This is a genomic window from Nonomuraea rubra (assembly GCF_014207985.1).
GTDB lineage: Bacteria > Actinomycetota > Actinomycetes > Streptosporangiales > Streptosporangiaceae > Nonomuraea > Nonomuraea rubra.
The window spans coordinates 5352155-5409825 of sequence record NZ_JACHMI010000001.1 but is presented as its reverse complement, the minus strand read 5'-3'; the positions used below and the strand labels follow the sequence as shown (position 1 = coordinate 5409825).

Below are 57671 nucleotides of genomic sequence, written 5' to 3'. Positions count from 1 at the left end.
CGTTCACCTGGCCACGCATGCTCGCCGAGGTGCCGAGTGCCCAGTCGGTGCCACTCGCCTGCGCCATCTCATCAATTCTCTGGGCTGCTTCGGCGGCGCGGACCGGCCTTCTGCTTCGAGCTGCCGCCTCGACGAGCTCGATCAAGGATCCCATGGTCGGGCCCGCGAGCTCTTGCGGATGCTCGGAGCCTCGCTCCGCCGCGCCGTACGCCTCCTCATAACGGCCGAGGCCGTTGTAGAGCACCGCACTCGCCCATTGGGCGGCGATGTCCAACTCGCCTTCCCCTTGCAGGGCCACTTCTCGCGTGACCGCTTCAATCACCTGACGTGTCGCGGTTTCCCGGCCCTTCCAGGGCTCCAGCACCAGGGCCGCGTACTGGGCGAAGAAGCGGCTGCCCGTCACCTCACCGATCGTCACCGCCTCGGCAAGCAGCGCCTCGGCCGCGGCAAGCTCGCCGGCGGCGGCCCGGTTCGACACGAGCATATGGAGAGCCGATGGCAGCACCGACAGAGCCCCGGTCTCACGCGCCAGTTCGACGAGCTTTGCTGAAAGCGCCGACCAGTTGCCGAAGTCCCAGACGAGAGGGGCCATGTGAGACGCGAACGAGAGCCAGCCAAGAGCCTCCTCCCCCAAGATCCCATCGACGCGGAAGGCGTCCAAGGCTTGCCGCACCACTGGCACGCCTGCCGAGTAGCCCTTTGTGGCCACCGTGGCCACGCCACTTAGGAGCAACTCATTACGCTCCGGTGGCGGCCCCGGCGGTGCGCCGAGCACCGCCAAGGCGACGTCCGCCAACTGCGCGCCGCTCGGCGGACGGCCGACCATCGTGGCCGCGCTCAGTGCGTCACGGTAGGTCGCGCGAGCCAGTCCGGGGTCCAACAGCTCCAGGTGCTTGCCGGCTTGGTACAGCAGTGGCAAGGCGGCGCCGGCGCTGGTGGAGGCGAGGACGATCTGAGCTCGCAACAGCTTGGAGCGGGCGAGTCCGCGTTCGTCCAAGGGGCTCAGTTCCGCCGCGTTCAGCAGGTCGAGCGCGGCGTCGTACCCACCGGCCTGATACTTCGCCCGTGCCGCTGTCAAGGCTCTGGTTCCGCGGCGCGCGGGATCGGGTGTCAGCTGGGCCGCTCGCTCGAGGAACGCGGCTGCTGCCGCGACTCCGCCACGCGTCTGTGCCCGGTCGGCGGAGTGCTCCAGCTCGGCGGCCACGATCTCGTCGGGGCCGGCTGAGGCGTTGGCCAGATGCCACGCGCGACGTACGCGGTCGGCTTGAGGATCGGTCGCATCGGCCAGCGCACGGTGCACGTTTCGACGGTTGTCCGGGACCGCCATGCGGTAGACCGCCGAGCGCACAAGGGGATGCCGGAAATGCACCCGGGTGCCGATGGTGATCAGTCCCGCGACTTCGGCCGGCGTCCCAGCGGCCGCATCGATTCCCATCAGCTCTGCCGCACGCGTCAGCAAGGCCACGTCGCCTATCGGCTCGGCCGCCGCGATGAGCAGCAGCTGCTGCGTCTCTGCCGGTAGCGCCTCGACCCGCCGCAGGTAGTCTAGCTCGATCTGGTTCACCAACGGCCGCGCGTCAGGCCACGCAAACCCGCCGGCCTGTTCCGCCGGCGTTGATCCCGGAAACAGCTCAAGCAGGGCCAGCGGGTTTCCCTGAGCCTCGGCGATGAAGCGGTCGCGTACCTGCTCGTCAAGTCGCCCGGCCGTCACCGAGTCGAGCAGGGCACGAGCGTCGCTGTCGCTCAAGCCCCCCACTTCGAGCTGCGGCAACCCAGCCAAATCGGATTGCAGGCACGGCTCACGCATCGCCAGTACCAACCCGACCGGCTCGGCGGGCAGGCGTCGCGCGACGAAGGCGAGGGTCTGCATGGACACCTGGTCGAGCCACTGAGCGTCGTCGACGAGGCAGACCAGCGGCTCCTTCTCGGCCACGTCAGCGAACAAGCTGAGTACTGCGAGCCCGACCAGGAAGCGGTCCGGTGCAGATCCCGCGCTCAGGCCGAACGCCGTGCCGAGAGCATCGCGCTGCGGCTCCGGCAGGCGAGGCAGATGATCCAGGAATGGGGCACACAGCTGATGCAGCCCGCCGAAGGTCAGCTCCCTCTCCGCCACGATGCCCGAAGCTCGGGCGATGCGGATGCCGGACGCGCTGTCGTGCACGTATTCCAGCAGCGCCGACTTGCCCATTCCCGCCTCACCGCGGATCAGCAGCGACCGGCTTTCACCGACGCGGACCGCCGAGAGGAGCCGGTCGAGCGCGTCGCACTCGGCCTGCCGTCCCAGCAGCACGTTGCCGCGCCGTCCAGCGCTCGCGTCACGGCGGCGCAAGCCTCCCCCGGAGCGGCGGTGGAAGAGGTCCCTCCACGGTACGTCAGCGCCTCCCACGTGATACACGGGTCTTGCGTCAACACCACCGATGCGACCGAAGGCTGACTCGACAAGCATGCCTGCATCACCTCTCCCCGTAGGCATCCGACCGCGAACCGCCGGCCGAACAGGCCGCTCGTTGCGCTGGTCTCACAGGTCCATGCAACCAAGCACGACCGGAGCGGGACCATGCAGGAATTACGCAGGATGTGGCTCTGCGCGCCGTGCCCGGAGTGTCAGCGTCGCCAAGCTGACCTGTGTGGCGTCGAGTTCGAGGCGCGAGGGTGGCACTCACACAGAGCTCTGCGAGACGAGCCATGCTTCATCTGTTCCGGCCACGATACATGCGCGGTGCGACCGGCCAGATGGCCGCCTCAGAAGCGGCAGCGTCGCCAGTCGAACGCGTGAATCACACGGATCGGGCGGCCAGGCTGGCGGCCCAACCTCGATCATCAAGGGAGATGTTGCGGCACGGGAGGGGTGCGTGTGGCGCTTCAAGTTGGCCGGCCGCCCTTCGGTCACCGGGGCCGCCTCCGTCAACCGGCGCGAGGAGATCGCCATGCTCGTGCGCAGGGGCGTGGAGTGCGTGAGATCGCCCGCAGCCTGGGACGGCCCGTCGGCGATCTCGCGGGAGTTGGCGCGCAACGTGGCTATCCGTAATGGACGTCTGGATTACCGGGCCTCGATCGCGCAGTGGCACGCCGGTCGCCGAGCCCGGCCCGAGGCGTGCAAGCTCGCCGCCGACGATCGGTTGCTGCGGTTGCAGGACCGGCTGGCCAGCGCGGTTCGCTTCTCCGACGGCTACGAGATCGAAGGATCACAGGTCCGCCGGAGCGCGCGACGGCACGGGCACCGTCAGGAGCGGCGCTGGGCGACGTCCTGGAGTGCGGAGCAGATCGTGGGCAGGCTTCCGGACGGCTTCTCCGAGGATGAGACCATGCGGATCTCGAACGAGACCATCTACCAGGCTCGTATGTCCGGGGCGGTGGCGTGCTGTGGCGCGAACTGACCGCCTGCCTGCGCATCGGCCGGGCGCTGCGGGTGTCTTGGGCTCGGGCCCGGCAGCGCGGGAGACGTTCGTCACCGGGGACGTGCTGATCAGTCATCTGCCATCCCGCCAGTCACCACAGCCGATGAGCACGCCGACCACGCCACCGACGTCCTCATCCGGCGTGGCCAGACGTCATCGCCTTCAGGGGCCGAAGGCGGAGCGGAGCATGGCGGCCGCCTGCGCCGTCGCCGCGCGGCCCGCGCACGTGTCGCTCAGCTCGTTCAGCGTCATGAAGCCGTGGATGATGCCGTCGTACCTCACGGTGGTGACCGGGACGCCGGCGGCACGCAGCTTCGCGGCGTAGGCTTCGCCTTCATCGCGCAGGAGGTCGGCCTCGCCGACGACGACGAAGGCGGGCGGGAGGCCGGTGAGCTCCGCCGGGGAGGCGCGCAGCGGCGAGGCGGTGATCTCTCGCCGCCGCTCGGCGTCCGGCAGGTAGGCGTCCCAGAACCGCGCCATCGCCCGGGCGGTGAGGAGATAGTCCGTCGCGAAGTCACGGTAGGAGCCGGTGTCCATGGCGGCGTCGGTGACCGGGTAGTACAGGGACTGGTGCACGAAGCGGACATCGCCCCGCTGTTTCGCCATCAGCGTCAGCGCCGCCGCCATGTTGCCGCCGGACGAGTCTCCCGCCACCGAGACGCGGTCCGGATCGAGGCCGTACGCGGTGCCCTCCCGGCCGATCCACTGCGCGACCGCGTACCCCTGCTCGATCGCCACCGGGTAGCGCGCCTCGGGCGCGTTGGTGTACTCGACGAACGCGACCGCGGCGCCGGCGCCGACCGCGAGTTCGCGGACCAGCCGATCGTGCGTGAACGCGTTGCCGAGCATCCAACCGCCGCCGTGCATGTAGAGCACCACCGGCAGCGGGGCAGCGTTCCCTCGCGGCCGGACGACGCGCACCGAGACGTTCCCCACGGAGGCGGACACCATGACCCACTTCTCATCCACCGGCAGCAGATCCACCGGGCCGGACTGCAGACCGTCAAGGGCGGTGCGTGCCTTGGCTGGTTCCATCTCGTGCAGGGACGGCATCCGTCGCAAGGCGCGGTCCAGGAATCGCTGGCAGGCGGGCTCCAGCACGACTCCGGTGGTGGCCGGGGCTGTCATGTCTTCTCCGATGTGAGTGTTGCGGACAAATAGATGATCATCTTTGTGGGATGGTGCATCGGTGGCGCTACGAGCGAGCCGACCTTGTGGATGGCCGGCGCGCCGCGCTGCCCGAGCGCGCCGGGAACGAGTGGCCTCACCACAGCTGGACGGTCACGCACGGGCTAGGTCAGGCCGTACGCCCGCTCGATGGTCTGCGTGGCCGAGCCGCCTGCCTGGTCCGAGGCGGTGACCCGCAGGGAGACGTAGCCGCTGGTGTCCGCCAGGGCCGGATGCTTCACCTCGACGCGGTAACGACCATCGCCGCGGCTGATGACCCGCCTGGCCGGCTGCCAGGTCACACCGTCGTCCACTGAATACTCCACCGCAACCCGCTTCACCTCGGGTGCTCTGCGCAGCGTGGAGTGCGCGCCGGCGCGCAGCTCGAAGGTGAAGCGCTTGCCGGACGCGGCCCGGTTCAGCAGGTCGAGTGGCAGGTCGTAGGCGAACTGGAGCGCCGGTTGGAACGCGCACAACGTCCCGGAGGAGCAGGTGTAGCCGCGTGGCGTCCCGGCGGGTGGTGTGGAGGCGAACGACGTGGTCGTGGTCACTCTCCTCGGCAGGGTGCGGCCAGTCGTGTCCGTCGACTCCAGCCGGTACGTTCCCGCTTTCCCGGGGACCGTGAAGTAGCGGGGGCGATAGCCCTGAATCGTGCCCGCTTGCTGGTCGTCGACGAACAGTTTCGGCGCCGACGTCACCGGGTTCGGATCGCTGTAATGGCGTGAGTCGGAGTCGCGCCATTGCTCTCCGGGTACGAACCGGTCCCCGTCGCGGCACAACCCGCACGGCAGCGCGACCGGGTACCCGGGGGGCACGTCGGCGGCTCCCGGCACCAGCGGCGCCTTGAACCACCGGTCGGTCATGCGCCGGTCGCGCCGAGTGAACAGGTTGTCGGTCTTCAGGGTCAGCGACTCGTTCGTGATTTCCCGGGTCCAGACCACGTCGCCAGTGGCCGGACCGTAGTACTCGGTGCGGTGTTGCGAACGGATGGGTTGGTTGTGGATGCTCACCAGCACGACGGGCTCAACGGTGTTCGTCAAGATGTTCGCCCGCATCTGGGCGTTCGCCTTGTCGGCGTGGTAGGTGGCGTCCACCCGTACGAGGTCCTTCATCTTGACCTTCGGCGGGCGCGTCGGCATCTGACCGGGTGAGTCGTAGCGCAGGTTGTAGACCACGTCCGGGCCCGTGTACGGCTCCAGCCGCAGCGACAGTGGTCCCTGGCCGAGCGCGGCGCGCACGGCCCGGCCCTCGGCGGCGCTCAAGCCGAGCCGTAGGGACGGCCCGTCGGGGACGCGGGCCCGACCTCCGTCCATGTCGAGGTAGCCGAGGATGCCCACGGCACCGCGGCGCGCCGCCTCGGCTCCGACCACGTCCATGGCTTCGGCCGCGGTCGCATACGGCCGCTCGAGGTTCTCGACCGGAACCCCGGTCAGCACGATCTTGCCCGTCACGTCCACTCCGTCGAAGTCCTCGGCCCGTCCCCGGCCCACGGACACAATGGGGTGAGTGGTGTTCGTGGTGAGCGCGCGCATGGAGTCCGGGGTGTACACGGGATGCAGTGTCAGGCCGCCGGCTACGACCTTGGACAGGACGGGCGGCTCCATGGCCCATTGGTGCGCCAGGCGGCTCGTACCCGTTCTCGGGGGTGTTACCGGCGTGACGTACAGGTCGTAGCCGCCCGACACGGACCAGTACATGCTGAAGCCAGTGGGATGGTCGTCGGGGTCGTTCACATCGGGGTTGTGCTGATAGCGCACGGTGCCTGCGCCGTCGGCCGGTTTCGGCAAATCCGGTCTGACCCTGACCGTTTCGCGGGCGTCCAGGGTGACTGTCTCGTCCCCGTCGACGTCGATGGTTTTGATCACCAGGGTTTCGCGGTTGGCGAGCCGTCGCTCGTAGAGGGAGCCGAACAGCTCGTATTCGCCCGCCGGCAGGCGGAACTCGCCGTTGCCCGCGTAATCGGTGCTCAGGGAGGAGAACCTGTAGGAGGTGAACGGGTCTTCCGGGCTCGCTGGCAGTTTCACCGGAAACACGGTCACCGCGGGCCGCTGGTGGGCGTACCGGCTGTAGAACTCCTTGGTCCCGTAGGAGTTGATGAGCGACACCTTGACGCTGTGCTTGACCGCTTCGGCGTAGTAGCTGAACGGCGTCACCACGCGTGTCTCGCCGGCCTGCGCCGTCACCCAGCCGCCGTACACACCCCTCGCGCCGGCCTGCAGGTGCACGGCGAGGTCCACGGTGGCGGTGCCGTTCGCGGGCACCGTGACACTGTCCGCTCCCAGCCTGACCGCGCCGTCGGGGGCAGGGTTACCGCTCCAGCCTCGGGTGAGGAGGGAGAGCGCGAGGGTGACGGGCTCGGTGCCGAGGTTGCGGTAGGTGATCTGCCGTGTGGCCGGCCCGTCCAGCTTGCGGAAGTCGACGGAGGAGGTGGCGAACACTGTCTGGGTGACCGCGCGGGCCACGTCCACCCGGCCGCTGCCCTGGTCGAACCAGTTGAGTGCGTCGCCGCGCGCGGCGGTCGAGGTCAGCGCGTCGCGCAGTTCGGCCGCCCGCCACTCGGGATGCTGCTGGGCCAGGATGGCCGCGGCCCCTGCCACGTGCGGGGAGGCCATCGACGTGCCGCTCGCCATCAGGTACCTGTCGTTCCCCGGGATGCCGGGTCTCGGGGAGCCCGCGGCGCGGGCGGCCACGATGTCCACGCCCGGCGCGACGATGTTCGGCTTGACCGCCGCGTCGCCCAGGCGAGGGCCCCGGCTGGAGAAATCCCCCAGCTCCGTGCCCGTGACCTTGTCCACCCCGCCCACGGCCAGCGCCTCGTCCGCCGCCGCCGGGGAGTTCACGGCGAGCGCCTTGTAGTCGTTGCCCGCCGCCGCCACGAACAGGGTCCCGTGCTTCTTCGTCAGCGCGTTCACGGCCTGGCTCATCGGGTCGGTGCCGTCGCCGCAGCACCAGCCGAGGCTCAGGTTCACCACATCGGCTCCCTGCTCGGCGGCCCACTGCATGCCCGCGATGGTCCACGACGAGTTGCCGTTGTCCTCGTCGTCGAACACCTTGCCGACCAGCAGCGTGGCGGCCGGGGCCACGCCCTGGTGGGTCTCGCCCGCACCGGCGATCGTCGAGGCGACGTGCGTGCCGTGCCCGTCCTTGTCCTCGATGCCGGGGGCCGTGCCGAAGTTCGCCATGGCCTCGATGCGGCCGGCGAAGTCCGGATGGTGCACGTCGATGCCGCCGTCGAGAACGGCGACCTTGACGCCCTTGCCGTCGTACCCGAGCTCCCAGGCCTTCGGCGCGCCGATCAGCGGCACACTCCTGTCGAGCAGAGCGTGCGTCTTACGGTCGAGCCAGACCTTGGCCAGGCCGCTCGCCGAACGCTGGGCGGAAGGCCGGTCTGTACGCAGGCCCGCCCAGAACGCCGCCGCCTGTCCCGTGTCCACGCTCATCGCGGCGCCGTTGATGCTGTCGAGCACGCGGACGTTCTCGCTGGCCGGCAGGGCGTCCGCAGACCTGGACAGCGTGGCGGGGGCCGGATCGCCGGCATAGGTGATCAGCAGCGGGATGGCCTCGGTGCGCTGGTCGCGGGCCAGCGTCTCGACGTCGAACAGCTCCTCATCCAGAGTGCCGGCGGCCACCATGCCGGCGGCATCGGAGGGCATCACCAGGTAGCCGCCATCCTTGCTGGGCAGCGTGGCGAACGTGACATCGCCCCCGTCCGGCCTGGGGGCCGGACGGACGGCGATGGAGGGCATGCCACCCCCCTTGCCGGGGGCGTAGTCGACGACGTCACCGGTGATGAGAGTGAGGGTGGCCGGGCCAGGAGCGGGCTGGGTGTCCACCCGCTCGGCCACGACCTCCGGGGACGGTTCAGAGGCCGCCCGGGCGGGCGGTGAGGCGACGCCGGCGGCAGCGAGCACGAGAACCAGGCTGCTCAAGGCCGCGGTGAGCAAGGACGGTAGAGGGGGCACTGCCCATCCTTCCGGTCAGAGTGAAATGTCGTTCGGGAGCGCTCCCGCCCACTGGCCCGTCGTAACGGAGGGTCAGGTACGCGACCGGCACCGGGGGCCGCAGCTGGCTTCCGCCGCGGAAGCCATGCAACCAGCGCCACCAGGGCCGGGACCATGCAGGAATAACGCAGAACTGATCCGCGTGCGTGAGGGGTGCTCAGTCGCCGAGGGCCGCGAGCTGCGCCTTCGCCTCGTCCATCGTCCGGGAGCTGGTCACCACGTCGTCCTGCAGCAGTTCGATCCCGGCGGTCAGATGCTCGCGAGCCTCGTCGGCCGCGCCCAGCGCGGCATGCGCCCTGCCCAGCACCAGCCGCAGATGGCCGATGTACCAGACCCTGCCCATCTCGGTGGACGCGGCCAGGGCCGGAGTCGCCTCGTCGATCGCCTCCTGCCAGCGCTGCGCGTCGGCCAGCGTCCTGGCCAGGCCCAGCTGGACGGCCGCTCGGGTCGCTTGCGCCATCCCGGGCGGGACCGGCCGCCCATCGATCTCCCGCAGCACGGTCCTGAACTCCCGCAGGGCCTCGTCGACTCTGCCGAGACTGGAGAGCGTCAGCCCTGCTCCCACGAAACTCTGCAGGTAGGTGATGTGAGCACCGGCGGTGCCGGCCAGCTCCCGCGCCCGGGAGTACGCCCACAGAGCCTGGTCGAGGTTCCCGGCGACCCGCCAGACCTCGGCCGCGCTCCATATCGCCTCGGCCTGCTCCTTCACGGCGCCCAGGCTTTCCGCGAGCTGGTAGGCCTCCATCGCCAGCGCCGCGCTCTCCTCAAGCCGTCCCACACCGAGCACCGCCCAGGCATAGTAGTTGAGGTGCCGGAGCTCTCCCAGGCGGTCAGGCAGCCGGGCGGCGGCGGCCCTCGACAGCGCGAAGACCTCCTCCCAGTGACCACTCCAGTGATCCATCGTGCCCGCGAACCAGTAGATCGCCTCGCCGAGTCCGGCCACCTGCTTGTGCCGGCCGGCGGCGGCAGCCAGCCTCAGCGCGGCCAGCCAGCTGTCCCTCTCTGCCTGCAACCAGGCGTGCGCCTCCTCGAGCGAGGCGATCGGGACCAGCCCCTTGCCATCGGCCGGCGGCTCGCCGGCTTCGGGTTCGAACCATCGCCCGGCCATGGTCGCGGTCTCCAGCAGCCAGTCCGTCATCGCCTGCTCGGCCGCCGCCCTGGCCGCCGCCGTCTCCTCGTCGCGCAGCCGCTGCGTGGCGAAGAGCCGGATCAGGTCATGGAACCTGTAGCGGTCGGCCCCTTCGTGCTGCAGCAGGCCCAGCTCCACCAGCCGGTCGAGCTCATCCTCCGTCGTGAACAGCTCCATCTGAGTGAGCACCGCGGCGATCGGCGCCGCGAAATCCACCGAAGGTACATGTGCGAGCCGCCGGAACAACGTCTTGGCCCGTGACGACAGCACCGCGTACGACAGCGCGAACGCCGCCTCCACCCCCACATCGCCCACGGACAACTGCGCCAGCCGCCGGTCCTCGTCCGACAGCCGCTCCGCCAGGTTCTTCATGGTCCAGCCCGGCCGGCTGGCCAGCCGGGTGCCCGCGATGCGTAGCGCCAGCGGCAGGTGCCCGCACAACCGTGCGACCTCATCGACCTCGCCGGCCTGCGCGCGGGCGGAGCCGTCCCGTACGATCTCCCGCAGCAGCTCGGCCGACTCCAGCGGCGACAGCGGCGCCAGTGCGATCCGCGACACCGTCTCCAGCCCGGCCAGCGTGCGCCGGCTCGTCACGATGGCCATCCCGGCGCCCGGCCCCGGCAGCAGCGGCCGTACCTGGGCCTCGTCGGCGGCATTGTCCAGCACCAGCAGGCACCGCCGCTCGGCCAGCAGCGCCCGCAACTGGCTGGCCCGCTCCAGCTCCTCCTCCGCGATCGCGCCCGGTTTGACCCCCAGCGCCCGCAGCAGCCGATCCAGCGCCTCCGCCGCCGCCATCGGCTCCGCGTCGGTGCCCCGCAGATCCACGTAGAACTGCCCGGCGGGAAACACCTCACGCAACTGCTCGGCCGCCCGCACCGCGCACGCCGTCTTGCCCACCCCCGCCTGGCCGTGCACCACCACCACGGGCGCCGGCCCGTCCCCGGACGCCTCCCGCCCCCGGCGCAGCAGCAGCTCCAGTTCCGGCACCCGGCCGACGAAGTCACCCAGGCCGCGCGGCAGCTCGTACAACCGCGGCCGCCCCACCCGGTTGTCCGACCGTTCGGCGCGCGCCAGCTCGACCAGCTCCGCACGATCGGCGTCGCCCAGCTCCAGCGCGTCGGCCAGCGCCTCCAGCGTCCGCTCCTGTGGCGCCCTGCTGCGGCCCCGCTCCATGTCGCTGATGGCGCGCCCGCTCACCATGGACGCCTCCGACAACGCCTCGATCGTCAGGCCGGCCGACTGCCGCAAGGCTCGCAACTGCTGCCCAAAAGATCCATTCGACATTCGTGCCTCCATAACGCAGTGACCCTGCGGACCCTAAGAGCTACTGACGGTGATCGGCTACGGGAACCTGCGCACCGGGAAGGCGTTGACCTGCTGACCTGGCCAACGCACCCCACGGTGATGACATCACAGTTTTACCGTGGAATAGACGTATTTGAGGCATCGACATCGGGACAGGCACGAAGCCACCAGAGGGCTCGTAAGATCCCATTCGGGATACGGGACCCATACGCGTCGACCAGACCGCCGCCCGCGCTGGCACCCCTGGACTTCATCGCCATGGCTGACTCTGCGCCTCGCCAAATTGCGGCCGGTGTCACCGCGCATGAGCTAACGGAACAGCTCTGCGCGTACAGGGACGGCCTGAGCGCCCGGGCCGTCGTCGAGGACGCGCGGCGGCGCGGCCTGCGGGCGCGGGCGTTCTCGCTCGAGCCCGCTGACCTGGCGCGAGTGCCATGTTCATTCTCCTTGGAGCAGGCCGGTCAGCTCGTTCGGGCGAAAGCCGCGAGCGCCGCGAGATCTCCACGGCGGGCGGCGTCGAGGAACACCGCGAGCAGACGGGACTTTTCCACCGGCGACACGGGACGGTCGGGGCCAGACACCAGCCGCGCTCGGGCACGGCGGAGCACCTGGCGCGTGTGCGGCTCGGTGAGTCCGAGTAGCTCACCGACGTTCCGGTAGGGCAGGGCGAATGCCTCGCGCAGCAGGTAGGCCACGCGTTCGCGCGGGCCGAGCCGGACTACCAGCACAGCCATCGCCGCTCGGAGCTCATCGATGTCTTCGGCGATCTGGGCCGGGTCTGCGGCCAGCTGCGCAGGATAATCCACTGTCAGCCCGGCCGGTATCTGGTGCCGGGCGTACGCGCTTTGCGTTCGCGTGATCGACAGGCGTTGCGTGGTGCAGGCGAGAAAGGCACGTGCGTTGCGGACGACCGTGCGGTCGGTGCCGTTCCATCGCAGCCAGGTGTCTTGGACGACGTCCTCGGCGTCAGTGGTTGCGACGATTCGGCGGGCGATCTGCAGGAGCATGACGCGGGCTTCGAGGAAGTCGGCGAGGGCGTCGGGCCGATCCGGGGCGGCGACGCTGGCGGCTCTGGCCCCTTGGTCGCTAGATGTGGGCAGCCGCTTCACGGATCACCTCGGAGACCGGGCCTGGCTGCGAGACCGCGACGGCGTGCGAGGCGCCGTCGATCTCCCGTAGCTCCCGTGCCCTCGCGCGCTGGGCCATGTACCGCGACGCCGCGGCTGGGATGTTGCGGTCGGCGCCACCCCAGACGAACCAGCTGGGGATGGTGCGCCAGGCGGCGGTCGGGGCGTCCAGGGCGTCACCGAGGGCCCGGTCGGTGATCGGCCGTTGGGTGGCGGCCATCAGAGCGGCGGCGTCCGGGTCCACATCGGCGGCGAACTGATGGGCGAACCTCGCCGGTTCGATGGATTGGTCGGTGCTGCCGTCGGCAAGCGGCGTGCTGGTGAGCGCGCTGCCGAGAGTGCTGCCCGGGAACGTGAGTGAGAGCTGCGCCGCGCTCTCCCCGGGCTCGGGAGCGAAGCCGGCCACGTAGACCAGGGCCTTGACGGCGGGGGTGCCTGTGGCCGCCTGGGTGATGACCATCCCGCCGTAGGAGTGGCCGACGAGCATGACCGGCCGGGCCAGGCCGGCGATGGCGTCACGCAGGTAACTGGCGTCGCCGGCGAGGCTGCGCAGCGGGTTGGCGACGGCCAGCACGGGCAGGCCGTACTGGGTGAGGCGTTCGATGACGCCGTTCCAGCCGGCCGACTCCGCGAACGCGCCGTGTACCAGGACGATCAGTGGTACAGCCATGGCCGGTCAGCCTTTCTGCAGGTTCGCGATGTCGGCCTGGCCCGATGAGGGGTACAGCACCGGCGCGGATTGGACGACGACCGCGGCGCCGACGCCCCCTGAGATTTCCGGGGCTGGGCGGTCGTGGGTGCCGGCGTTGCCGAGCACCGCTGCGGGCTTCGGGACTACCTTCCACATGAGATGCCTCCTGCGCTGTGAACAAGCTGATCAGCACAGTAGGAGGCCGTAGTGCACGCTCAGTTCACATCGAGTGTGTGCTGCAGACCACACCGGCCGGCTCATGTCACACGGCCTCGCCTTGTCATGAACCGGCCTGCTGTGCGGTCAACGTGGTGGCGCATCAGCGAAGGAGCTCCGACACCGTCGCTGCCGCCACCGCGAAGGGGCCCACCCCTCCCAGCCCTGAACTGGCGGAGATTCCGGCCACGGCAACGAGCGCGTCAACGCTGATTCCTCCTCCGCCCCGAGGTGGAGGGCGCCGGATAGGTTCTGTGGGCGCTCGGAGATCGTCAACACGCGGCTGGACGCCGCCAACAGGTGAGCCGAGGCGATGGCAGGCGGCTCCCCTGTCCTCCATGTCGCCTCGCCCTACCCCGGGATCAACCCGCCAACGATGACGAGGTGATCTCCCCAGCGCGGGAGGGAGCGCAGCGCGTGCTGCCGGCGGCACGCTACGGAGGCCTCCGGCGGGTGGCGCTGGCTTCCTCGTTCGCCCCGGTCGGCTACAGCCCCAAACCCCTCCGGGAGTTTGACCAGGCCGACTGGACCGACCCGGCCGGCGACAACACCGCCTACATCCGGTCCAAGGCCATCGCCGAGCGGGCGGCCTCGTACTTCATCGCCGTTGAGGGGTGTGGCCTGGAACTGGCCGGCATCAATCCCATCGGCATCTTCGGCCTCGTGCTCGGTCCGCGTCTGTCCTCCTCGATCGCCATGGTCAAGGCGATGCCCGAAGGCGCCGTGGCGGTCGTTTCCCGATGCACTTCGGTGTGGCGGACGTCCACGAGGTCACCGATCTGCATCTACGCGATGACCCATCCCGCCCCAAGCGGCGAGCGCTTCCTGGCCGGCAGCACCGAGCCGATCAGCTTCCGCGGCTGGGCCGAAAACCCCTCCTGGACACCACCAAGGCCCGTACGGTTCTCGGCCGGCCTCCCCGCGGCCCGGCCACGACCATCGTCGATACCGCCGAGGGCCTGTTCGCGCTGGGGCTTGGTGGCCATCCGGAGCAGGCCGGGTCATAGCGGCACGGGGCTGTTCAACGGTTGCCGTCGAAGTCGAGCAGCCGGGTCCTTGCCTGATGCCGTTCCGCCTCGGTGTCGAGCTCCTCGCTGAGCTGATGGGCGTAGGCGCGGAGCAGGTCGTGCATCCGGCTCCGGCCACCGCGTACCTGGATCAGCATGTGCGTGGCGAGCTCGGCCAGCCGGCTCCCGGCGCTGCGTGACTCGGTCCCGGCCAGAGCGGCGGCTGCCTCGGCGCTCACCTCCGGGCCCGGGTGCAATGCCAGCAGCCGGAAGAGGCGGGCGGCCGGCGGGGTCAGCGCGTGGTAGGACCAGGAGAACGCCGCTGGCAGTGCGGCGAACCCGTCCAGGCTGTCGCGTGCGCTCAGCAGTTCGCCCGCTATTTCGGCGAGCGTCACGGTCGGCTGTGTGACCGCGCGCGCTGCGGTCAACGCGATGGCCAGCGGCAGCCGCCCGCACCGCTCGATGATCTCCTCGGCGGCCTGTGGTTCGGCGGCGACTCGGCCGGCGCCCAGCCGGTGTGCCAGGAGCTCGCGCGCCTCGTGCGCCGATGGCAGATCGACGGGCAGCGGGTGCGCTCCGCCTGCGGTGATCAGGCTGGTCATGCGGACCCGGCTGGTTACGATCGCGAGGCTGCCGGGTGTGCCGGGCAGCACGTGACGGATCTGCTCGAAATCGCCGCAGTTGTCCAGCAGGAGCAGCACCCGCCGCCCGGACATCCTGCTGCGGAACAGGCCGGCCAGGGCATGCAGCTGGGTCGGCAGGTCCTCCTGAGGCAGACCGAGGGAGGTGAGGAAGCCGCGAAGCACCTCGTCGGCGCTCAGCACGGGCCCGTCCGCGGAGAATCCGCGCAAGTCCGCGTAGAGCTGCCCGTCAGGGTAGGCGTGGGCGAGCCGGTGCGCGAGCCGGATCGCGAGGGTGGTCTTGCCCACGCCGGGCATCCCGTCGACGGCCAGTGCCACGGTCGGCCGGCCGTGCCGGCGGTCCTCCTCGATCAGCCGCTCGGCGCGGCCCAGCAGGTCTGACCGGCCGGTGAAGAAGGGGTGATCCGGCGGAAGCTGAGCCGGGGCGGCGGCCGATGCCCCAGCCCGCGGGGCGAGGCGCTGGCGCAGCAACCGCTCGTGCGTCTCGAGCAGCTCAGGCCCCGGGTCGATGCCGAGCTCGTCGCCGAGCCTGCGGCGTACCTGCTGGTAGATCTCCAGTGCCTCGGCCTGCCGGCCGGTGGCGGCCAGCGCGAGGATGAGCCGGGCCTGGAGGGCTTCGTCCAGCGGGCTGTGCTCCACGGCCTGCCGGAGCGCGGGCAGCAGCAGCCGTTCCAGGCCGGCGCGCAGGGCGGTGTCCGCCGCGTCCCGTACGATCTGGGCGCGCTCGGCCTCGATGGCGACGAAGACCGGGAGGTTCTGCGAGAGCGGCTCCAGGCCCGCGGCGCAGGGGCCCTGCCACAAGGAGAGGGCCTCGGCGTAGCGCCGCACGGCCTGCTCCGGATCGTCGCAGCGGCGCGCGGCCGCGGCCAGAGCTCGGAAGCGAAGCAGGTCGAGGGAGTCCTCCGCGACGCGCAGCTGGTATCCCGCCGCATGCCGGATCAGATGTGAGCCGACACTACGGACTGGCAGACCCGGCTCGATCAGCCGGCGTAGCGTCCCGATGTAGCGGTGGACCACGTTGACCGCGCTGGCCGGCGGCTCCTGCTCCCAGATGGTGTCCACCATCTCGGCCAGGCCGACCACCGTTCCCGCCCGGGCCAGCAGCAGTGCCAGGACCAGCCGCTGCTGTCGGCCGCCCAGCCGCAGGTCGCCGTCGCCCCGGCGGGCCCGCACCGGTCCGAGGATGCTGAACCGGGTGGCCGCCGTCATCGTGCGGGCCGCCGGCGCACGCCGTTCCTCCATCAGGCTCGACATGACAACTTCCTCCGGTCCCATGCGTCCTCGTGTCCCCTTCAGCTTGTCCGCGCCGCCCGGCCGAATCATGAGTACGACGACGTACGCGCGACCTTTCAGCAAGGCCTACGACGCGACTCGGGTGTGGAGGCTGTACGCCATCGGCCGGGTCCTGACCTGCTCGTCGATCACGCGAACCGGCTGGCGCGAGCCAGTGCCGATCCATCCCGGCGGACGCGGGCGCCGCTCCGGGTTCTGTCACGGAAACGGGTCGCGGCGTGGTCGACAGGGCATGAGTGACATCGCCTTCCCTGGGACGAACGACGGCGGGCCGCCCGGCGCGGTGCGGTGCGGCGCGGCGCGGTGCGGCGCGCGAGGGCGCGGCTGCGCGCCGACGCGGGCGGCCTCACTCTTCGAGGGGTTCTCGCCAAGCGAGGCCTGGCTGGTCCGCGTCTTTCTCGGGTTCGAGGCGGTGTTCACCGCCGTACCGATGGGCGTTGGCCTCCGACACCGAGACAGGTCGTGACATCGGATCGCCGCGGATCGTTCCCCACCGGCCGCACCGCGCGGGCCCGGCTTGCCCGTGTGGCCATGTAGGTGAGGGCGGGTACCAGATGTCGGTCAGGTGAGGCTCCACCCATCTGAGCAGGAAAATGGTGTCGGTGAGTTTTGGTACCACGAATGTCCGGCTGCTGAGACGATCGGGGTGCTCCGCATAGCGAGGGGGCACCGATGGCCAACAAGGGGAAGGCCGAACTGTTCGCGGCGATCCGTCGGGACGCCCGGCTGGAAGGCATGTCGGCGCGGGCGCTGGCCCGCAAGTACGGCGTGCATCGGCGGACGGTGGCTCAGGCGCTGGCCTCGCCCTGGCCGCCGGAGCGGAAGAAGCCGCCACCGCGCCGGTCGCGGCTGGATCCCTACAAGCCGGTCATCGATGCGATGCTGCGGGCTGATCTGGACGCGCCGCGCAAGCAGCGGCACACCGTGGTCCGCATCTGGAATCGGCTGGTGGAGGAGCACCAGGCGGTGGAGGTCTCCTACCCGATGGTCCGCGATTACGTGCGGCAGCGGCGGGCGGAGATCCGGATGGAGGAAGGCCGCGGACCGGTGCCCGGCTTCATCGAGCAGTCCCACCGTCCGGGAGCTGAGGCCGAGGTGGATTTCGGCGATGTGTGGATCCGGCTGGCCGGCACGCTGACCCGCTGCTACCTGTTCTCCTTCCGCCTGTCGTGGTCGGGCAAGGCTGTGCATCGGATGTTCCTGACCTGCTCGCAGGAGGCGTTCTTCGAGGGCCACGTCCACGCTCTCACCCTGCTGGGTGGCGTGCCGTACGGCAAGGTGCGCTATGACAACCTGCGGCCCGCGGTGGCCAAGGTGCTCGGCTTCAACCGCTCGCGGGTGGAGAACGAACGCTGGGTCATCTTCCGCTCCTTCTACTGGATCGAGCCGTTCTACTGCCGCCGAGGCAAGGAGGGCGCGCACGAAAAGGGCGGCGTGGAGGGTCAGATTGGCTACTTCCGTCGCAACCATTTGGTGCCCGTCCCTGATGTGGCCACCATCGATGAGCTCAACGCCATGATCGACCGGTGGGACGTGGAGGACGAGACGCGGCGGATCCGCTCCCGGCCCCAGAGCATCGGTGAGCGGTTCGCGATCGAAGCCCCGTTGCTGCGGCCGCTGCCGACCGAACGGTTCGAGACGGGACGGCTGTTCACCCCGCGGGTGGACCGCTACAGCGTGATCGTGGTGCGCACCAACCGCTACTCGGTGCCCGCCCGGCTGATCGGGCAAGCGGTGCGAGTGATGCTGCACGCCTCACACCTGGTGGTCTACCACAAGGGGCAGGAGGTGGCCCGGCACGAACGGCTGATCGCCAAGGGCGGCTCGCGGCTGGAGCTGGACCACTACCTGGAGATCCTGCTGAAGAAGCCCGGCGCCCTGCCCGGCTCCACCGCGTTGGAGCAGGCGCGCCGCTCGGGCAAGTTCACCCGTGAGTACGAGGCGTGGTGGGCCGCTGCCCGCCGGGCGCACGGCGAGGCCGAGGGCACCCGCACGCTGATCGAGGCGCTGCTGTTGCACCGCCACATGGCTCACGAGCATGTGGCGGCGGGGATCGCCGCGGCGCTGCGGGTGGGCGCGTGGACCGCGGACGCCGTCGCTTTGGAGGCCCGTAAAGTCGCCCAGCTCGGCTCCGAGCCCGGCTCGCCGCCGCCCGCACGCTCGCCGGCGCTGGCCTGGCTGGATGAACCGGGGGTGGTGTCGTTGACCGAACGCCGCATGTCCGCGCTGCCACCCGACACCCGGGGGCTGCCCTCGGTGACCGTCTACGACCAGCTGCTGCGCCGACCCGCGGCAGGCAGCCCTTCGCCCTCCGGTGAGGAAGGAAGGCCCTGACCATGACCGTTCCCCGTCATCGCGGTCTGACCGAGCAGGCCGCCGACGCCGTCGTGGACCAGGCCTGCAAGATGCTGCGCCTGCCCACCATCCGGCAGAGCTACGCCGAGACCGCCCAGCGGGCCACCCGCGAGCAGATGTCCTACCTGGGTTTCCTGGCCGACCTGCTCCTGGCCGACCTGCTCCTGGCCGACCTGCTGCTGGCCGACCTGCTGCTGGCCGAATTCGACGACCGCGCCCGCCGTCGCTCCGAACGCCGCATCAAGGCCGCGGGCTTTCCGAGGCAGAAATCGCTGCGCGAGTTCGACTTCGAGGCCAACCCCAATATCGACCCCGCGATGATCCATAGCCTGGCCACCAGCGACTGGGTCCGCGAGGGCCTTCCGCTGTGTCTGATCGGCGACTCGGGCACCGGCAAGTCGCACCTGCTCATCGCGCTGGGCACCGAAGCGGCCATGGCCGGGCACCGGGTCGAGTACACCCTGGCCGCCAAGCTGGTCAACGAGCTGGTCGAGGCCGCCGATGAGAAGATGCTCACCAAGACCATCGCCCGCTACAGCCGGGTCCAGCTGCTCTGCCTTGACGAACTGGGCTACATGGAGTTGGACCGGCGGGATGCCGACCTGCTTCTCCAAGTGATCACCGAACGGGACGAGCGGGCTTCCATCGCGATCGCCTCAAATGAGTCGTTTTCGGGATGGACCAAGACATTTACCGACCCGCGGTTGTGCGCGGCGATCGTCGATCGGCTCACCTACGGCGGCAACATCATCGAGACCGGAACCGTGTCCTACCGCCATACCCAGACCCAGGCCGTCAAGTCTGCCCAGCAGGCTCCCAGCTGACCTCCGGCGCGCTCTTCCCGATAGCCGCCAAATCCGTCGGCCGCAGGAGCAGGTCAAGGTGGAGCGCCCGCAGCGCAGCGAGGACGACCGACCTTGACCTGCGACGAGGACCGACCATCATTCCGGCGGCGGGAAGCACGCACGGCCAAAGGCCCCGAGCTCCGGGGCTATCTGCCGGGATCTCCAGCGCTGTATGACCGTGGGACGGCCGTGTTGATCGGCTCGGATTGTCAGGCTGAACTCCAAGGGCCCAGCAGACATGCGTCAAGAAACTCGGATGCGGACTCTATTCTGACGCTATTCGCCTGCGGCGTTGGATGCGGGTTGGGGTCTACCCTTGCCGGACAGGCCACGAGCGAGGGGCATTTGCAGGGCGGCGGCCGATGACGCTGTCTGGGCTGGCGGGGGCTGCTTGATCGGCACCGAGGCCTCCGACCACTTCCCCATCGCGGCCGACCTCGAACTCCCCCACCCCTCGCCCTGACCGCTCGGCGCCCGTCGTCTCTCGCGACAGCGGGCGCCGAGCGGTCCGGATCAGATGACGCCGCTCTGCCCGACGCAGCTCGTGACACCCGTCCTACCGGCCAGCTTCACGAAGACCCGATGCGCCATAGGCCGCGTCGCCGGGAGGTCCTTGTGGCCGGTATTGCCGGTGATCACGACTGACTTGAACGCGACGTCCGGAAGGCCGCCCCGGTCCTGGACGAGGCTGACCTTGACGTTGGTGGGGCCGCCAGAGGCCGTCCAGAAGACCTTGCGGAAGCGGTGCGCACCCAACCCGTTGACATAGGTGACGGTCACCTTCAGCTTGTAGGACCCCTTCGAACAGGTCGCGACGAGGGCCAAGTCTGCCGACGTGGTCACCGACGCCGCCGGCGCGGACGCCGAGGCCGACGCAGGCGCGCCCATCATGGCCACGGCCCCCATGGCCCCGACGACGACCGCGTTACGCATGATCTTCATATCTGGTTCCCTCCGTTGATTTCCCGTCGAGGTGAGACCATACGGAGACGCGGTATAGCGGAGGTATGTCCCAATCAGACCACTCGGAGCGCGCTAGTGGGACGCTAGGTTTTCCACGACCAAGCAGCCGACGACCAAAGTCCGCACGGCTGCTGGCCGAACCGCACTGTGTCCAAGGGATCTGTCGCCCTGACTCAACCCTTGATCCATGCTCCTTCTCCGCGGGCACCAGAACCCGCCCGACAGAAGGAGCATCATGAAGAAGCTGCTCAAGACCGCGGTGCGATCATGTGGGCGATGGAGATCGCCTCGTCACCGGTGTTCACCTGGCCGATGTGCTCGTTGATGATTTTGCCGCCCGGCACCGGGATGCGGGTCGGGGCCTCGATCTTTCTCACCACGGAGCTCAGTCTGCCATGTGGCCCTCCTACGTGGCTGCCCTGACCGCGCCGTAGAACGCCGCCGCGGCCACCCGGCAGGACGCCTTCTTCGTGCCGGAGAACTTCACACACACGTTGCCCATGTCGAAGAGGAACGCGTCGTCGACGGGCTTCTTGTAGGTGTTACGCCACTTGCTGGAGCTCACCAGCGCCTTGACGTTGCGGTAGCCGAAGTCGTGACGATCGCAGGGAATCTTGAAGACGCCCTTCCAGTATTCAGAGTTTCCAATCTCCTTGGGCACCGAGCAGCCGTCGGTGTTCCAGTTGAACTTGTACTCCTTGACCTGCGGGGTGTCCTTGTTGATTTTGAACCGGGCCCACGCGTTGTAGCTGGCCTTGGTGTTCTTCGTCAGGGTCAGCGCCATCGCCAGGCGCTGCGCCTTGGTCTTGTCGAGCGCGGTCGCCTGTGCGGGAGCGGCCAGCATGGCACCCGCCGCCAGGACGGCGGCGGACAGGGCCAGTGCCTTTTTCATGGTGACTCTTTTCTCTGGGGAGGAACAGCAGGAAAAGAGTCGCAGCACCGCGTCGGGGGCGCACCAAAACATAGCGCCGCGGACCCGGGAACATACCCCGGGCATACCCGGGGCGTGTCACATCGGGCGGGTCTGGCCCGTCCACCTTGTCCCCCGCTTCGTACGGCGGGGACGTGAACGGTCTTGAACGCACCGTCTCCCTGCGCGCCACCGCAGATCGCAGTCATGGACCCGTTGACCAGCTCAGGGGGAGATTCGTTTCCCGTCCGACAACCCTGCCGCTGCTCGCGCCAGCACGAACCCGGCCAACCAGACTGGTACCAAAACTCGCCTTCAGATCATGGGCGGTCGATCACCAAGTGGAGCCAAAGAGGCCGACGCTTGGTCCCCGAACTCACCGACGAAATCACCCGTGGATCAGCGCACCGGCTCTACGTCCGGCGAGCGCAACATGCGGCCGGTGGACACAGCCAGCAGCGCGGCGGCGGCCAGCAGCGCGGGGAGCAGGAGAAAGGCCCGGTGCGGGCCGAACAGGTCGGCGAGCCCTCCGAGAGCCACGGGCGCCACGGCGAAGGCGAGGGAGTTGGCGTAGTTCGCGACGGCGGCCGCCCGGTCGGCGGCGCCGGGTGCCGCCGACATGGCCAGCGACAGGACGAGCGGGAAATGCATGGCGTTGCCGAGCCCGATGACCAGCAGCCCGGCGCCGGCGAGCCACCCGACGGTCGAGGTCCAGAACACGACGAAGCCGGTCGCCGACAGGGCGAAGGCGCTCAGTACCAGCGGCACGGTGGAAACGCGTGCGGCGATCGCGCTGCCCACCACCCGGCCGATCAGCTTGCCGAACACCATGGCCGAGATCAGCGTGGTGGCGGTGGCCGCGGACACACCGGCATGGGTGCGCAGGACCGAGGCGGACCAGAACGCCACGCATGCCTCGATGGCGCCGACCACGACCAGCAGCAGCCAGGCCAGCCAGTAGGGGCGGGGCAGTCTCGGCCGGGAGGCTCGCTGGCCACGCGCGGAGTCGTCACTGTCCGGCAGCCGGGCGCCGGTCACCGCCGCAACCACCGCGACCAGGCCGATCAGCAGCAGGATCAGGACCAGGCCGATCCGCCAGCTGCCCCATTGCCTCGCGGTGAACCCGGTGGCCAGGGGGGCGAGCAGGCCGACCGCGATGGACACCGCGTACGCTTCGCTGATCGCGGCGGACGCGACCTTGCCGTGCCTCTCGCTGATGACGGCCGCCACACCGCTGGCGACGAGAGTGCCGCCGAGCGCGCCGAGCAGTGCGGCCGTGAGTGTCGCGCCGAACGGACGCAGCAGGCACAACAAGGTGACGGCGACAGCGAGGCCGCCGAGACCCAGCCAGGTCGTCCGGCCCCGGCCCAGCCGGCGGACGAGCGGCGTGAAGAGCAGACCGCCGAGCACACCGCCGACGGCCATCGCGGTGCCGTGGAGTCCGGCCACCGCGGCAGAGGTACCCTGTTCGTCGCGAAGGAGAGGAATGAGCGGGCTGAAGCCGTAGAGAAAGAATCCCCATCCGCCGAGCTGGGCATAGGCGAGGATGGTGACACGATCACGTTTTACCTGAGACACAGGGGACGAATATAGGAAATAGGGCATATCCGCAATAGGTCCCGCCTGCCCGGGTGTTGATCATTTCAGCCGTCTTGCTGATCCGGTTCGTTGCCGACCTGGTCACCGAGCACCGCCACCAGCTGGAAACGGTTGGCGACGCCGAGGCGCGGATAGATCCGGTACAGGTACGTGCCGACCGTGCGGTGGGAGATGAACATGCGCTGGCCGATCTCCCGGTTACTGAGGCCGCGCGCGGCCAGCACCGCGATCTGCATCTCCCGTGGCGACAGCGAGTCGACCGGATTCCGGAGCCGGTCGGCCTTGGTCTCGCCGGTCGCCCGAAGCTGGCTGCCGGCGACCTCCGCCCAGTACCGGGCGCCGAGCCGGTCGAAGCCGTCGCGGGCCTGACGCAACGGTTCGCGGGCATCGACGTATCGGCGCTGCTTGCGCAGCCAGCGGCCGTGATGCAGCTGCAACCGGGCACGCGACAACGGCCAGCCGGAGGGCAGCGCGGCCATCGCGCCGGCGTACCGCTCCTCCGCCTCGTCGTCGGGCGCGAGCACCGCGTCGGTGTAGGCGAGCGCGTTGATCATCATTTCCGACGGCAGGCGGTTCGCCAGCTCCGGCAGGTCGGCGAGCACCTTGCGGGCTTCGTCCTCGGCGCCCGCCGCGACCGCGGCGTCGGCCAGGTCGGGGGCGACCGTCCACTGCATGAGGGAGTGGTGGTGCGGATCGGCGGGGTCGAAGATCTGGGCGAGCAGCCGGAACGCCTCCTCAGGCCGGCCGTCGATCAACGCCAGCAAGCCATCGGTCTGCTGCGCGATCACCGTGGCGAACCGCATGCCGGGCAGCACCCCGCTGCCACGCAGTTCCTCGTTCATGCCGGCCGCGATGCCGGCCTCCCCGCGCAGCGCCGCGATCAGCCCGGCGGTTGCCCGGCCGCCCAGGTAGGCGAACGGCTGCGCCGTCTCCCTGGCCAGCACACACGCCTCTTCGCTCTCCACCCTGGCCCGCTCCAGCTCACCGAGCCAGACCCGTGGCCACGCGGCGGCCAGGGCCCGGGTGAGCAGCCCCAGCCGGCCCTGGCGCCGCCAGATCTGCGCCGCCTGGCCCGAATACACCGAACAGCGGGTGAAGTCGCCGAGCGCCCGCGCGGTGCTGCCGAGAAAGTACAGGCTCCACCCGTCCGTCGACTCGGCCGCCGCGCCGTCAAGCCGGGCCAGCACGTCGGCGCCCCACCGGAACGGCTCGGCGTGCGCCCGCACCGCCAGCGTCTCGGCGGCGTCCGGGTCGGGATCCCACCGATCGAGCTCGGCCGTCGTGGCCGCGCGGGCGGACACTTCTCCGTCCTGGAAGAAGCAACGGACCGCCGCCCGCCACAGCAGGATCCCCCCGACTTTCGGCGCGCCGCCGGCGTACGCCTCGGCAGCGACCCCGACCAGGTCGTGGACCCGCTGGTTGCGGTCCTGCGGCTCGAAGAACCCGACCAGCTCGTCGGCGTTCATCAGGCGACCGCGTTCCACCGGGCCGAGCATGCCGACGTCGACGCTCGCCAGCAGGGCACGAGCCGGGTCGGGGTCGCTCAGCTCGGTAGCCAGCTCCGCCGCTCGAATCAGCATTCCGGTACGCCGCTGCGGATCGTGGACCAGCCGGGCCGCCTGCCGTAGCGCCGGCAGGGCACCGGTCACATTGCCATGCGCCTGCGCTGCCTCCGCGAAATGTTCCAGCCGGGTGGCCAATTCCTCGTCCGGGCCGAGTGTGGCCGCAGCCTCATGGGCCAGTTTGCGGTCCGGGCTGCTCAGCGCCGAGGCCAGGGCACCGTGCACCGCCAACCGGTCGGCGATCGGCGCCCGTGTGTAGATGGCCGAGCGCATCAGGGGGTGCCCGAAGCGGGTGACGCCGTCGGCAAGGGACACCAGCCCCGCATCGGTCGCCTCCTGCAGTGCCGCCACCGTGGGCGCTGCGCCGGTCAGGTCGCCGGCCACGTCCAGCAGGAGGCGCAGCGGCGCGTCCGGCTCTGCTGCCAGCGCGAGCAGGAACATCCGGCACACCGGCGTCACCCCGCCGGTCCGCGCCGCGAACGCCGCCTCCAGCCGCTGGGTCAGTGGTAACTCGTTGGGCTGCACCGGCAAGGCCTTCACCGCCTTGGGCAACTCGACGAGGGCAAGCGGATTGCCCGCGGCGCGATCAAGGATCAGCGTGCGTACGTGCGGACTCAGCCGTGGTGCGACGGTGTCGAGCAACGCCTGGGCGGATGGTTCGCCCAGCGGGCCCAATGTCAGCTGGGGATGAATCTCGACGGGCGGGGCCCCGCCCGGGCCGGTCCGGGCCGCGAGCAACACCAGGATCGGCTGATCACCGACTCGCCGCGCCACGAAGGCCAGCACCTCTCTGCTGGGCAGATCCATCCATTGCAGATCGTCGGCAACCACCAGCAGCGGCCGGCGATCGGCCGCGTCGGCGAGCAATTCGAGAATCGCGAGGGCCACCTGGTAGGTGCCCGGCGCATCCTGCTCACCACTGAACGCCGCACGCACCGCATCGCGGTGTGTGTCGGCCAGGTCATCGAGCTCCCGCCTCAGCGGCTGGATGAACTGGTGCAGGGCGGCGAAGGGAAACCATAGCTCGGTTTCCACCCCCATGGCCGACAAGACGGTGAAACCTCGGTCTCGCGCCTCGTCCTGTGCGGCGCGCATCAACGCCGACTTGCCAACACCGGCGGCGCCGTGGACCAGCAGTGCCCCGCCGTGCCCGGCTCCGGTGGCGTCCAGCAATTGGCGGATCGTGCCCTGTTCGGGCTCCCTGCCGATGAGGTCCACGGTGGGAGGCTTTGTCACAGATGCTATTGTGCCAGCTCAAGCCGGGCACCCCGAGAGGCACACGACGCCCGGATACCGACAGCTGTGGCGGTTACCCCACCCCCTCGAAATTGGTCGTTCCACCATCCATGAGGTGCCGTCCAGCGCTGAGCAGTGGCTCTGCCGCCCGATCGCCCGGCTCACCTCGCCCGGCCAGCACGCCGACTGCCCGAAGTTCATCGTGCTACGGAGTCGATTCGCTCTGCCGCCGCCTCGACCGTGTCCCCCTCGCCCTGGAGCTGGCCGCCACCCGGGTGCGGGCGTTCGGCGTACGGGGGTGGCCTCCCGGCTGGACGACCGGTTCCGGCTGCTGGCGAACGGCCCACGCGCCCTGCCGCCCCACCAGCGGAGCCTGCGCGCCGTGATCGACTGGAGCTGGGACCTGCTGGGCGAGGAGGACCGCCCGGGTCCTGCGCCGCCTGGCCGTCTTCTCCGGCGGCTGCACGCCGGCGGCCGCCGAGGCGGTGTGCGGCCCGGACCTGGACGTCCTCGACCCGCTCGTACGGCTGGTCGACCACTCGCTGGTCACCGTTACCGACGGCCCGCGCTACCACCTGCCCGAGTCGGTCGGCGCCTACGCCCTCGAACGACTGGCCGAGTCGGGCGAGACCGAACCCGCTGAAACCCGGCACGGCGCGTACTATGCCGGACTCGCCGAGCAGGCCGACCTGCGCGGCCGGTTCACCGAGGCCCGGCGATCGCTGCAAGAGACGCTGGCGCCGGCCGGCGACGTCCCGGCGGACCTGCGCGACACGGTCGCTGTCTGGCATGCCGGCTTCACGCTCCTGACCGGAGGTGACGCTCCGGCCGCCACACCCGAGAGCGACGACGCGCTCGCCACCTGGTTCCTCGGGTACGCCCTGTTCGCCAGCGGCAAGGACCTCGGCAGGAGCGAGGATGTGATGGCGCGGGCCATGACCTGCTTCCAGGCCACCGGCGACCGATGGGGAGTCGCGGCTACGCGCAGCGTCCAGACCCGGCAGGCCTTCATGCGCGGTGACCTGACAGCGGCGCGGGAGTACGGAGAGTCGGCCCACGCCTTGTTCGAGGAGCTGGACGACCGCTGGGGGCGGCTGCAGACGACGTACCCGCTCGCGGCCCTGGCCGAGACCAGCGGCGACTACGAGCGCGCGGCGCGGCTGCACCGAGACGGTCACCAGCTGGCCGAGGAGCTCGGCTTCTGGACCGAGGCCGCCGACCGGCTCACCGGACTCGGCCGGATCGCCCTGCTCAACGGCGATTTCCGGGGGGCGGAGGAGCTGCACGGGCAGGCCATGCGGGTGGCGGCCGAGCACGGGTATGCGGCCGGGAAGGTCCACGCCGAGATCGGGCTCGCGCTCGGCGCCCGCAGGGAGGGCGACCTCGACGAGGCCGAGGTGCGCCTGAGGAGGCTGCTCGCCTGGCATCGCGCGCGCGACTTCGGCCCGGGGCCGGCTCTGCTGCCGGCCGAACTCGGCTTCGTGGCCGAGCTCCACGGCGACGCCCGTACCCGCTGGAGCTGCACCGCGAAGGGCTGGATGTGGCACGTTCCGGTGGCGATCCGCGGGCACACGCGCTCGCACTGGAGGGGCTGGCCGGTGTATACGCGCTGGCAGGAGAGCCCGCACGGGCCGCCCGCCTGCTGGGGACGGCGGCCCGGCTTCGCGAATCCACGGGAGCCCCGATGCCGCCGGCCGAACGCGGCGACGTGGACCGCATCACCGCCAGGAACCGCGCCGCCCTGGACGGGGAGGAGTTCGCCACCGAGTTCGCCACCGATGCGCCCGACGGGGATGGCGAGCTCGACGCAGAGACCGGCAAGCTCACCGAGAACCACTCAAGCGAGACCTGGGGCGTTCACGAGCAGGCGTGAGCTGCGTGAATGCATGGGCCAGGAAGATCGCATGGACCCTTGCCGGCGGCACCACCGTGAACTGCGGATCAGACCCCCCGCAGACGGGACTGCGTTCCAAGAAACCCTCGCGGAATTCCTCGCCACCTACAGGGACTGGACCCTCGACGACCCAGCGTTGTTTGCCCAGGCCGGAGCCGTGTTCGATGCCGCGGCAGGCGATCAGCGGGTGGATCTGCAGCTCGCGCACCAAGAAGCGGTACTTGTCGTGGTCGTAGCCGCGGTCGGCGAGTACCACCTCGGGGCGCTGGCGGGGCCGGCCGCGCTTGCCGCGTACCTTCGGGATGGCGTCCGGCAGCGGGCGTAGCTGGGTGACGTCGCCTGCGGTTGGCGCCGGTCACGATCACCGCGAGCGGGATGCCGGTGGCCTCCGTGACCAGGTGGTGCTTGCTGCCGGCCCGCCCTCGATCGACCGGAGATGGACCGGTCTGCCCCCCTTAACGCTCTGATCTGAGAGGAGTCCACCGCGGCGCGGGAGAAGTCGAGGGCGTCAGCGGCGCGCAGCCGATCGAGCAGGACCTCGTGCAGCCGCTGCCAGACGCCGGCTTTGTTCCACTCGGCCAGCCGCCGCCAGCACGTCGTGCCCGAGCCGTAGCCGAGCCCGGTTGTCCCGCTGATCCGGGAGTACATCAACGTCATGGCAGCTACCCGTTCACCCGGCCGAAGGCAACCGGGAACCTGCAGCCACTGCGCGATGCGAGGGCCGAAGGTAACGAACGGCACTGACCACGATGAGGGATGCTGAGGTCGTCCGCGACCAGGGCTCCTGGCGGTGCGCGGAGCCCTGGATCGTAGCTGGGCTGCTGCTCGCGCGGGCTGCCGGAGATGACGTTGGCCAGAGCGGTGCCCACACTCGCCCATTCGAGCGGCTCTCCTTCGCCGCCGGCGTGCCGCCGATCCGGTTGCACGACCTGCGCCACGGCGCGGCGACGCCTTCCCTCGCCGCGGGCAACGATATGAAGACCACCTCGGCGATGCTGCGGCACTCCAGCCTCGCCATGACGTCGGACCTCTACACCGCTGTGCTACCAGAGGTGGCGCACGCCGCGGCGGAGGCGAGTGCCGCACTGGTACCACGTTCGACCTCGCTGCAAGGTCTGTCCGCGACCGGCGGTCTCCCCTCGGTCTCCCTCGCCTCCCGAGCTGCCCAGCCGCCCAATCCTCGAGATGAGAAACCACCAGATCAGCTGCACTGATCACAGTGTTTCTGAAGGACGTTCGTACCCGCGGACGGCAGATAAGCGCTCCGAGCACTCCCCTCGGAACAGCCCCCAGTCCCATCAGCGTAGGGCGGCCAACGTGCTGAGGGGGTTGTCCAGGAGGTTGGCGAAGGCGAGTTCGGCAGCCCCGGCGAGCGTGGTGTCGTCACCGAGGGCCGTCACGGCCAGGCGGACACGTTCGCGCGACACCGGCAGGACATGCGCGTCGATCCGGGCATGGACGCGCGGCGCGGCGCCCGGGTAGACATCGCGGAGCATCCCGCCGAACACCACGAGCGCCGGGTTGAACAGGTTGATGAGGTTGACGACACCGACGCCGAGCCAGTCGCCGACGCGGTCGAGGGCGTCCCGCGCCCGGGCGTCGCCGGTCCCGGCGAGGGCGACGACGGCCCGGATGCCGTCGCGTCCGATGAGTTCGTCGGACCGTCCCGCGTAGCCGAGCAGCGCCTCCTCTCCCACCTCTGCCTCCAGGCAGCCGCGCGATCCGCACAGGCAGGGCCGCCCGTCGAACGGATTGACCAGCATGTGCCCGAGTTCGCAGCCGTAGCCCGCGTCGCCGTCCAGTAGCTTGCCGCCGACGATGATCCCGCCACCGACGCCGACGTCCCCGTGCAGGTAGATCAGGTTGTCGACGTCGCTTCCCGCGCCGCGCACGTGCTCGGCGATCGCCCCCAGGTGCGCCTCGTTGCCCACCTCGACGGGAAGCCCGAGGCCGAGCCCGGCGCCGAGTTCCGCGCCGAACGCCTGGTCCACCCAGCCGAGGTGCGGCCCGTACCGGACCGTGCCGTCGGCGCGCCTGATCAACCCGCAGTACGACGCGCCGACGCCTACGCACAACGCGCCCGGATCGGCCCCGGCGACCAGCTCGCGGCCGAAGGCGGCGAGAACGCCGACGACGTCCTCCAGGTCCACCCCGGCGCGGGCACGCACGGCCTCGCGGCGGTCGAGGACCCGGCCGCCGAGCCCGACACGGGCCGCGAGCAGCCGATCCACGGCGACGTCGAAGGCGAGCCCGTACACCGTCCCCCGCTCCGGCATGACGACGATGGACGGCCGCCCGGCGCGGCCCCGCCCGTCGGGCACGCCCTCGCGGACGAGCCCGGCCGCGGCGAGCTCGGCGGTCAGGTCCATGATGGTGCTGCGGTTGAGCCCCATCCGGCGGCTGAGCGCGGCCCGTGAGACCGCCCCGTCCTTGTGGACGCGCCGCAGCACCTCACTCAGGTTCCGCTGCCGCATCTGCTCCTGCGTCCGGGCGCCCGCTGCCGATCCCGTCATCCCGCCAGCCTAGGACCCGCCTTCGATTGATCACAGCCGGAGCAGGAGGCAAGCCATGGTGACGACGGCAACGTAGGAAGTGGCGGTCTGGCGGCGGCGGTGCGGCAGGCCGCCGACCGGTCACCGCCCGCGCCGCGCCGCCGTCACGGTGTGGCCGTGCCCCCGTCCACGCCGATCGCCGGGAACGGCCGTACCGCCCTGGTCGCCGCCTCCGCGCCAGGCCCGCACGCCGCCTCCAGCAAGTGGTCCCCCAGCGCGAAGTCGATGGCGTGCGCGACAGGACTGCCGCTCTCGTCGAGCTGCTGGTAGTTCCTCAGGTTGGTGCCGAAGGCGAACTGGCGGCCGCCGCCGGCGTCGGAGAACGCGAAGGTCTGCATGCCGGGGATGCTCCCGTCGTGCCCCCAGAACCTGCCGCACGGCAGGTCGAGGGGGAAGATCCCGAGACCGTAGTCGACCACGGCGCCCGGCAACGACCGGATGGGCACGGTCTTCTGCATCTCGGCGACCAGAGTCGCGTCGAGCAGCTCGCCGCGCAGCAGCATCCGGAAGAAGCGGGTGAGGTCCTCCATCGTCGAGGCGGCCGCACCCGACGTCCAGGCCCAGGACATGTTGTAGACGCTGTAGTCCCTGGGCGGGTCGAAGTAGCCGAACAGCGCCTCGTACGCCTTGGAGCTCGGCCCAGGAAGGTACGGCGTACGCGGGAAGGACGTGTGCCGCAGCCCGGCCTTCCGGAAGACATGATCAGTGATGTACCGCTCGGCACTCGTGCCCGTCACCTTCTCCAGCAGCAGGCCGGCGATGACGAAGTTCGTGTTCGAGTACGCCCCGGGTGTCACCCCCGGCTGCCCGGTCGCGGGGGCGCCGAGCCCCGCCCGAGCCAGTTCCTCCGGCGGGAAGGCGCGGAAGCGGTTGGCGTCCAGGCTCTCGATCGTCGGGAAGATCACCTCGGTGTGGTTGGCGATGTGGCTGGTGTGGTTGAGCAGCATGCGTACGGTGATCCGCTGCCCGCGCTCACCCGGGATCAGATCCGGCAGGTAGCGGCCGATGGGGGCGTCGAGCTCGATCGTGCCCTTGCCGACCTGCTGTAACACGGCCACGGCGACGAACGACTTGGTGATGCTCCCGGCCCGGTGCACCATCTCGGGCCGCACCGGGCGGCGGGTCTCGACGTCGGCGACGCCTGCGGCGCCCTTCCAGCTCCGCCGGCCGTCCACGACGTTCGAATAGGTGCCGTACATGCCGGCCTCGTGCATGGCGTTCAGTGTCTGGCGCAGCCGCTGCCGGTCGAGGCCGCCGTCCTCGGCGGCGGCCGCGGGTCCCGCCACGAGCAGCGCGGCGGCCAGGCTCGCGGCTCCCAGCCGCGAGGCGAGCGTGCTGAATCGACGAATCGTCATGGCGCTCAGCATGAGCCTTCCGCTCGGCGGAGGTCAGTGCGCTGTGTCACCGGTCCCGCATGACAGACGTCAGCTCTCACACTGACCTCGGATCGGCGGATGAGCGTTCCGATCACTCCCACCGGCGAACGCGGGCGCTGCCAGATCGTCACGCCGCCGTGTCGTCACGGCGTGACCCGGCCGGGTTCCTGCCGCAGCTCAGCGGTTTCCCGCTGTTCCCTGATCGACGACTCCACGGACTCCAGCCGGATCTTCCGGCTGTCCGGCAGCCCCCACGCCGCGACGATCCCGATCGCCGCCGTCCCCATGATCACGAACGCCGGCGACAGCGGCCAGCCGGCCTGCGTGGTGAGCAGGTTGACGACGAGCGGCGGCAGGCCGGAGAAGACGAAGGCGCCGATGGTCCACGCGATGCCGCCGGCCGTGGCACGTACCTCCGTCGGGTAGAACTCCATCGCGGCGGCGTGGATGGCGCCCAGGCACAGCGGGACGCTCACCAGGATGAGCATGCCTCCCAGCACGGCCGCCGTGAAGCCGCCGCCGCGGGCGACCAGGAAGCCGGGCAGGACGAAGAGCATCGACGCCAGCCCGCCCAGCACGAGCGGCACCCGCCGGCCGAACCGGTCGCCGAGCAGCCCGACCAGCGGGTTGAACACCACGAGCATCGAGATGAGGATCAACGGGACCACGCGGGCCTGGCCGGCCGACAGGTCGCTCTCACGGACGAGGTAGGTCGGGTAGTAGACGAACATGACGTAGAAGGTGGTCCCGAGCGCGCCGACGCAGCTCACGCGCAGGATCATGCGCCAGCTGCGCCGCAGGGCCGTCCCGATCGAGACCTGCTTCACCCCGGCGCGCGCGGCCTCGTACGCCGGCGGCTCCTCCAGCCCGTAGCGGAAGTAGAGCCCCACGAGCGCCAGCGGCGCTGCGATCAGGAACGCCACTCGCCATCCCCAGTCGTCGAACGTCCTCGCGTCCACGGCCAGGCCGATGATCACACCTGTCGCGGCGGCCGCCAGCGTGCCCAGGTTCCCCGCGGCCGAGATGAACGACGTGAGGAACCCGCGCCGCCTCCGGGAGGCGTACTCACCGAGGAACACCGGCGCGACCGTGGTCTCGCCGCCCGAGGCGAACCCCTGAAGGAGCCGGCAGAGCACGAGCAGGATCGGGGAGAGCAGCGCCGCCGTCTCGTAGGTCGGGATGAGGCCGATGCCGGCGGTCGACACTCCGACGAGAAGAATCGACGTCATCATCGCGTTACGCCGCCCCACCCGATCGGCCATCACCCCGAAGAACAGGCTGCCCGCCGACCTCGACAGGAAGGAGACGCCGAAGACGGCGAAGGTCGCGATCAGGGCGGCCTCCGCGTTCCCCGCGGGGAAGAAGGCCGTCGAGATGGGGGCCACGAACAGCCCGTAGAGGGCCATGTCGTAGACCTCGATGAAATGGCCGAGCACCACCGCCCCCACCGTTCTGCGGCGCGAGGAGCGGGTGCGAGCGTCACGCTCGTCGGTCGTCGGTGTCGGCATGCCGGTTCTCCTGGTCATCCAGCTGGCAGAATCGGTCCCCCCGAGGGGTGCACGTGCGGGTGTCCTGGTCGCGGGCTGCTCGCCGAAGTCGTCGCCGTTCCTGGCCTCGTCGAGAACCGGCGGCCTCTGCAGCTGACGATGACGCCGCCCAGGAGCGTGCGCAACCCGCTCGCTCGTAGGCGGGGCGCCCGGGTTCCAGCGCCGGAAACATCGCGATCACCGCCGTACGCGGCGACTCCGGCAGGGCTCGGGCCGGAGCTGTCTGCCATGCTCGTGGTGTGATCGATGTGGATCTCGCCCGCCGGGTTCGTGACCGCTGCCGGATGAGCAGCCGCACGTCGCCGGTCAAGCGCGCGTACTGGGCGACGACCACCCCGACGCCCTCTCCTCCCGTGGCCGGCCGGCGGGCGCCTACCGGGCGGCCGGTGACCTGCGCCGGGCCATCGCGCTCTGCGAGCGGACCCTCGTCAGTGATCGTCCGAGGCGAGGTAGACGGCCGCTTGCCGCTCGGGGCCCAGCGGCTTGAAGGTGGCTATGCGTAGCCGGTCAGGCCGTCCGCCAATTCCTCTTCGTCACCGTCCCGGTGTCCGGACAGGGCCTGCTGCAGGGCGAAGGTGGCGCGGATGGTGGCGATGCGATCGGCCATCCCCCTGTCCGACCAGCCGCCGAGCGTGAGTATCCGGCCGAGGAGGTCCTTGCCGTAGCCGGCGCCGATGGCAGCGAGGTCCTCCGCGGGATCACCGATCGCGACCTCATCCCAGTCGATCACCCCGCTGAGCCTCGGCAATCCGTCGTCACAGACCCACAGAACGTTCTCGGCGCCGAGATCACCGTGCACCACCGCTTCGGTGATGCCGGGAAGGCCGTCGAGCGCCGCGAGCTCCCGCTCGGCCCGTTGACGTCCCCCATCGGACATGAGGGGGAACAACTCGGCGCGGACGTCCGCCGCGAACCGCCGCCACCGATCCGGTGGTGCGGGCAGGGCCGCTCGCACCTCCTCGTCGGCACCGGCCTTGGCCAGTCCGGACAGCAGCGTGACGTACTGCGCCGCGACGGCCTCGGCCACCTCGCGATCATCGAGTGCCTCCGCCTCCAGCGGCGCTCCAGGGATGCGGCGGAGGACCAGGAACGGCAGCTCGTCCACGCCTTGAGCACTGCCCTCGCACAACGGCTCAGGAATGCCGCAACCGAGCTCGATCCCGGCCAGTACGCGCAGACCGGCGGCCCTGTGCGGCAGCCGCGCGGCAGCCGCCGCGGTCCGCGGCAGGCACACCACCCGGTCCGAGGCGATCACCACCTGATGGAACTGCCCCTGGCGGATCATGAGACGATCCGGTTCGGCTCCCGGCAGCAGTCTGCTCAGCAGCCCGCGGTTCGCCTGCGAGATCTCCATGACGCGCCAACCGCCCATCTCGTCAACGTGGTGGACTGTCCTCGAACCAGGTCAGCCTGGATGAGATCATGCCGGATGGCGCAGGTGGGCGAGGCCGGCGGCGCAGAAGCCGACGGCGAGCATCAGCCAGCCGAGGGCGTTGACCGGCATGGCGATGAAGCCGCCGAACATGACCAGCAGGAAGGAGGCCGGCAGGGACAGCACGGCCCATCGGGGGACCTCACGCCCGCGCCAGAGCGCCACCGCGAGGAGGATCACGCCGAGGAACATCATCGGGGTGAACACGGCACCGCCCGCCGATGGGGCCTGGAAGGTGTGCATCTGGGCCAGGATGCGTTCGGTCGCGGCCACGTCCAGGCCGGCCCGCACCGAAGCGACGGCAGCGGCGTCGTACCCGGCGCCGCTGAAGCTCAGCGCACTGAAGCCGACGTAGGTCAGCACCAGACCCGCCGTACCGAGTCTGGGTGAGGCACGCCGGGCCACCAGGCCGGTGACGATCGCGCCCACGCCGGCGGTGAGCGCGAACGCCAGCAACATCCACATCGACACCTGCAGCCGGGCCACGCCGGCGGCGGCCTTGGGGATCCACTGCGCCGGGCCGTCGGCCACCTGGTAGGGCACCGTCAGGGCCCAGCCGGCCATCACGAGCGGGCCGATGGGGGCGAGCAGCGCGAGGGCGCGGCGCGCGGGAGTAACGGTCGGGGATGCCTGTGCGATCGTGCTCATCTGTCGCTCTCCTCCGTCGCCGGGTTGGTGAGAACGACGTTAGGAGCGGGGCCTGGCCTGCCACATCGGGGCTAGCACCGGTTCAGCCACAGGAGCGCGGCGCGCACGCGCCGGTTGTGGTCGGTGTCGGGAGGCAGGTCCAGCTTGGTGAAGATCGAGCCGACGTGCGTGTCGACCGTCCGCTCCGAGATGAACAGCCGGGCGGCGATGGCGGCGTTGCTCAGCCCCTGGGCCAGCAGCCCGAGCACCTCGCGCTCACGCCCGCTCAGCACGGTCAGGCCTGTGAGGAAGTGGTCGATGACCTGGGCGTCGATGGCCGTGCCCCCGCCGGCGACCCGCCTGACGGCGGCCACGAAGTCGTCGAGGTCGAGGACCCGGTCCTTGAGCAGGTAGCCGAACCGCGCGGGCCGCTCGGCCGCCAGCGTCATGGCCAGCGTGGGCTCCACGATGTGGGAGAGCATCAGCACGGCCAGGCCGGGGAAGCGCTCGCGCAGCAGGGCGACCGCACGCGCGCCCTCATCGGTGAACGTGGGCGGCATCCGCACGTCGGCGATCACCAGGTCGGGCCGTTCCGCGACGACGGCGGACACCAGGCTCGACGCGTCACCCACTTCCGCGACGACCTCGATGCCGTCCAGCGCGAGCAGTCTGGCGATGCTCTGGCGCAGCAGGACCAGGTCCTCGGCGATCACGACCCGCATGGCAGCGTCGCCTCCAGCGCCGTGCCGCTCGGCCGGCGGTCGCCGACCACCAGCCGCCCGCCGACGGCTTGGACGCGCTCGTACAGCCCGCGCAGGCCGCTGCCGGCGCGCAGGTCGGCGCCGCCGCTCCCGTCATCGGTGACGCTCACGCGGGCGCAGCCGCCGTCGAGCCGCACGTCGACCTCGATGGTGGCCGCGCCGGCGTGCTTGAGCGCGTTGGTGACCGCCTCGCAGACCACCAGGTACGCGACGCTCTCGATGGGCGGGGGGAGCCGCGCCTCCGGCACGTTGAGCGCGACGGGTACGGGGATCCGCCCGGTCAGCTCCGACAGCGCCGCGCGGAGGCCGTGCCGGCTCAGCGTCTCCGGGACGTTGCCCGTGGACAGCGCGCGCAGCTCCTCGATGGCCGCGGCCAGGCTGTCGGTCGCGTCGGTCAGAACCAGCTGCGCCTCCGCGTCTCTGAGCCGCCGCCGGGCCATCCGCAGCTCCAGCGCGAGCGCGAGCAGCCTGCCTTGGACGCCGTCGTGCAGGTCGCGCTCGAGCCGGCGGCGTTCCTCGGCCGCCGCGGCCTCGGCTCGTCCCCCGTGGTCGCGTACCGCCGCCTGGAGTACGGCTCGCTCGACGAGCTCGGCCACCTCGTCCGCGCCGCCGTACGCGTCCACCGCCTCGCCCTGGTGCACCAGGTAGGCGTGCGCGCCGATCAGCACCGCGCCCGGCGGGGGCGGCGGGGCGGTGGCCCCGTCCGCCTCCACCCAGCCCCGCCCTTCCGGCAGCTCCAGCACCAGCCTGGCCGTGGGATCGCCGAGAGCGGCCCGCAGGACGTCCTGCGCCGTTTCGGCGGGCCGGCTCGTCGCGCCCGCCTCGCCGACCAGGCGGGCGGCCCGCGCCCTGACCGGGTCGACGCGCAGCAGCAGCGCGCGCACCACCCACCTGTTGATCGGGACGACCACGGCGGCCACCGCCAGCGTCGACAGCACCACGGGCAGCACGGCACCCGCGCCCAGCGAACCGCCGAGCACGGCGGCCGCCGCGACGACGAGGAGGGTGAACAGCAGGCCCACCACCGCGCCGACCAGCGAGGGCACCCGGCGCGCCAGCCTCGCACCCCCGGGCCGGGCGACCGCCGCCAGCACGAGAGGGCACAGGATCAGCGGAACGCAGAAACCCACAGCCGTCGCCGTCTCGCCGGCCGTCACCGTCAGCACGCCGGCGGCGTGGGCCATCACGGCGGCCAGCGCCGCGAGCAGGACGGTGCCGATCGGCACCAGCGAAGCGGCCGCCACCACCAGCAGCCGCAGCCGCCTCTCGCCCCGCTCGGCGGGAACCGCCCGCCACAGCAGGACCGGCCCGGCCAGCACCGACGCCATCCAGGGCAGCGCGGCCAGCGAGCCCGCCTCGGGCAGCTCCCACAACGGCTTCAGCCGCGCGTACGGCTCGCCCGCGGGCAGCGTCACCATCGCCAGTACGGCGAACGCGATCCCGGATCCGAGCACCAGCCGCACCGCCCGCTCGGACCGGCCCCCGGCCACCAGGAAGCAGACCTGCGTCAACGTGACGGGCAGGATGTATCCGGCGGCCTGCACCGTCACCGCCGTCCACGCCACGGCGTCGCCGTGCCCTCTGACGCCGGCGTACTCGGCGGCGACGGTGGCCGCCAGCAGGTAGACCAGCAGCGACCAGCCCGTCCCGGACACCCAGCGGCCGGTGCGCACCTGTCCCGCCCGGTGCAGCGCGGAAGCGCTCACGCAGCACACGATGGCCGCGCAGGCGAGAGGGATCAGCAGGATCGGGCTGTTGCCGCCGTGGCGGAACCCGGACAGGTACGTGCCGAGCGCGACCACCAACGCGGCAACCGTCACCACCACGCGGAATGCCACCGACCCGGGCATCGTCATGGTGTGATGATCGCAGCGATGTCCCGCCAGGGGAATCGGTGCCAGCGCGGATGTGTCGCCCCCGGTCGCCCGGCCACGATCGGTCCATACCGACGACCGGCGGCCGTCGCAGGCTTCCAGGGCGTGCCGTTGGCCCTCCTTCCCGAGGCCGCCGGTCCTGCCCCTCCCCTTCGAGGGCCGGAAAGGAGATCTGTCATGCCGTGGAGCAGGACGGTCGCGCTGTGCTGTGCGCTGCTCGCGCTGACGGGGTGCGGATCGGCGGGCACGGCCGGCCAGGCAGGCGGGAGGGCCGAGGCCGGGCCGATGGTGCTCACCCTGGCGAGCATTCGCGACGCCGCGGAGGTGGAGGACTTCGTCGCCCAGGTGGACCGGCTGTCGGGCGGTGCGGTGCGCATCGAGGCCAGGCGCCGCTGGCCCGCGAACGAGCCCGAGTCGGAGGCCGACCTGGTGCGGGAGGTGCGCGCCGGCACCCACGCGCTGGGCGTCGTCGGAGCCCGCGTCTGGCACGGCCTGGGTGCGGGTCTGGCGATCTCCGCCGGTGAGGTGGCGGCACGCAGCATGGCGGCCCTGGGAGCCGCGGGCGTACCGTACGCGTTCGAGGGCGCGCCGGTGGACGGCTTCGACGGGGTGGAGCTGCAGATCGCCGCCGTGCGGGGAACCGGTACGACGGCGGGGCGCTCCGCTCGCTGACCGCGGACGTGAGCCTGTGGCCACGCCCGCTCACGATCGTGGCGAGCGGACCGCGGGGCCCGGGCGGGTGCGGGAGTTGCGCACCGCCTTCGCTCCCGTCTACGCCTGGCTGGAGGAGGATCGTCAGACCAGGGACCTTCTCGCCCGCATCCGCGCGCACCGCGGCAGAACGCCGGCGGAGCCGGCTCCCGCCTGCCACGATGGGAGCCGGTCATCGGATGGCGTGGCCGAAGCGGGCCTTCCAGCGCCCGGGCAGGTCGGTCCCGGGCCAGCCGGCCACGTACCCGGGCGGGCGCACTCCGGCGTGGACCACCACGACCTGGTATCCCCTCTCCAGCGCCCGGCGGACGCGGGCGGGCTGCCGCTCGGCGAACCGCTGGATGACGCCCTGTGACTCGCAGCCCAGCAGGTACCCGAGTTGCACGCCCGACTCGCCGTAGATCAGGCAGGGCGGCCGCACGCCCTGCTGGCGCAGGTGCTCGGCGGCCTGGGCCAGGCGCTCGCGGCCCGCCACGTGCCCGTGTCCCATGCGGTAGGCGTACGCGCCCTGCAGCGCGAGGTGCGCCAGCAGCCCGGCCGACATGAGCGCCGCGCCGAGCCGCCGCCGGAACAGCGCGGTGACGGCGTCCGCCGCCGGCAAGGCCAGCAGCGCGTACGCGGGCATCAGGAACCGCGGCGCGGCGTAACCCACGTAGAAGAGGTACGGCAGCGCGAGCGAAACCCCGCACGCCGTGGCCAGCAGCGCGGGCCCGGGGCGGCGCTCCCGCCAGGCGGCCCACAGGCCGGCGGCGACCATCGCGGGGATGGCCAGCCACCAGATCAGCGCGACCGGCGAGACCGGGCCGCAGTCGGTGCCGAACCTGCACAGGCTCGGGCCGTCGAGCGCGCGGGCATGCTCGGCGAGGGTGAAGCTCCAGCCGGTGGCGTTGTGCTCGCCGGCGTCCCGCAACCGCCGCAGCATGCCCCCGTAGGCGAGCTCCGCCTCCGCCAGCCACAGGCCCCAGCCCACCGCCGTCCCGGCCGCGATGGCGACGAGCGAGCGCGTGCGCCGCCAGGCGGGAACGGCCAGCGCCGCGACGCCCAGGACCGCGGCGGCGACCAGCGCGTCGGAGGGCCGCATCAGCGACATGACGGCGAACGCCACCCCCAGCCCCACCGGCGCCCGGCCCGTCACCACCGCACCGGCCGCGGCCACCGCCGCCAGCGCGACGTAGAGGTTCGGCATGGCCTGGCCGCCGTAGAAGAGCGACAGCCAGCAGCCGGCGAAGAGCAGCGCGGCCAGGGGCACGGCGCGGGAGTCACGTACCCGCAGCCACACCGCGAAGGCGGCGAACAGGCCCAGCGAGGACAGGGCGACCAGGTAGAGCCGGAGCACGGGCACCGAGTCCGTCACGGCAACCACCGGGGCGACCAGCAACGGCACTCCGCGGGCGCGTGGCGCGCTGAACGGCGCCGGCGGCGCGTGGCCGGCGTACTGGCTGGCGTAGACGGCCTCGTCCCAGCCGAGGCCCGTCCACGGGGCGCCGATGAGGAGTTGCGAGAGGGCGTACGCGCAGCTCACCAGCGCGAGCAGGACCCACGGCGGGGGAAGGGCCGCTCGCCCCGCATCGAGGGCGGCTGAGGGAAGCGGGCGGATGACCGTCATGGTGGGCTCCGAAGGACGTGCCGGGAACACCGCACGCATACCCCCGAGGCGGGCCTGACCACGCCGTTTTACCAAGATCGGCCGGTCGGATGCCTCCCTCGGTACAGAACCGCCGCCGGCCCGCCTCAGGGCTTGAGGATCGTGCGCCCCGCGTACCGCGCCTGCGGGCCCAGCTCCTCCTCGATGCGGATGAGCTGGTTGTACTTGGCGGTGCGTTCGGACCGTGACAGGGAGCCGGTCTTGATCTGGCCGCAGCCGGTGGCGACGGCCAGGTCCGCGATCGTGACGTCCTCGGTCTCGCCGGAACGGTGGGACATCACCACGGTGTATCCGGCCCGGTGGGCGGTCTCGACGGTGGCGAGCATCTCGCTGAGGGTGCCGATCTGGTTGACCTTCACCAGGATCGAGTTGGCGATGCCGCGTTCGATGCCGTCGGCCAGCAGGGCGGCGTTGGTGCAGAACACGTCGTCGCCGACGAGCTGGCAGGTGCCGCCGAGGGTTTCGGTGACGAGCTTCCAGCCTTCGGCGTCGTCCTGGGCCATCGGGTCCTCGATCGAGACGATGGGGTAGGCCGCTGCCAGGTCGGCGAGGTGGTCGACGTGCTCGGCGACCGAGCGCCTGACGCCCTCGCCGGCGTAGTCGTAGACCCCGTCGCGGTAGAACTCCGACGCGGCCGGGTCGAGCATGATGGCCACGTGCAGGCCGGGGACGTATCCGGTGTTCTCGATCGCGGTCACGATGAAGTCCAGCGCCTCCCTCGCCGAACGCAGGTCAGGGGCGAAGCCGCCCTCGTCGCCGACGCCGGTGTGGTGGCCGGCGTCCTTGAGCGCCGAGCGCAGGGTGTGGAACACCTCCGAGCCCATGCGGACGGCCTCGGCGAAGGTGGTGGCGCCGATCGGCGCGATCATGAATTCCTGGAAGTCGAGCGGGTTGTCCGCGTGGGCGCCGCCGTTGATGATGTTCATCATCGGCAGCGGCAGCAGCCGGGCGTCCGGGCCGGCGTAGCGGTAGAGCGGCAGCCGGTGCGAGGCCGCGGCCGCCTTGGCCACGGCCAGCGAGACGCCCAGGATCGCGTTCGCGCCCATCCTGGCCTTGCCCGGGGTGCCGTCCAGCGTGATCATGGCCTCGTCGACGGCCGCCTGGTCCTCGGCGTTCATCCCGGTGACGGCGGCGTTGATCTCGCCGTTGACGGCCTCGATCGCCGTCCGCACGCCCTTGCCGTGATAGCGGAGCGGGTCACCGTCGCGCAGCTCCACCGCCTCGTTCGTGCCGGTCGAGGCACCCGAGGGGACGGCCGCGCGGCCGAGGGAGCCGTCCTCCAGCAGGACGTCGACCTCCACGGTCGGGTTGCCCCGGCTGTCGAGGATCTCCCGGCCCGTCACCCGGACAATTGCCGTCATGTCCCACCTTTCTGGTTGATTTTACTTTGGAACTCACTCAGTTCCAGATAGGAACTTACACTGGTCCCCGGCGCGGGCGCCATCCCGCACGGCATGAACGGCGAGGAGATGAGCGGTGGCACGAGACTTGCGGGAGCACGAGGCCTTCTGCGCGATCGCGCAGGGCGCGGCGGTGATCGGCGAGTGGTGGAGCCTGCTCATCGTCCGCGAGGTCACCCGCGGGCGCCACCGCTTCGACGATCTGCACGCCGAGCTGGGCATCTCACGCCGGGTGCTGGCCGAACGGCTCAAGCACCTGCTCGACCACGACGTGCTGGAGCGCCGCCCCTACCAGCAGCGGCCGACCCGGTACGAGTACCACCTGACCGGCGCCGGCCGGGCGCTGGCTCCCGTGCTGATCGGCCTCCAGGACTGGGCCGACCGTTTCGTGCTGGGCGACGGCACGCTCACCGGCGAGGCCGCCCCCGGCAGCGCCGGGAGCGAGCGGCTGCACGCTCTCGCCGGCACCAGCGTGCCCGCCCCGCTGTTCCTGCCTTCGACCGCCGGCGGCGAGCAGGACGTCGTGGCCGGCGACGCGCCCGTCACCGTCATCTTCACCTACCCGGCGACCGGCTCGCCCGCTCCCCCGCCCGCGGACCGGTCACCGACCCCCGGCACGGCCGGGTGCACCCTGGAGAACCGCCTGTTCCGCGACTCTGCCGCCGCCTTCGCCGAGGCCGGGGTCGCCCTGCGCGGCGTGAGCACCCAGCGCCCCGACGAGCAGCGGGCCTTCGCCGAAGCCGAGGACCTCCCGTTCCCGCTGCTGTCGGACGTGGACCTGACGCTGTGCGCGGCGCTCCGCCTGCCCACCTTCCGCGCCGGGCAGGACCTGCGCCTCAAGCGGGCGATCGTCATCGCCGACGCCGGCAGGACGATCCATCACGTCCTCCACCCGGTCACCGACCTTCCCGCCGCCGTCGAGGAGGCCTTGCGCCTGGGCGCCGGGGTGGCCCGCGAACGGCAGGCGGGTGCGGGGGCCCGCATCCGGAGGTGACGCGTCCGGCTCTCAGGCGCGCAGCTTGACCACGTAGCGGTAGCGGTCGCCGCGCGCCGCCGAACGGGTGTACTCCACCGGCCGCCTCGCCCGGTCGTACGTCCACCGCCTGATCACGATGACCGGGCTGCCGACCGGGACGCCGAGCACCTCGGCCTCCCGCTCGTCGGCGGCCTCGGCGTGGATGCTCTCGGTGGCCTCGGCGACCCTGGTGTCGAGGTCCTCCGCCAGCGAGGCGTACAGCGACTGGCGCCGGGACAGCACCTCGGGGTCGATGCGGGAGCCGATCCGGTCGGGCAGCCACGAGTCCAGCAGCGCGAAGGGGGAGCCCGACCCCGTCCTGATCCTGCGGACCAGCCACACGGCCTCGGCGGGGAGGAAGCCGAGGATCTCCAGCGGCGGGTTGGGGTCGCGGCGGATCTCGACCCCGGTGATGCCCGGCTCCAGCCCCAGGTCACGCAGCAACGTGGTGAAGCTGCGCAGGCTGCCGAGCGAGTGGCTGATGCCGATCTCCACGTTGACGTAGCTGCCCGACCCCCGGCGCCGGGTGATGAGGTTGGCCGCGGCCAGGCGGTCGAGCGCCACTCTGACGGTGTTCCGGCTGACGCCGTACTCGTCGGTGAGCGCCTCCTCGGACGGCAGGCGCTCGCCCGGTTTGTACCGGCCTTCCAGGATCTGCGTGCGCAGAGAATCGGCGACGATCTCGTGCGCGTGGCGCTTGGTCATGCGGGCATCTCCCATCGCTCACCAATCCGGCGCAGACCGAGCTATCAGTAACAGGCGACCAGCACAACATATACCAACTCCATCTGGATTAGTACCTACAACTCTTGACATTGCTAGGTACCGATTTCTAGCCTGAGCGACACAGGCGGCACGGGGCGCGCGCCTTCCGACCACTCAGTCGTCTCGTGAGGATGCGATATGCGAAACATCAGAGCCGGGATCGTGGCCACGCTGGCAGCGTTCGCGCTGGCGGCCTGCTCGACGGTGGGCGGAGCGCCGGGCCCCGGCGCCTCGCCGGGCGGCAACGGCGGCGGGTCGCAGAAGGTGGCCTTCGTCTCCCAGGTGGAGGGGGTCCCCTACTTCTCCGCCTTCAAGCAGGGCGCCGACGAGACCGCGCGCTCGCTCGGCCTGTCCTACACCCAGGCGGGCCCGGCCACCGCGGACGCCACCGAGCAGGTCCGCATCTTCAACAGCCTCGTCCAGCAGGGCTACGCCGCGATCGCGGTGTCCCCGCTCGACCCCCGTTCCATGAACCCCGCCATCGCGGCGGCCCGGCAGAAGGGCATCGTCGTGATCACCTCCGACGCCGACGCGCCTGACAGCCAGCGGCAGCTCTTCGCCCAGCAGGCCACCGACGCCGCGCTCGGCGCGACGGTCATGGACGAGATCGCCAAGGCGATGGGCGGCAACGGCAAGTACGGCATCGTCTCGGGCGCGGCCGACACGCAGACGTTCAACAGCTGGGTGGCCGAGGCGCGCAAGCGGCAGGAATCCGCCTACCCGGGGATGCAGCTCGTGGGAGGCGTGCGCTACACCGCCGACACCGCGCAGGCGCTGAAGGAGGCCCAGGACCTCATGACCGCGAACCCCGACCTCAAGGGCCTCATCGCGGTGCCCTCGACGGCCGTGCCCGGCGTGGCGCAGGCCGTCCAGAACGCCGGCAAGGCCGGCCAGGTCGCGGTCTCCGGCTTCGGCTCGCCCAAGACGGCACGCACGTTCGTCGAGTCCGGCGCGATGACCTCGACGGTCCTGTGGGACGTGCCCAAGCTCGGCGTCCTGACCGTCTGGGCGATGAAGCAGCTCCTGGACGGCAAGGAGATCCCCGCGAAGCCGGCCGTGCCGGGGATCGAGCAGCCGGCCGCGTACGACGCCGGCACCAAGACGCTGGTGCTCGGCCCGCCGATGGTCTTCACCAAGTCGAACATCGCGAAGTTCGACTACTAGGAGCGGCGACGTGCGGACCATCCTCTCGGTCTCCGGCCTGTCCAAGAGCTTCGGAGCGACCGCCGCGCTCACCGACGTCGGCTTCACGCTGGCGGCGGGCGAGCGGCTGGCCCTGCTCGGCGAGAACGGGGCCGGCAAGTCCACCCTGATCAAGATCATCGCCGGTGTGCACCGGCCCGACTCCGGCGAGATGACGCTCGACGGCGAGCCGCACGAGCCCGCCTCCCCCGGCGACGCGCTGGCCGGCGGCGTCAGCGTCGTCTACCAGGAGCCGTCGTTCTTCCCCCGGCTGTCGGTGCTGGAGAACCTCTTCGTCGGCCGCGAGCCGCGCGACCGCCTGGGCCAGATCGACTGGCGCGGCATGCGCGAGCGCGGCAAGGAGCTGTTCGAGCGGCTCGGCGTCCCCGCGGACCTGCTGCACCGGCGCATGGACGCGCTCAGCCTGGCCGAGCAGCAGCTCGCGCTGATCGCCAGGGCCGTCGACGTCGACGCCAAGGTGCTGATCCTGGACGAGCCCACCTCGATCCTCACCGACGCCGAGGTCCGCCGGCTCTTCCGCATCGTCCAGCGGCTCTCGGAAGCCGGGGTGGGCATCCTCTACATCACGCACCGCTTCGAGGAGCTGGAGCACGTCGCGGACCGCTTCATCGTGCTGAAGGACGGGCGGCTCGCGGGCGACCTGCCCGCCTCGGCGGCCGACCACGACGCGATCCTGGAGATGATGTCGGGCCGGCCGGTCAACGCCACGATCAGCCGCGCGCCCTCCGAACCCGGTCCCCTGGTGCTGGAGGCCGACGGGATCACGGTGCCCGGCTCGCTGTCCGGCGTCGGCCTGACCGTGCGGGCGGGCGAGGTCGTCGGCCTGTACGGGCTCGTCGGCGCCGGGCGTACGGAGCTGGCGCTGACCGTCTTCGGCATGTTGCGCCCGAGCGCGGGGTCGATGCGCGTGCGCGGTGAACCGTACAGGCCGAGGAGCCCGCGCGACGCCATGGCCCGCGGGATCGCCTACCTGCCCGAGGACCGCAAGACGCAGGGCATCTTCCCCGGCATGGACACGATGAGCAACCTCACCGCGGTCCGGCTGCCCGCCCTGCTGGGCCGGCTCGGCGTCATCCGGCGCTCCCAGGAGCGCGAGCTGGCCTCCACCTGGGTGCGCTCGTTGCGGATCAAGGCGCCGACGCTGGACTTCCCCGTCACCGGCCTGTCCGGCGGGCACCAGCAGAAGGTGCTCTTCGCCCGGCAGCTCGCCACCGGCCCCGCGATCCTCATCCTGGACGAGCCCACCCGCGGCATCGACGTGGCCACCAAGACCGACATCCAGCAGCGGCTGGTGGAGGTGGCCCGCGAGGGCACGGCGGTGCTCGTCATCTCCAGCGACCTGCCCGAGCTGCTGGCCGTCTCCGACCGCGTCTACGTCATGCGCGAGGGACGGATGGCCGCCGAGCTGCAGGGCGACGACCTGACCGAGGACGGCGTGCTGCGTGCCACGATGGGGGTGAACCGATGACCACGACCACGCTGTCCCCCGCGGCGGCGCCCTCGGCCCGCGTGCTGACCCTGCTGCGCGACGCCCTGCTGCCGATCCTGCTCGTCGCCGAGGTGATCTTCTTCGGCCTCGCGGCCCCCGACTTCCTGTCCGCCTCCAACCTCGCCAACGTCGTGATCAACTCGGCCGACCTGGCGCTGCTGGCGGCCGGGATGACCCTGGTCGTCCTGCTGGCCGGGATCGACGTGTCGGTCGGCCCGATGCTGGGCGTGGTCGCCTGGGTCGGCGCCACGCTCTTCGTCGCCGGCCTGCCGCCGGTGCTCGTGGTGCTGGCCTCGGTGCTGCTCGGCGGGCTGCTCGGCGCGATCAACGCCGGGCTGATCGTCGGCGGGCGGATCTCCCCCATCATCGCCACCCTCGGTACGGCCGCCGTCTTCAAGACGGTGCTGTTCGTCCTGTGGGACAGCACCGACGTCTTCGCCGGCCCGGTGGTGCCCTTCCTCGGGCCCGCGCGGGCCGCCGGGGTGCCCCTCGTCGGCCTGGTCGTGCTGGTGATGTTCGGGATCTTCGCCTACGTGCTGCGGCGCCGCGTGTTCGGCCGGCGGCTGTTCGCCATCGGCAACGACGCGCAGGGCGCCCGGCTGCTGGGCGTGCCCGTCGGCCGCACCTCGTTCGCGGCGTACGTGCTCGTGGGCGCCCTCGTCGGCCTCGCGGCCCTCATCTACGTGGGCCGGGTGGGCGTCGTGCAGGCCACGGCCGGCCAGGAGCTGACCCTGCCCGCCATCGCCGCCGTGGTCGTCGGCGGCACCAGCATCCTGGGCGGCGAGGGCGGCGTGCTGCGCACCCTCGGCGGCCTGGTCTTCATCGCGCTGCTGCAGAACGGAGTCGTGCTGATGGGCGTTCCCCCGCTGTGGAACGGGGTGCTGGTCGGGCTGGCCGTCGCACTCGCGGTGGCCTTCGACGTCCTGACCCGGCGCAGCCTCGACAAGCGGATCGGAGCACAGAAATGACAACCACCGCCGTGGCCAGGCGATCGCTGCGTGAGCGCGTGAGCGACCGCAGGGTGTTCCTCGCCGTCCTCGTCGTCGCGCTCGGCGCGGTGATGAGCCTGCTGTCGCCGTACTTCCTCCAGGTGGGCAACCTGCTCGCGATGACCCAGTACGGCGCGGTCATCGGCCTGCTGGCCCTCGGCCAGGCGTTCGTCATCCTCGGCGGCCGGGGCGGCATCGACCTGTCCGTGGGATCGGTGCTGAGCCTGTCGGGGATCGTCATGGGCCTGCTCGCGCAGAACCTCGGGCTCAGCCCGTGGCTGGCCGCGCTGGCGGCCGTCGCCTTCGGCGGCCTGCTCGGCTCCGTCAACGGCCTCCTGATCGCCCGGCTCGGCCTGCCCCCGCTCATCGTCACGCTGAGCACGCTCTTCCTGTACGGCGCGCTCGCCCAGGTGCTGACCGGCGGAGGCCAGCTCGGCGGGTTCGACGGCCAGGGCTTCGCGGCACTCGGGCAGAGCGCCATCCTCGGCGTGCCCACCCAGGTCCTCCTGATCCTGGCCCCGATGTTCGCCCTGGCCATCTGGGCCCAGAACCGCACGGCGTTCGGCCGCCGCCTGCACCAGGCCGGCACCGGCGACCGGGCCGCCGGCCTGGCCGGGATCGACGTGAACAGGCTGCGGTTCCGGCTCTACGTGCTGTCGGGATCGCTGGCCGCGCTCGGCGCCGTGGTGACCAACGCCTGGCTGCTCACCGCCAGGCCCAGCGCGGGCACCGGCATGGAGCTCCAGGCGATCACCATCGCGGTGCTCGGCGGCATCGACATCTTCGGCGGGCGCGGGCACCTCAGCGGGGTCCTGCTGGCGCTCACGGTCGTGGTGGTCCTGTCCTGGGGGCTGCAGCTCGCGCAGGTCGGCAACTCCGTGCAGACCGGCATCCTCGGCCTGGTCCTGGTCGGCGCCGCTCTGCTGAACAATCTCCTCAGCAGGAAGGCCACCGGATGACGACCTCCAGCGCCCGGAGCGTGGACGTGCTGGCGGTGGGAGACGCCAGCGTGGACTACTTCGTACGGGTTCCGCACATCGCGGTGGCCGACGACAAGGCGATCGGCCGGCTGGTCGGCGTGCACGGCGGCGGCATGAGCGCCAACCTGGCCGCCGCCGCGAGCTTCGCCGGAGCCCGGGCCGCGCTGGCCACCGCGGTGGGCTCGGACGAGCCCGGCCGCCAGGCCCTGGAACGGCTCGCCGCCCACGGCGTGGACGTCTCCGCCAGCATCGCCGTACCCGGCGGGCACACCTGGTTCTGCGTGATCCAGCTCGACGCCACCGGCGAGAAGTCCCTCGTCGGCGCCGTGACCGAGGTGAAGATCCCGGCCGTCGACCAGATCTCCGACGACCTGCTCCGCACGGCGCGGGTCGTCGCGCCCCTCGCCGACGACCTCGGCTGGGCGACCGGCCTGGCCCGGCGGGCCCGGGCGGCGGGCGCGAAGGTGGCCGTCGACCTGGAGCCCGGCGCGGTCGCCGGCCGGTGGGATCAGGTGCGCGCGCTCGCCCGCCTCAGCGACCTCGTCTTCTGCAACCAGGGAACGGTCCGCGTGCTCGCCGGCGGCGACCCGGTGCGCTGCGCCGAGCTCCTGATCTCCGCCGGTGCCGGTGCCGTCGTGGTGACCAGGGGGCGCGACGGCGCCCTGTGCTTCGGCCCCGAGGAGAGCTGGTCCGCGCGCGGGCCGCGGCTCGACGTCGTGGACACCACCGGCGCGGGCGACGCGCTGGCCGGGGCGTTCACCGGATCCTGGATCCGCGGGCGTTCCCTCGCCGACAGCCTGCGCGCCGGCGTCGCCGCAGCCTCCCTGTGCGTCAGCCATCTCGGCTCACGCGCCTACCTCGATGCCGGGACCGGCATCGAGACCCTCGCGCGGGACGTCACCCTCGACGCCGCGCCTCATCCCCAAGGAATCCGATGACCACACTGCTGGACCGCATCCACGGCAGCCTGGCCGCCGCCTGCATCGCCGACGCGCTCGGCGCCCCCACGGAAGAACGTTCCATCCCGGAGATCCGCCGGCTGTTCGGGCAGCGCGTCGAGAGCTTCCACGCGCCGCTGCCCGACGCGCCGTACGCGGCCGGGCGCGGGCCGGCCCAGATCACCGACGACTCCAGCCAGATGCTGCTGCTGGCCGAGGCGTTCATCGCCAACGGCGGGGAGGTCACCCCCGAGGTCATGGCCGGCCTGCTCATCGCCTGGTCCGGCAACCCCGACTACTTCCCGCACTTCGCCGGCCCCACCACGCGCCACGCGATCGAACGCCTCAAGGCCGGCGACGACCCCTGGGACGTGGGCAAGGCCGGGAACATCATGAGCCAGGGAGCCAGCAACGGCGGCGCCATGCGGGTCGCCCCCGCCGGCCTGGTGCACCCGGGCGACGTCGAGGGCGCCGTCCGCGCCGCGCACCTGACCTGCGTGCCCAGCCACCACACGAACATCGGCGTCGCCGGGGCCGCGGCCATCGCCGCCGCCACCGCCGCGGCCTGCGTGGACGGCGCCGACCTGTTCCACGTCGTCCGGGCGGCACGGCACGGCGCGGAGCTCGGCGAGCGCCTGGGCTCCGAGCAGGGCCGGCACGTGCCCGGACCGTCGGTCGCCCAGCGGATCGACCTCGCGGTCACCCTCGCCGTCCAGTCCCGCGACCTGGACGACGCCATCGAACGGATCGCCACCGTCATCGGCACCGGCCTGCCCGCCGCGGAGGCCTGCCCCGCGGCCATCGGCCTGCTGGTGGCGGCCGGTGGCGACCCGTTCACCACAGCGGTCGCGGCGGCCACCGCGGGCGGCGACTCCGACACGGTCGGCTGCATGGCGGCGGCCATCGCGGGCGCGCTCCACGGCATCGACGCCGTACCCGCGGAGGCCCTCGCCCGGGTCGAGCAGGCCAACCGGCTCGACCTGGCCGGCGTGGCGACCCGCCTGACCGCCGTCGCCCGCCCGCTGCCCGGGCAGAACGCCGCGGCCCAGGGCTGACCTCCCGCCGCCGGGTGCGCGGGTGCGCGGGTGCGCGGGTGCGAGCCTGAACCGGAGCCACCTCGCATCCGCACCGGCTTCACGGCTCGCGCCCTGCGCCGCAGCCGCCCCCGGCACGAGGAGCGTGCCGCCGCGACGCCGGCTCCGCATCGGCTACGCTGTCGCCGCCCGCTGATCCGCCGAGACCCGGCACGCCTCCGGGACGGCACCCCGAAGCCCGACAGGGCCGGCGCGCTCGGCCGGCTCCTTTGCTCGCCCGCCCTGGACGGCGCCGCCGTACCGTCCGAGGTGGAGGAGGCCACCGCCCGCCTGGCCGCCCGCCTGGCCACCCGACTGGCCGCCCGCCTCCTCAAACCCGCCGGTTAGCGGCCACGTCGCCGGAGAATCCGCCGCGACCTGGCGACACTCGGCCGGACCCACCGCGGACTCGACGGGCAACCCGCCCCGCTCTGAACGCGGGAGGCGCCGCTGCCCGATGGCGCCAATCGGTCAATTCACCGCATCGCCCGCCACGCCCTCCAACGCGTCATGTGATCATGAGCGACACCGGCCACCACCGTGCGCTCCGCCGTGCCGCCGCCCGGATCCCGCCGGGCACGGTCGTCCTCCATCTGGGCGGCACGTGAAGAGTTCTGCGACGAGGCGGTGCTGCCGGCGACCGGCCGGCCAGGCCTCTGCGCAGTACGCGCCTCCCGCCCGATGGTGATGCTGACGGTGAACGCCCGTTGGCGGACCGACCCGCCCGCAGCGTGGCCTTCCGTGTCGGGGCCGGCCTCTCCTCAGGGCCAGCGACCGCGCCGGCGCCCGTGAAGGAACCAGGCGTCGCCTTCGCACCTGGGACGTCAGCAGGCCTCGCTCCGGCCCGGGCTCCGGCAGGAGCGGTCAGCATGGTGCCCATCATTGCTCTTTCAACACCATAGCGGTCGATAACACCAATCGACATATCCACAATGTCGCTCATCAGCATCTGAAACCACCCGATCTTAGTAGGGTCTCCGCTACCCTCTCCCTGAGTCGCCAGTCAGGACGCGCTCGCTACTCATCACCCATTCGCGCGGAGGCCCACTTGGCAGCTCCAGTGTTCAAGGGAATACATCAACTCATTCAGGTGATCCGGGATCTGACCAGACGCCCGCGATACCGGCGTGGCACGAAACACGGTGTCCGAGGCGATCGCCATCTTCCGATTATTGCGTTCAAGCGAACGTCGGCGAACAATGATTTTCTCGCACACCTCTCCCAATTGCTCGGCAATACGAAGAGGCAGCAGATCCCGCATGTTCACATCGATGCCGAAGCACTGCAGTACGTTGCCGGCCGTCCGGCCGATTTCCTGGTGCCGGCCTCCGAGCCGGGCCAGATGGACCCGTCCATGGCGCGTCCGGCCGTCAACCAGGAGCCGGTGTTCTCCGCACCGCTGCTCCCCCTCCTGGATGAGATCTGCAAGCAACTGAGCGAGGACAGGTTCGGGCGCAGCCGCCTGGCCTGCTTCAACTACTACCGGCTGACCGACTTTCTCACCCGGTTTCCGATCGCTGAAATCCCTGGTCGTGACACCAGCCTGCCGGTGGTGGCCGCACTGCGTGTGTGGAGCGGCCAGTCCGCAGGGCAGGACCCGCTGATAGTCAAGGCCCTCGAAGAGATACCCATCGTTCCGCACGGGAGAATTCTGTCCCTGCTGCTCCGACTGCTGGCAAGACTCCCCAAGGCCAAACACTGGGTGCCTGGCCTCGGAGTCAGACGCCGATGGTTCCTGAAGCAGAAGTTCTTGGAACCCGGCCGCTCGACGAGTTTCATGGGATTCGTCGGCTGGCTCGTCAAGAGCCGCCGTGATCCGAACTTCGAGCAGGAGGTCAAAAATCTGCTCGTGCAGGCATTCTTGCAGGACCTGCGCACGGCATACCGCCGGTGGGGCCTGCTGGGTCCACGGGGCTGGCGGCGTACCGCGTATGTGACAGTGATGCTGGACAACGTGACCAGAAAGAACGGCGGCTGGGAGTTCTTGCAACGGGTCAACACCGTGCGTTTCCGGAACGGCGGAGAACTCGACCCGCTATTACTCCTCGCCGTTACCCAGGATCAGGACTTGCCCATCAAACGGGCCCGTCCGATAGAGCCGTCCGGGGCGCAGACCGAGTTGTACAAGTGGTGCGACAGCATTCCGGCCAGAGGCACATCGGAGCCCAGCCCTCCCTGGGATCTCATCATCCGGCTCCCGGATCCGGCACGGCACCCGGCGCTGAGCGAATTGGCTCCAGAGGATGCCGAGGTATGGAGCCAGCAAGGAACGTTCGAGCCACGCAAGATCCCCTTCCTGGCGCGCCCCAAGGTCTACCGCTCCCTGTGCACGGTGGCGCTCCTGGTCACGGTTCCTGTTGGTGTGGACGCGATGCAATATCAGGAGGCCGGGTGTCCCCTGACCACCCGCGTCCACGGCCTGTTCACTGACGAGGTGCACGTCGAGAGACACGAGACAGAGGGCGGGGACATGCAGTGCGTCGGCTACAGCAAGTCCCCCCGGCAAATCTTCACCTCCAAGGACGAGACCGGAGCCGCGGTTTCGCAGGGGCGCCTGCATGTGCTGCAGGAGAAGGTCCAGCAGGCGAACCGAACAGCAACGCGCCTGCACCAGGAAAAGCCGAGCAGACGCCTCGTGGGTCTGGTGTATTTCGCGGGATTCACCAACGAGTTCGCCAACGCCAAGACGGATGACGCCGTTGCCGAGGAACTTGAGGGCCTCCTGCTGCGGCAACGGGAGCAGAACAATCCAGACCGGTCGGATGCGCTGTTACAGATCATCATCGCCAACGGCGCGGAGAAGATGGAGGCAGCGGACATCGTGGCCGAGAAGATGCTCGTCCCGCTGATCCGGGATGACGCCACCATCATGGGCGTGATCGGTTTCGACCGCACCATCAAGGAGACCCGGAGGGCGATCGAGATCTTGGGCGGCGAGGGAATCGCCACGGTCGGCACCACCCTGACCGGCGACGGCATCGAGACCGCCTCCCCCTTGTACTTCCAGGTCGTCCCGCCCAACGCCCGGCAAGCGATGCTCATCGATGAGTACGCGCAGCACCTGAAGAAGAAGAAACTGCTGCTCTACCACCCTCCGCTCCATGAAGATGACGTCTACATCACCACGCTGGTCAATGACGTGAAACGACTGCTTCCGGAGCACGGAATTGCGGTGACCCCCGTCGTCTTGCAGGCGGATTCAGGCGTGACCCCGGCCTTGTGCGACAAGGATCGCCGCGACGAGATGGTCTTCTACGCCGGGCGGGAAGAGGTGTTCGGAGAGTTCCTCACCAACATCGCCGGATGCGAGGGCCCCTACAGCCTCCCCCCGATCGTGGCGGCGGACGCGGTGTCACGTTTCATCGCCCAGGGCCAGAATCGTAGTCAGGAAGGCATCCCGGGCGTGCCGGTCTCCTACGTGAGCATGGGCAGCCGGGTGGTGCTGGCGGGCGAAAGCTGCGTCCGGGGAAAGCTGAGCTCGGCATCGTCCACGGAGTTCACGCTCGACGCGTTCTGCAGAGGGCTTGCCAAGCTGCGATCGGAGGTGAAGGTCGAGCAGAGCCCGCCGTGGGTGGGCGAGCGAGTGGCGGTCGCCTACGACACTGCCGGGATGTTCGTCAAAGCCGTATGGTCGCTTCCCGCTGCGGTCGAGCCACATCCTTCAGCCGTGGCTCAGGCCCTGCGGGACAAACCTTTCGACGGGGTTACCGGGCGCATCGATTTCAAGCAGTCCAGGGTGGGCGCTGACCGGAACCTCGCCATTCTCAGAGTCCCCGACATCGGAGATATGGCCGTCCAGCCGGAGTGCGTCTACCTGATCGGTATCCTCGGCGCTCATGACCAGCATCGTCGGGAGGACGGCTGTCCTGCCCGAAGGTGACCGGACGCACGGCCGCCTACCCTGCGCCGGCTCATCCGGCGCGGCCACCACTACTCTGACGTGATCGTCAGCGGCCTCCCAGGGGCGCTCTCGCCGCGACCGTGCAGGACGACCTCCTCGGCGGCATCACGGGCTCACTCGCCCCGCAGGAAGCAGTGGTGTCATGCCGCTTGACGAGATCCGCACCCTGCTGGCCCCGCCACGACGGGCTTCCTCGTCGAGTCCGTCGACCTGCCCGTGACCGGCCAGTTCGGCAAGGCCGGCCCGAGGCTGCCCCGGCCCTCGGGATCGGGAAGCAGCCGCGGCCAGCCTCCGCGACCGATCCCCACCATGAAGAGCCGTTGATCCACGGCAGTTCTTCGAAGAAAATCCGTGAGGCGGTGTCGGATCGGGGCGGTGGTGTTCGTAGCAGGGGTGAGGCCGCTCAGAGGGGGCGGCGCCGAGGCACGGGAACCGCGACCATGAAGCTGACGACCATGACCCAGGTCACCGTCGACGGAGTGATGCAGGGAAGCAGCGCCATGTCGGACGACCGCAGGAACGGGTTCGAACGCGGCGGGTGGGCCCTGGGCAAAGGTGACGACGAGACGAGGACGTTCATCACGCCGGCCTTCCGGTGCGCCGCGGCGTCCCGGTTCGGCCGGCGCACCTGCGGGCTGTCCACCGGCCGGCCGGGTGCCCGCGGTACGCGACGGCGACCGAACTGTCCTGACACCAAAGGGAGATGATCTTCAGATGCGGTACCTGGTCTCCGTGATCGACGACAAGGACGATCCCGGCAGCACGGACAGGCAGCCTGGCATCAGCGCGTTCAACGAACGGCTGATCGCCGAGGGCTACTGGGTCTTCGCGGGCGGGCTCGCGGACACCGGCACGGCCACGGTCGTCGACAACCGGGGCGAGCAGGCGGTGTTCACCGACGGGCCGTTCGTGGAGTCGAAGGAGTATCTCGCGGGCGTCTGGGTGTGGGAGGCGCCCGATCTGGACGTGGCGCTCAAGCTCGCCGCCGAGGCGTCGAAGGTCTGCGACCGGAAGATCGAGGTGCGGCCGTTCCTGTGAGCGACGTCGAGGAGGCGATCACCCGGGCCCACCACGACGAGTGGGCGCGGGTGGTGGCCGCGCTGACCAGGCGTTTCGGTGACCTCGACCTCGCCGAGGAGTCGGCTGCCGAGGCGTTCGCGACCGCCGTGGAGCGGTGGCGGGCCGACGGCGTGCCGCCGAATCCCGGCGCCTGGCTGACCACCACCGCGGGCCGCAAGGCCATCGACCGGATCCGGCGGGAGAGCAAGCGCGGCGACAAGCACAGGGAGGCTCTGATGACGTACGACGACCCGCCCGAGCCTGCCGGTGCCATCGACGACGACCGGCTCCGGCTGATCTTCACCTGCTGTCACCCGGCGCTGGCGATGGAGGCCCGCGTGGCGCTGACGCTGCGCCTGGTCGGGGGCCTGACCGTGCCCGAGATCGCCCGGGCCTTCCTGGTGCAGCGAACCGCCATGGAGCAGCGCATCACCCGCGCCAAGGGCAAGATCAAGGCCGCTCGCATCCCCTACCGGATGCCGTCCGCCGACGATCTGCCGGCTCGGGTCTCCGGCGTGCTGGCCGTCCTGTTCCTCGTCTTCAACGAGGGCTACCTGGCCAGCGGCCCCGGCACCGATCCCGTACGGCCCGGCCTGACCGCCGAGGCGATCCGGCTCACCCGCCTGATCCGCGCGCTGCTGCCGCAGGACGGGGAGGTGGCCGGGCTGCTGGCGCTGATGCTGCTCATCGAGGCCCGCCGCACCGCCCGGGTCTCGGCGAACGGCGAGCTGGTCGCGCTCGACGAGCAGGACCGCGGGGCCTGGGACGCGGGCCTGATCGCCGAGGGTCATCGGCTGGTGCGCGAGCGCCTGGCCGCCGCCGCTGCCGGGGTGGCTCCGGGGCGTTACCAGATCCTCGCCGCGATCAACGCGGTGCACACCTCCGCCCGCGACATCCGCGACACCGACTGGTCGCAGATCCTCGCCCTCTACGACCAGCTCGTCCGCCTCGACCCCTCGCCGATCATCGCCCTCAACCGGGCCGTCGCCGTGGCCGAGCTCGACGGCCCGGAGGTGGCGCTGGCCATCGTCGACCGCCTCGCCGAGGCGTTGGACGGCTATCACGCCTACCACGCCACCCGCGCCGACCTGCTGCGCCGGCTGGGCCGGAGCCGGCAGTCACGCGCCGCCTACGACCGGGCCATCGAGCTGGCCGGCAACACCGGCGAGACCGCCTACCTCACCCGCCGCCGCGACCAACTCCAGTAACGCCCTCTTTTCCGGCATGTCACGATTCGATATCGTCCGCAAACCGCAGCCTTGACGACCTCCTCCTGGAGGGGCGATTGTCGAGGACATCGTTGAACCGGTTCGCCGCTCGGGTGCCGACCCTTCGCGACGGGCAACCGGCATCATGCAGCCTGCCGTGGGGAAGTCCGCGATCCGCTGTCGAACCGGTTCGAAGCTTGGGAGGTGAGAGTGGCGACGATCGGGGACGTGGCCCGGGAAGCCGGGGTCAGCCGCAGCACGGCGTCGTACGCGCTGTCGGGCAAGCGGCGCATCTCGACGGAGGTCCGGCAGCGGGTGCTGGCGGCGGCCGAGGCCCTGGCGTACACGCCGAACGCGGGCGCCCGCGCGCTGGCCACCGCCCAGACCAAGGTGCTCGGCCTGCTCGCCCAGTTCCACGAGGACGAGTTCGCGCCCGCGATGATGCAGTACATCCTGGGCGTCACGAACACCGCCCGCGACCTGGGCTACGACACCCTGATGGTCACCGAGGCCGACGGGGTGCGGGCGCTGCGCCGCGTCACCGACTCGCGGATGGTGGACGGCGTGGTGCTCATGAACATCGCCCAGGACGACGCCCGCCTGCCCATCCTGCGGGCCGCGCCGCAGCCGGGCGCGCTGGTGGGCCTGCCCGGCGACTGCTCGGGGCTGGACGTGTTCGACCTCGACTTCGAGGAGGCCGGCCGGGTCATGGTCGATCACCTGCACCGGCTCGGCCACCGCGAGCTCATCCTCATCTCCCAGCCAGAGCACGTGGTGGAGCGGGGCGGCGCGTACGTCTGGCGCCTGCGCGACGCCGCGCTCGAACGGGCCCGCCGGCTCGGCGTCACCCTGCACGCCGTCTACGGCGAGTCCCGGCAGCCGGCCGTGGGACGCCTGCTCAACCAGCTGCTCGACGCCCACCCGGAAGCCACCGGCCTGCTGATCAACAACGAGGCGGCCGCGGCGGCGCTGCCCTCCGTCACCTACGCGCGAGGGCTGCGGGTGCCCGAGGACCTGTCGGTCATCGGGCGCTACTCCGCCGACTTCGCCGCGACCTTCTCCCTGCCCTACTCCCACATCGAGAGCGCACCCGACCGCCTGGGCGCCATGGCGGTGCGCCAGCTCGTCCGCCGCGTGGAGTCCCAGGCGGCGCGCGAGGAGCCGTTCGTCGTGCGCTTCATCTCCCCCGAGCTGGTCTCGCTCGGCAGCACCGCACCCCCACTCCCCCGCTGACCCCGGGGAAGACAGCCCTGCCCGTTCTACGGCGCTCAATGTGAGCGCTAACAATGGAGAAATCGGATGAACCGTACGTCCGCGAAGGCCGCCGTGATCGGCGCCGCCGTTCTGGCCCTGGCCGCCTGCGCCTCCGCGCCGCCGCAGGGTGGCGACACCACCGCCGAGGCCAAGGGCGGCGCGTACACCTGGTGGGACCCGTACCCGCAGCACGACGCGAGCTCCGCGTGGGCCAAGCGGGTCGGCGCCTGCGGGCAGCAGGCCGGCGTCACCATCGAGCGCACCGCCTACGACACCACCGCCCTGACCAATCAGGCCCTGCTGGCCGGCCAGGAGGGCAACGCCCCCGACGTCATCCTCCTCGACAACCCGGCCGTCTCGACCCTGGCGGACGCCGGCATGCTGACCGCGATGTCCGACTTCGGCCTTGAGGTGAACCGGTTCGACAAGAACCTCATCGCCGCCGGCGAGCTGGACGGCAAGACGTACGGCATCCCCATCGGCGCCAACACCCTGGCGCTGTACTACAACAAGAAGATCCTCGACGACGCCGG

Annotated in this window: 44 protein-coding genes and 2 pseudogenes (2 of these 46 running past the window's edge); 22 read left to right on the top strand and 24 right to left on the bottom strand. The window is 71.0% G+C overall.

Translation table 11 applies throughout. The features are described 5' to 3' along the window. Positions 1-2329: the 5' portion of a helix-turn-helix transcriptional regulator gene (locus tag HD593_RS24580; RefSeq protein WP_221524931.1), read on the bottom strand. Its footprint begins 458 nt before the window's first position; only the first 2329 of its 2787 coding nucleotides appear in the window; the start codon lies at positions 2327-2329; the stop codon falls past the left edge of the window. Positions 2330-2852: 523 nt separating this feature from the next. Here HD593_RS24580 and HD593_RS24575 point away from each other — a divergent pair. After that, positions 2853-3377, top strand: a complete 525-nt coding sequence (locus HD593_RS24575; RefSeq protein ID WP_185104465.1) for a hypothetical protein — start codon at positions 2853-2855, stop codon at positions 3375-3377. 183 nt (positions 3378-3560) lie between these two features. Here HD593_RS24575 and HD593_RS24570 read toward each other — a convergent pair whose 3' ends face one another. The 6 genes from HD593_RS24570 to HD593_RS24545 form a co-directional block, all read right to left on the bottom strand. After that, a complete protein-coding gene (locus tag HD593_RS24570) occupies positions 3561-4526 on the bottom strand; it encodes an alpha/beta hydrolase (protein ID WP_185104464.1) in 966 nt (321 codons plus the stop codon). 164 nt (positions 4527-4690) lie between these two features. Next, the gene (locus tag HD593_RS24565; RefSeq protein ID WP_185104463.1) at positions 4691-8476 is read right to left on the bottom strand and encodes a S8 family peptidase; all 3786 of its coding nucleotides are present in this window, start codon (positions 8474-8476) and stop codon (positions 4691-4693) included. A gap of 247 nt (positions 8477-8723) precedes the next feature. After that, the gene (locus HD593_RS24560; RefSeq protein ID WP_185104462.1) at positions 8724-10979 is read right to left on the bottom strand and encodes an XRE family transcriptional regulator; all 2256 of its coding nucleotides are present in this window, start codon (positions 10977-10979) and stop codon (positions 8724-8726) included. 482 nt (positions 10980-11461) lie between these two features. Then, positions 11462-12109, bottom strand: coding sequence for a sigma factor-like helix-turn-helix DNA-binding protein (locus HD593_RS24555; RefSeq protein ID WP_185104461.1), 648 nt, complete (start codon positions 12107-12109; stop codon positions 11462-11464). Continuing rightward, positions 12087-12797: an alpha/beta fold hydrolase gene (locus tag HD593_RS24550; RefSeq protein ID WP_185104460.1), complete on the bottom strand. Its 711-nt coding sequence runs from the start codon at positions 12795-12797 to the stop codon at positions 12087-12089. Before HD593_RS24550 ends, HD593_RS24555 begins: the two co-directional genes overlap by 23 nt. A gap of 6 nt (positions 12798-12803) precedes the next feature. Beyond that, positions 12804-12974 carry a hypothetical protein gene (locus tag HD593_RS24545; protein WP_185104459.1) on the bottom strand — a complete coding sequence of 57 codons (171 nt, stop codon included), beginning with the start codon at positions 12972-12974 and terminating at the stop codon, positions 12804-12806. A gap of 477 nt (positions 12975-13451) precedes the next feature. On the opposite strand from HD593_RS24545, the gene HD593_RS24540 reads away from it, so the two are divergent. After that, positions 13452-14132, top strand: coding sequence for a Rossmann-fold NAD(P)-binding domain-containing protein (locus tag HD593_RS24540; protein WP_185104458.1), 681 nt, complete (start codon positions 13452-13454; stop codon positions 14130-14132). Here HD593_RS24540 and HD593_RS24535 read toward each other — a convergent pair. Continuing rightward, the gene (locus tag HD593_RS24535; protein WP_185104457.1) at positions 14056-15936 is read right to left on the bottom strand and encodes an AfsR/SARP family transcriptional regulator; all 1881 of its coding nucleotides are present in this window, start codon (positions 15934-15936) and stop codon (positions 14056-14058) included. The genes HD593_RS24540 and HD593_RS24535 overlap by 77 nt on opposite strands. A 711-nt stretch (positions 15937-16647) precedes the next feature. Here HD593_RS24535 and istA point away from each other — a divergent pair. After that, the gene (gene istA / locus HD593_RS24530; protein WP_185104456.1) at positions 16648-18309 is read left to right on the top strand and encodes an IS21 family transposase; all 1662 of its coding nucleotides are present in this window, start codon (positions 16648-16650) and stop codon (positions 18307-18309) included. A 2-nt stretch (positions 18310-18311) separates the two neighbouring features. Beyond that, positions 18312-19154, top strand: coding sequence for an IS21-like element helper ATPase IstB (gene istB / locus HD593_RS24525; RefSeq protein ID WP_185104455.1), 843 nt, complete (start codon positions 18312-18314; stop codon positions 19152-19154). A 534-nt stretch (positions 19155-19688) separates the two neighbouring features. Here istB and HD593_RS24520 read toward each other — a convergent pair. The 5 genes from HD593_RS24520 to HD593_RS64470 form a co-directional block, all read right to left on the bottom strand. Beyond that, on the bottom strand, positions 19689-20117 hold the full coding sequence (locus HD593_RS24520; RefSeq protein WP_185104454.1) for a hypothetical protein: 429 nt from the start codon (positions 20115-20117) through the stop codon (positions 19689-19691). 269 nt (positions 20118-20386) lie between these two features. Continuing rightward, entirely contained in the window at positions 20387-20518 is a 132-nt protein-coding gene (locus HD593_RS63560) for a hypothetical protein (protein WP_262496186.1), read from the bottom strand. A gap of 26 nt (positions 20519-20544) precedes the next feature. Then, positions 20545-21030, bottom strand: a complete 486-nt coding sequence (locus HD593_RS24515) for a phospholipase A2 (RefSeq protein WP_185104453.1) — start codon at positions 21028-21030, stop codon at positions 20545-20547. 417 nt (positions 21031-21447) lie between these two features. Beyond that, positions 21448-22653, bottom strand: coding sequence for an MFS transporter (locus HD593_RS24510; RefSeq protein WP_246546705.1), 1206 nt, complete (start codon positions 22651-22653; stop codon positions 21448-21450). Between the two features lie 38 nt (positions 22654-22691). Next, positions 22692-25427 (bottom strand): helix-turn-helix transcriptional regulator, encoded by a 2736-nt coding sequence (locus HD593_RS64470; protein ID WP_185104451.1) that lies wholly within the window; start codon positions 25425-25427, stop codon positions 22692-22694. 449 nt (positions 25428-25876) lie between these two features. Between HD593_RS64470 and HD593_RS65570 the strand changes: the two are divergent. Then, positions 25877-26050 (top strand): annotated as a pseudogene (locus tag HD593_RS65570) (winged helix-turn-helix domain-containing protein); the annotation flags it as partial. Positions 26051-26985: 935 nt separating this feature from the next. Next, positions 26986-27318, top strand: coding sequence for a hypothetical protein (locus tag HD593_RS64955; protein ID WP_341850704.1), 333 nt, complete (start codon positions 26986-26988; stop codon positions 27316-27318). Positions 27319-27460: 142 nt separating this feature from the next. On the opposite strand, the pseudogene HD593_RS61675 reads toward HD593_RS64955, so the two are convergent. After that, positions 27461-27957 (bottom strand): annotated as a pseudogene (locus tag HD593_RS61675) (IS5 family transposase); the annotation flags it as partial. Positions 27958-28088: 131 nt separating this feature from the next. Between HD593_RS61675 and HD593_RS24490 the strand changes: the two are divergent. After that, positions 28089-28553, top strand: coding sequence for a tyrosine-type recombinase/integrase (locus tag HD593_RS24490; protein WP_185104449.1), 465 nt, complete (start codon positions 28089-28091; stop codon positions 28551-28553). A gap of 84 nt (positions 28554-28637) precedes the next feature. Here the strand turns inward: HD593_RS24490 and HD593_RS24485 are convergent, their stop codons facing one another. From HD593_RS24485 to HD593_RS24455, 7 genes are all read right to left on the bottom strand, one after another. Continuing rightward, positions 28638-29852: an ROK family transcriptional regulator gene (locus HD593_RS24485; protein WP_185104448.1), complete on the bottom strand. Its 1215-nt coding sequence runs from the start codon at positions 29850-29852 to the stop codon at positions 28638-28640. Between the two features lie 143 nt (positions 29853-29995). Further along, the gene (locus tag HD593_RS24480) at positions 29996-31246 is read right to left on the bottom strand and encodes a serine hydrolase domain-containing protein (protein WP_221524929.1); all 1251 of its coding nucleotides are present in this window, start codon (positions 31244-31246) and stop codon (positions 29996-29998) included. Between the two features lie 164 nt (positions 31247-31410). Beyond that, a complete protein-coding gene (locus tag HD593_RS24475) occupies positions 31411-32775 on the bottom strand; it encodes an MFS transporter (protein ID WP_185104446.1) in 1365 nt (454 codons plus the stop codon). Between the two features lie 532 nt (positions 32776-33307). After that, a complete protein-coding gene (gene vph / locus HD593_RS24470) occupies positions 33308-34168 on the bottom strand; it encodes a viomycin phosphotransferase (RefSeq protein WP_185112085.1) in 861 nt (286 codons plus the stop codon). A 66-nt stretch (positions 34169-34234) separates the two neighbouring features. After that, on the bottom strand, positions 34235-34894 hold the full coding sequence (locus HD593_RS24465; protein ID WP_185104445.1) for a hypothetical protein: 660 nt from the start codon (positions 34892-34894) through the stop codon (positions 34235-34237). Between the two features lie 71 nt (positions 34895-34965). Continuing rightward, positions 34966-35595 (bottom strand): response regulator transcription factor, encoded by a 630-nt coding sequence (locus HD593_RS24460; protein ID WP_185104444.1) that lies wholly within the window; start codon positions 35593-35595, stop codon positions 34966-34968. Beyond that, positions 35583-37490 carry a sensor histidine kinase gene (locus tag HD593_RS24455; protein ID WP_185104443.1) on the bottom strand — a complete coding sequence of 636 codons (1908 nt, stop codon included), beginning with the start codon at positions 37488-37490 and terminating at the stop codon, positions 35583-35585. The genes HD593_RS24460 and HD593_RS24455 overlap by 13 nt, the downstream gene beginning before the upstream one ends. A 195-nt stretch (positions 37491-37685) precedes the next feature. Between HD593_RS24455 and HD593_RS24450 the strand changes: the two genes are divergently transcribed. Continuing rightward, a complete protein-coding gene (locus HD593_RS24450; protein ID WP_185104442.1) occupies positions 37686-38180 on the top strand; it encodes a hypothetical protein in 495 nt (164 codons plus the stop codon). Between the two features lie 211 nt (positions 38181-38391). Here the strand turns inward: HD593_RS24450 and HD593_RS24445 are convergent, their stop codons facing one another. Further along, positions 38392-39825, bottom strand: a complete 1434-nt coding sequence (locus HD593_RS24445; RefSeq protein ID WP_185104441.1) for a hypothetical protein — start codon at positions 39823-39825, stop codon at positions 38392-38394. Between the two features lie 125 nt (positions 39826-39950). Continuing rightward, a complete protein-coding gene (gene eno / locus HD593_RS24440; protein WP_185104440.1) occupies positions 39951-41225 on the bottom strand; it encodes a phosphopyruvate hydratase in 1275 nt (424 codons plus the stop codon). A gap of 115 nt (positions 41226-41340) precedes the next feature. Between eno and HD593_RS24435 the strand changes: the two genes are divergently transcribed. After that, positions 41341-42258, top strand: coding sequence for a winged helix-turn-helix transcriptional regulator (locus HD593_RS24435; RefSeq protein ID WP_185104439.1), 918 nt, complete (start codon positions 41341-41343; stop codon positions 42256-42258). 12 nt (positions 42259-42270) lie between these two features. On the opposite strand, the gene HD593_RS24430 is transcribed toward HD593_RS24435, so the two are convergent. After that, the gene (locus HD593_RS24430) at positions 42271-42984 is read right to left on the bottom strand and encodes a GntR family transcriptional regulator (RefSeq protein WP_185104438.1); all 714 of its coding nucleotides are present in this window, start codon (positions 42982-42984) and stop codon (positions 42271-42273) included. 198 nt (positions 42985-43182) lie between these two features. Between HD593_RS24430 and HD593_RS24425 the strand changes: the two genes are divergently transcribed. The 13 genes from HD593_RS24425 to HD593_RS24370 all read left to right on the top strand — a co-directional run. Beyond that, positions 43183-44208 (top strand): autoinducer 2 ABC transporter substrate-binding protein, encoded by a 1026-nt coding sequence (locus tag HD593_RS24425; protein WP_185104437.1) that lies wholly within the window; start codon positions 43183-43185, stop codon positions 44206-44208. Positions 44209-44218: 10 nt separating this feature from the next. Continuing rightward, positions 44219-45715, top strand: coding sequence for a sugar ABC transporter ATP-binding protein (locus tag HD593_RS24420; RefSeq protein WP_185104436.1), 1497 nt, complete (start codon positions 44219-44221; stop codon positions 45713-45715). Continuing rightward, a complete protein-coding gene (locus HD593_RS24415; RefSeq protein WP_185104435.1) occupies positions 45712-46704 on the top strand; it encodes an ABC transporter permease in 993 nt (330 codons plus the stop codon). The genes HD593_RS24420 and HD593_RS24415 overlap by 4 nt, the downstream gene beginning before the upstream one ends. After that, positions 46701-47684, top strand: a complete 984-nt coding sequence (locus tag HD593_RS24410; protein WP_185104434.1) for an ABC transporter permease — start codon at positions 46701-46703, stop codon at positions 47682-47684. Before HD593_RS24415 ends, HD593_RS24410 begins: the two co-directional genes overlap by 4 nt. After that, positions 47681-48643, top strand: a complete 963-nt coding sequence (locus HD593_RS24405) for a carbohydrate kinase family protein (protein WP_185104433.1) — start codon at positions 47681-47683, stop codon at positions 48641-48643. The genes HD593_RS24410 and HD593_RS24405 overlap by 4 nt, the downstream gene beginning before the upstream one ends. After that, entirely contained in the window at positions 48640-49698 is a 1059-nt protein-coding gene (locus tag HD593_RS24400; RefSeq protein ID WP_185104432.1) for an ADP-ribosylglycohydrolase family protein, read from the top strand. Before HD593_RS24405 ends, HD593_RS24400 begins: the two co-directional genes overlap by 4 nt. A 30-nt stretch (positions 49699-49728) precedes the next feature. Next, the gene (locus tag HD593_RS24395; RefSeq protein ID WP_185104431.1) at positions 49729-50064 is read left to right on the top strand and encodes a hypothetical protein; all 336 of its coding nucleotides are present in this window, start codon (positions 49729-49731) and stop codon (positions 50062-50064) included. Between the two features lie 742 nt (positions 50065-50806). Further along, positions 50807-53596, top strand: coding sequence for a type 1 periplasmic-binding domain-containing protein (locus tag HD593_RS24390; RefSeq protein WP_185104430.1), 2790 nt, complete (start codon positions 50807-50809; stop codon positions 53594-53596). Positions 53597-54057: 461 nt separating this feature from the next. Then, entirely contained in the window at positions 54058-54324 is a 267-nt protein-coding gene (locus HD593_RS60365) for a hypothetical protein (RefSeq protein WP_221524928.1), read from the top strand. A 7-nt stretch (positions 54325-54331) separates the two neighbouring features. Then, entirely contained in the window at positions 54332-54655 is a 324-nt protein-coding gene (locus HD593_RS24385; protein WP_185104429.1) for a YciI family protein, read from the top strand. After that, complete coding sequence (locus HD593_RS24380; RefSeq protein WP_185104428.1) at positions 54652-55884, top strand: RNA polymerase sigma factor; 1233 nt, start codon at positions 54652-54654, stop codon at positions 55882-55884. The genes HD593_RS24385 and HD593_RS24380 overlap by 4 nt, the downstream gene beginning before the upstream one ends. A gap of 210 nt (positions 55885-56094) precedes the next feature. Then, positions 56095-57117, top strand: coding sequence for a LacI family DNA-binding transcriptional regulator (locus HD593_RS24375; protein ID WP_185104427.1), 1023 nt, complete (start codon positions 56095-56097; stop codon positions 57115-57117). Between the two features lie 66 nt (positions 57118-57183). Beyond that, positions 57184-57671: the start of a sugar ABC transporter substrate-binding protein gene (locus HD593_RS24370; RefSeq protein ID WP_185104426.1), read on the top strand. 766 nt of this gene lie beyond the right edge of the window; the window shows 488 of its 1254 coding nt (coding positions 1-488); its start codon is at positions 57184-57186; its stop codon lies beyond the right edge, outside the window.

Bases quoted from the DNA above. Each gene is read 5' to 3' on its own strand.
- HD593_RS24570 (WP_185104464.1), bottom strand. From the start codon at position 4,526: ATGACAGCCCCGGCCACCACCGGAGTCGTGCTGGAGCCCGCCTGCCAG.
- HD593_RS24560 (WP_185104462.1), bottom strand. From the start codon at position 10,979: ATGTCGAATGGATCTTTTGGGCAGCAGTTGCGAGCCTTGCGGCAGTCG.
- HD593_RS24550 (WP_185104460.1), bottom strand. From the start codon at position 12,797: ATGGCTGTACCACTGATCGTCCTGGTACACGGCGCGTTCGCGGAGTCG.
- HD593_RS24545 (WP_185104459.1), bottom strand. From the start codon at position 12,974: ATGTGGAAGGTAGTCCCGAAGCCCGCAGCGGTGCTCGGCAACGCCGGC.
- HD593_RS24535 (WP_185104457.1), bottom strand. From the start codon at position 15,936: ATGTCGAGCCTGATGGAGGAACGGCGTGCGCCGGCGGCCCGCACGATG.
- istA (WP_185104456.1), top strand. From the start codon at position 16,648: ATGGCCAACAAGGGGAAGGCCGAACTGTTCGCGGCGATCCGTCGGGAC.
- istB (WP_185104455.1), top strand. From the start codon at position 18,312: ATGACCGTTCCCCGTCATCGCGGTCTGACCGAGCAGGCCGCCGACGCC.
- HD593_RS24520 (WP_185104454.1), bottom strand. From the start codon at position 20,117: ATGAAGATCATGCGTAACGCGGTCGTCGTCGGGGCCATGGGGGCCGTG.
- HD593_RS24515 (WP_185104453.1), bottom strand. From the start codon at position 21,030: ATGAAAAAGGCACTGGCCCTGTCCGCCGCCGTCCTGGCGGCGGGTGCC.
- HD593_RS24510 (WP_246546705.1), bottom strand. From the start codon at position 22,653: ATGCCCTATTTCCTATATTCGTCCCCTGTGTCTCAGGTAAAACGTGAT.
- HD593_RS24490 (WP_185104449.1), top strand. From the start codon at position 28,089: ATGAGGGATGCTGAGGTCGTCCGCGACCAGGGCTCCTGGCGGTGCGCG.
- HD593_RS24485 (WP_185104448.1), bottom strand. From the start codon at position 29,852: ATGACGGGATCGGCAGCGGGCGCCCGGACGCAGGAGCAGATGCGGCAG.
- HD593_RS24480 (WP_221524929.1), bottom strand. From the start codon at position 31,246: ATGACGATTCGTCGATTCAGCACGCTCGCCTCGCGGCTGGGAGCCGCG.
- HD593_RS24475 (WP_185104446.1), bottom strand. From the start codon at position 32,775: ATGCCGACACCGACGACCGACGAGCGTGACGCTCGCACCCGCTCCTCG.
- vph (WP_185112085.1), bottom strand. From the start codon at position 34,168: ATGGAGATCTCGCAGGCGAACCGCGGGCTGCTGAGCAGACTGCTGCCG.
- HD593_RS24465 (WP_185104445.1), bottom strand. From the start codon at position 34,894: ATGAGCACGATCGCACAGGCATCCCCGACCGTTACTCCCGCGCGCCGC.
- HD593_RS24460 (WP_185104444.1), bottom strand. From the start codon at position 35,595: ATGCGGGTCGTGATCGCCGAGGACCTGGTCCTGCTGCGCCAGAGCATC.
- HD593_RS24455 (WP_185104443.1), bottom strand. From the start codon at position 37,490: ATGACGATGCCCGGGTCGGTGGCATTCCGCGTGGTGGTGACGGTTGCC.
- HD593_RS24450 (WP_185104442.1), top strand. From the start codon at position 37,686: ATGCCGTGGAGCAGGACGGTCGCGCTGTGCTGTGCGCTGCTCGCGCTG.
- HD593_RS24445 (WP_185104441.1), bottom strand. From the start codon at position 39,825: ATGACGGTCATCCGCCCGCTTCCCTCAGCCGCCCTCGATGCGGGGCGA.
- eno (WP_185104440.1), bottom strand. From the start codon at position 41,225: ATGACGGCAATTGTCCGGGTGACGGGCCGGGAGATCCTCGACAGCCGG.
- HD593_RS24430 (WP_185104438.1), bottom strand. From the start codon at position 42,984: ATGACCAAGCGCCACGCGCACGAGATCGTCGCCGATTCTCTGCGCACG.
- HD593_RS24425 (WP_185104437.1), top strand. From the start codon at position 43,183: ATGCGAAACATCAGAGCCGGGATCGTGGCCACGCTGGCAGCGTTCGCG.
- HD593_RS24415 (WP_185104435.1), top strand. From the start codon at position 45,712: ATGACCACGACCACGCTGTCCCCCGCGGCGGCGCCCTCGGCCCGCGTG.
- HD593_RS24410 (WP_185104434.1), top strand. From the start codon at position 46,701: ATGACAACCACCGCCGTGGCCAGGCGATCGCTGCGTGAGCGCGTGAGC.
- HD593_RS24405 (WP_185104433.1), top strand. From the start codon at position 47,681: ATGACGACCTCCAGCGCCCGGAGCGTGGACGTGCTGGCGGTGGGAGAC.
- HD593_RS24400 (WP_185104432.1), top strand. From the start codon at position 48,640: ATGACCACACTGCTGGACCGCATCCACGGCAGCCTGGCCGCCGCCTGC.
- HD593_RS60365 (WP_221524928.1), top strand. From the start codon at position 54,058: ATGAAGCTGACGACCATGACCCAGGTCACCGTCGACGGAGTGATGCAG.
- HD593_RS24385 (WP_185104429.1), top strand. From the start codon at position 54,332: ATGCGGTACCTGGTCTCCGTGATCGACGACAAGGACGATCCCGGCAGC.